Source organism: Ruminiclostridium sufflavum DSM 19573, assembly GCF_003208175.1.
GTDB classification, from domain to species: Bacteria; Bacillota; Clostridia; order Acetivibrionales; family DSM-1351; genus Ruminiclostridium; species Ruminiclostridium sufflavum.
The window spans coordinates 1-57,671 of record NZ_QKMR01000013.1 but is presented as its reverse complement, the minus strand read 5'-3'; the positions used below and the strand labels follow the sequence as shown (position 1 = coordinate 57,671).

At 36.9% G+C, this 57,671-nt stretch carries 40 protein-coding genes, 1 tRNA gene, 1 rRNA gene and 1 riboswitch (1 of these 43 running past the window's edge); of the genes, 10 read left to right on the top strand and 32 right to left on the bottom strand.

Annotated elements, in window-relative coordinates:
• The 6 genes from LY28_RS11420 to LY28_RS11395 form a co-directional block, all read right to left on the bottom strand.
• A protein-coding gene (locus tag LY28_RS11420; protein WP_133250190.1) for an O-antigen polymerase crosses the window boundary here: on the bottom strand, positions 1-672 show its 5' portion. 624 nt of this gene lie to the left of the window's left edge; only the first 672 of its 1,296 coding nucleotides appear in the window; it begins with the start codon at positions 670-672; the stop codon falls past the left edge of the window.
• 15 nt (positions 673-687) lie between these two features.
• Positions 688-1,731, bottom strand: coding sequence for a glycosyltransferase family 4 protein (locus LY28_RS11415; protein ID WP_242981246.1), 1,044 nt, complete (start codon positions 1,729-1,731; stop codon positions 688-690).
• Between the two features lie 167 nt (positions 1,732-1,898).
• Positions 1,899-2,570, bottom strand: coding sequence for an acetyltransferase (locus LY28_RS11410; protein WP_242981244.1), 672 nt, complete (start codon positions 2,568-2,570; stop codon positions 1,899-1,901).
• Positions 2,560-3,192 carry a sugar transferase gene (locus tag LY28_RS11405; RefSeq protein ID WP_110462323.1) on the bottom strand — a complete coding sequence of 211 codons (633 nt, stop codon included), beginning with the start codon at positions 3,190-3,192 and terminating at the stop codon, positions 2,560-2,562. Before LY28_RS11405 ends, LY28_RS11410 begins: the two co-directional genes overlap by 11 nt.
• The gene (locus LY28_RS11400; protein ID WP_110462322.1) at positions 3,193-4,308 is read right to left on the bottom strand and encodes a DegT/DnrJ/EryC1/StrS family aminotransferase; all 1,116 of its coding nucleotides are present in this window, start codon (positions 4,306-4,308) and stop codon (positions 3,193-3,195) included.
• 77 nt (positions 4,309-4,385) lie between these two features.
• Positions 4,386-4,889 (bottom strand): winged helix-turn-helix transcriptional regulator, encoded by a 504-nt coding sequence (locus LY28_RS11395; RefSeq protein WP_110462321.1) that lies wholly within the window; start codon positions 4,887-4,889, stop codon positions 4,386-4,388.
• A gap of 192 nt (positions 4,890-5,081) precedes the next feature.
• Here LY28_RS11395 and LY28_RS11390 point away from each other — a divergent pair, with 192 nt between their 5' ends.
• The gene (locus LY28_RS11390) at positions 5,082-6,878 is read left to right on the top strand and encodes an O-antigen ligase family protein (protein WP_110462320.1); all 1,797 of its coding nucleotides are present in this window, start codon (positions 5,082-5,084) and stop codon (positions 6,876-6,878) included.
• Positions 6,879-7,128: 250 nt separating this feature from the next.
• Here LY28_RS11390 and LY28_RS11385 read toward each other — a convergent pair whose 3' ends face one another.
• The 11 genes from LY28_RS11385 to LY28_RS11335 all read right to left on the bottom strand — a co-directional run bounded on the left by LY28_RS11385 (position 7,129) and on the right by LY28_RS11335 (position 24,028).
• Positions 7,129-8,271, bottom strand: a complete 1,143-nt coding sequence (locus tag LY28_RS11385; protein ID WP_110462319.1) for a TolC family protein — start codon at positions 8,269-8,271, stop codon at positions 7,129-7,131.
• Positions 8,272-8,294: 23 nt separating this feature from the next.
• Complete coding sequence (locus LY28_RS11380; protein ID WP_165835552.1) at positions 8,295-9,557, bottom strand: TolC family protein; 1,263 nt, start codon at positions 9,555-9,557, stop codon at positions 8,295-8,297.
• 294 nt (positions 9,558-9,851) lie between these two features.
• Positions 9,852-12,113 carry an S-layer homology domain-containing protein gene (locus LY28_RS11375; protein ID WP_110462317.1) on the bottom strand — a complete coding sequence of 754 codons (2,262 nt, stop codon included), beginning with the start codon at positions 12,111-12,113 and terminating at the stop codon, positions 9,852-9,854.
• 138 nt (positions 12,114-12,251) lie between these two features.
• Complete coding sequence (locus tag LY28_RS11370; RefSeq protein WP_165835551.1) at positions 12,252-15,305, bottom strand: Ig-like domain-containing domain; 3,054 nt, start codon at positions 15,303-15,305, stop codon at positions 12,252-12,254.
• 321 nt (positions 15,306-15,626) lie between these two features.
• Positions 15,627-18,653 carry an Ig-like domain-containing domain gene (locus LY28_RS11365; RefSeq protein ID WP_110462315.1) on the bottom strand — a complete coding sequence of 1,009 codons (3,027 nt, stop codon included), beginning with the start codon at positions 18,651-18,653 and terminating at the stop codon, positions 15,627-15,629.
• 581 nt (positions 18,654-19,234) lie between these two features.
• Complete coding sequence (gene glgD, locus LY28_RS11360; protein ID WP_110462314.1) at positions 19,235-20,353, bottom strand: glucose-1-phosphate adenylyltransferase subunit GlgD; 1,119 nt, start codon at positions 20,351-20,353, stop codon at positions 19,235-19,237.
• Complete coding sequence (locus tag LY28_RS11355; protein ID WP_110462313.1) at positions 20,350-21,630, bottom strand: glucose-1-phosphate adenylyltransferase; 1,281 nt, start codon at positions 21,628-21,630, stop codon at positions 20,350-20,352. The genes glgD and LY28_RS11355 overlap by 4 nt, the downstream gene beginning before the upstream one ends.
• A 285-nt stretch (positions 21,631-21,915) precedes the next feature.
• Positions 21,916-22,278, bottom strand: a complete 363-nt coding sequence (locus tag LY28_RS11350) for a hypothetical protein (protein ID WP_422785005.1) — start codon at positions 22,276-22,278, stop codon at positions 21,916-21,918.
• A 130-nt stretch (positions 22,279-22,408) separates the two neighbouring features.
• A complete protein-coding gene (gene murI, locus LY28_RS11345) occupies positions 22,409-23,191 on the bottom strand; it encodes a glutamate racemase (protein ID WP_110462312.1) in 783 nt (260 codons plus the stop codon).
• 105 nt (positions 23,192-23,296) lie between these two features.
• Complete coding sequence (locus LY28_RS11340; protein WP_110462311.1) at positions 23,297-23,689, bottom strand: hypothetical protein; 393 nt, start codon at positions 23,687-23,689, stop codon at positions 23,297-23,299.
• A gap of 263 nt (positions 23,690-23,952) precedes the next feature.
• Positions 23,953-24,028 (bottom strand) — tRNA-Pro (locus LY28_RS11335).
• A 442-nt stretch (positions 24,029-24,470) separates the two neighbouring features.
• On the opposite strand from LY28_RS11335, the gene LY28_RS11330 reads away from it, so the two are divergent.
• Entirely contained in the window at positions 24,471-25,190 is a 720-nt protein-coding gene (locus tag LY28_RS11330; RefSeq protein WP_110462394.1) for a tRNA 2-thiocytidine biosynthesis TtcA family protein, read from the top strand.
• A gap of 115 nt (positions 25,191-25,305) precedes the next feature.
• Entirely contained in the window at positions 25,306-28,155 is a 2,850-nt protein-coding gene (locus LY28_RS11325) for a phosphodiester glycosidase family protein (protein ID WP_110462310.1), read from the top strand.
• 280 nt (positions 28,156-28,435) lie between these two features.
• Here LY28_RS11325 and galU read toward each other — a convergent pair whose 3' ends face one another.
• Entirely contained in the window at positions 28,436-29,308 is an 873-nt protein-coding gene (gene galU / locus LY28_RS11320) for a UTP--glucose-1-phosphate uridylyltransferase GalU (RefSeq protein WP_110462309.1), read from the bottom strand.
• 503 nt (positions 29,309-29,811) lie between these two features.
• Positions 29,812-29,942, top strand: a riboswitch (FMN riboswitch).
• Between the two features lie 166 nt (positions 29,943-30,108).
• Between galU and LY28_RS11315 the strand changes: the two genes are divergently transcribed.
• Both LY28_RS11315 and LY28_RS11310 read left to right on the top strand, forming a co-directional pair.
• Positions 30,109-30,660 (top strand): ECF transporter S component, encoded by a 552-nt coding sequence (locus tag LY28_RS11315; RefSeq protein WP_110462308.1) that lies wholly within the window; start codon positions 30,109-30,111, stop codon positions 30,658-30,660.
• 431 nt (positions 30,661-31,091) lie between these two features.
• Positions 31,092-31,385: a hypothetical protein gene (locus LY28_RS11310; protein ID WP_110462307.1), complete on the top strand. Its 294-nt coding sequence runs from the start codon at positions 31,092-31,094 to the stop codon at positions 31,383-31,385.
• Between the two features lie 272 nt (positions 31,386-31,657).
• Here LY28_RS11310 and LY28_RS11305 read toward each other — a convergent pair whose 3' ends face one another.
• Positions 31,658-33,565, bottom strand: coding sequence for a glycoside hydrolase family 3 protein (locus LY28_RS11305; protein WP_242981242.1), 1,908 nt, complete (start codon positions 33,563-33,565; stop codon positions 31,658-31,660).
• 229 nt (positions 33,566-33,794) lie between these two features.
• On the opposite strand from LY28_RS11305, the gene LY28_RS11300 reads away from it, so the two are divergent.
• Entirely contained in the window at positions 33,795-34,757 is a 963-nt protein-coding gene (locus LY28_RS11300; RefSeq protein WP_110462306.1) for an acetylxylan esterase, read from the top strand.
• 73 nt (positions 34,758-34,830) lie between these two features.
• Here LY28_RS11300 and LY28_RS11295 read toward each other — a convergent pair whose 3' ends face one another.
• Positions 34,831-36,306, bottom strand: a complete 1,476-nt coding sequence (locus LY28_RS11295) for a methyl-accepting chemotaxis protein (RefSeq protein ID WP_110462305.1) — start codon at positions 36,304-36,306, stop codon at positions 34,831-34,833.
• A gap of 320 nt (positions 36,307-36,626) precedes the next feature.
• On the opposite strand from LY28_RS11295, the gene LY28_RS11290 reads away from it, so the two are divergent.
• Positions 36,627-39,083, top strand: coding sequence for a glycoside hydrolase family 94 protein (locus LY28_RS11290; protein WP_110462304.1), 2,457 nt, complete (start codon positions 36,627-36,629; stop codon positions 39,081-39,083).
• A 58-nt stretch (positions 39,084-39,141) separates the two neighbouring features.
• On the opposite strand, the gene LY28_RS11285 is transcribed toward LY28_RS11290, so the two are convergent.
• Complete coding sequence (locus tag LY28_RS11285; RefSeq protein ID WP_110462303.1) at positions 39,142-39,969, bottom strand: metal ABC transporter permease; 828 nt, start codon at positions 39,967-39,969, stop codon at positions 39,142-39,144.
• A complete protein-coding gene (locus LY28_RS11280) occupies positions 39,953-40,777 on the bottom strand; it encodes a metal ABC transporter ATP-binding protein (protein ID WP_110462302.1) in 825 nt (274 codons plus the stop codon). Before LY28_RS11280 ends, LY28_RS11285 begins: the two co-directional genes overlap by 17 nt.
• A gap of 589 nt (positions 40,778-41,366) precedes the next feature.
• On the opposite strand from LY28_RS11280, the gene LY28_RS11275 reads away from it, so the two are divergent.
• The 3 genes from LY28_RS11275 to LY28_RS11265 all read left to right on the top strand — a co-directional run bounded on the left by LY28_RS11275 (position 41,367) and on the right by LY28_RS11265 (position 43,922).
• Positions 41,367-41,837, top strand: coding sequence for a DUF2975 domain-containing protein (locus LY28_RS11275; protein ID WP_110462301.1), 471 nt, complete (start codon positions 41,367-41,369; stop codon positions 41,835-41,837).
• 15 nt (positions 41,838-41,852) lie between these two features.
• On the top strand, positions 41,853-42,071 hold the full coding sequence (locus LY28_RS11270; protein ID WP_110462300.1) for a helix-turn-helix domain-containing protein: 219 nt from the start codon (positions 41,853-41,855) through the stop codon (positions 42,069-42,071).
• A gap of 126 nt (positions 42,072-42,197) precedes the next feature.
• Entirely contained in the window at positions 42,198-43,922 is a 1,725-nt protein-coding gene (locus tag LY28_RS11265; protein WP_110462299.1) for a DUF4153 domain-containing protein, read from the top strand.
• A gap of 128 nt (positions 43,923-44,050) precedes the next feature.
• Here LY28_RS11265 and LY28_RS11260 read toward each other — a convergent pair whose 3' ends face one another.
• The 10 genes from LY28_RS11260 to rrf form a co-directional block, all read right to left on the bottom strand.
• Positions 44,051-45,625 (bottom strand): hypothetical protein, encoded by a 1,575-nt coding sequence (locus LY28_RS11260; RefSeq protein WP_110462298.1) that lies wholly within the window; start codon positions 45,623-45,625, stop codon positions 44,051-44,053.
• 514 nt (positions 45,626-46,139) lie between these two features.
• Complete coding sequence (gene helD / locus LY28_RS11255) at positions 46,140-48,419, bottom strand: RNA polymerase recycling motor HelD (protein ID WP_110462297.1); 2,280 nt, start codon at positions 48,417-48,419, stop codon at positions 46,140-46,142.
• Between the two features lie 264 nt (positions 48,420-48,683).
• Positions 48,684-50,204: an FGGY-family carbohydrate kinase gene (locus LY28_RS11250; protein WP_110462296.1), complete on the bottom strand. Its 1,521-nt coding sequence runs from the start codon at positions 50,202-50,204 to the stop codon at positions 48,684-48,686.
• A gap of 56 nt (positions 50,205-50,260) precedes the next feature.
• On the bottom strand, positions 50,261-51,340 hold the full coding sequence (locus LY28_RS11245; RefSeq protein ID WP_110462295.1) for an alcohol dehydrogenase catalytic domain-containing protein: 1,080 nt from the start codon (positions 51,338-51,340) through the stop codon (positions 50,261-50,263).
• A 27-nt stretch (positions 51,341-51,367) separates the two neighbouring features.
• Complete coding sequence (locus LY28_RS11240) at positions 51,368-52,729, bottom strand: FAD-dependent oxidoreductase (RefSeq protein ID WP_110462294.1); 1,362 nt, start codon at positions 52,727-52,729, stop codon at positions 51,368-51,370.
• A gap of 46 nt (positions 52,730-52,775) precedes the next feature.
• Positions 52,776-53,621 (bottom strand): carbohydrate ABC transporter permease, encoded by an 846-nt coding sequence (locus LY28_RS11235; protein ID WP_110462293.1) that lies wholly within the window; start codon positions 53,619-53,621, stop codon positions 52,776-52,778.
• On the bottom strand, positions 53,611-54,522 hold the full coding sequence (locus tag LY28_RS11230; protein WP_110462292.1) for a carbohydrate ABC transporter permease: 912 nt from the start codon (positions 54,520-54,522) through the stop codon (positions 53,611-53,613). The genes LY28_RS11235 and LY28_RS11230 overlap by 11 nt, the downstream gene beginning before the upstream one ends.
• Before the next feature lie 103 nt (positions 54,523-54,625).
• Positions 54,626-56,011, bottom strand: coding sequence for an ABC transporter substrate-binding protein (locus LY28_RS11225; RefSeq protein ID WP_110462291.1), 1,386 nt, complete (start codon positions 56,009-56,011; stop codon positions 54,626-54,628).
• Between the two features lie 117 nt (positions 56,012-56,128).
• Positions 56,129-57,160: a LacI family DNA-binding transcriptional regulator gene (locus LY28_RS11220; protein WP_110462290.1), complete on the bottom strand. Its 1,032-nt coding sequence runs from the start codon at positions 57,158-57,160 to the stop codon at positions 56,129-56,131.
• A gap of 239 nt (positions 57,161-57,399) precedes the next feature.
• Positions 57,400-57,516: ribosomal RNA gene (rrf, locus tag LY28_RS11215) — 5S ribosomal RNA — on the bottom strand.
• Positions 57,517-57,671: the final 155 nt, after the last annotated feature.

Here is a 57,671-nt window from a genome sequence, read left to right as displayed (position 1 = left end):
AAAAAGAAAACTTTTATAGGCAGTCAATAAAAATAAAACTATTTGAAATAATATTACAAGTATTATGCTTTTATATTTTCCTTTATAATAAAAATATCCAATTAAAAAAGGATTTATAATCTTAGCTTGCCACATCAATAAATAATTAATTATACTTAATGAAGAAACAAATTCGCTTCTTATTTTATATACATTAAATAAATTAAGTGCTCCTAACGTAGGCATACCATTATCCTTTATTATCAAAAAATATGTTGTTATAGTTATAAGAAATAGCATAAGAACGAAAAGTTTTTTTGATACTTTTATTCTTATAAGTTTTATCTTAGGCATATATTTAACAGTTAATATTGTTATTAAAAACCCTATAACAAATGCATATAAAAAAACTCTTGATTCATTTTTCATCGCATATATTGAAAGAGTTGGAATAATCATCATTAAATATAAAAATTGTAAAAATACATTGGAAATTTTAAAGTCTGACTTAGGTACTATAATATAAATAATAATTAACAATATATACGTTTCAATTAATTTAATATAATTAATATCCAAGTTGAAGCCCATGTATCCCCATATCGGATTAATTAGCTTTAAATATGAAAATTCTAAAAATATTTTATAAATAATTACTAAAAACAATCTTTTTATATCTTTTATTCCTACCATATCAGCCACACTCTCTCAAGACTTAATTATTTCCAAATATGTCTTATGCCTATCAAATTTTTGTTCTGCTAATTCTCTGCTGTTTCTTCCCATTCTATTTCTTAATTCACTATCTTTCAATAAGGTCATTAACTTTTCACCTATATCTATTGCATCATTATTATTGCAGTTCAATCCCATTTTATAATCATCTACTAAATTTCTATACTCCATACATTCCTGTGTATTTATTACTGGCAAACCTGCTGCCGCATAGTCTCCATGCTTGTTAATTATACTCGCTGCTGCACCCTTTCTTATAGGATTAACCGCTATATCACACACTCCGAGAATTCCCACCATTTCGTTATATGGCAATCTGCCTGTAAATAAAGTATTAACCTTTTTACTTTCTGCATAGTCCTCGAATTTCTTCTTTAACGGTCCATCTCCCATAACAATAAATTTCAAATTGTTAACACCCTTATTTTTTAAGATTTCCATTGCATCAAAAACACAAGACAAGTCATAGCTGTAACCTAAAGTTCCTGCATAGACAATCCAAACTTCATTTTCCGGTTTATTCCGGTATTTGTTATTAATAAATGCTTCATCAAATTTGCTTAGATCTGTTCCTAAAAATACAACCTTCCCTTCATGAACTTTACTGTTAACTTCTAAAGCTCTCTTTAAATATGTTTTAGAAACTGCAACAATTTCATCTGCCGATTTATAAATATAATCCGCCTTCTTTTTCATTCGATAAAAAAGGATATCACTTATTACGAAAAAATCGAAAATCATCTTAAAAGCTTCAGGCCACAAATCCTGAATGTCTATTATGAATTTTATATTATTTTTTTTTGCATACTCGGCAGCAGCAGCAGCAACATCCAGGGAAGGTACTGAGCAATATATTATATTAGGTCTCTTCCTATACTTTAAATACCTTTTTAGATTTTTAGCCATTGTACAGTGGCTGTAAAATCGCTTTAATGATACATTGTTTTTATAGATAGGCTCTTCAATTAAAGTTACCTTATAATTCAAATCTAGTAAAATGTCCTTTTCTCTTTTCATTTTTTTATTATGAGAAAAATCGGAGGTTATTAATTCTACACTGAAATCATTATCAGCAAAAAGCTCCGCTAAATAGTTGAACCTGTTATTACCTTTTCCATCAAAATCGCTGCAAAAATGCGCTATTACCAAAACATCCCCATTCATTTACAAAACCTCGCACCCATCTATTTCATCATCTTCCTTGCTGGAACTCCAACATATACTCCAGGTTCAGTAATATTCTTTACCACTACGGCACCCGCGCCTATTTTACAGTCACTGCAAACGTTTAAATTATTGCTTACAATGCTTCCTATTCCTATCCAGCTTCCCTTTCCAATTCCTACTGTGCCAGCCAATTTAGCCCCCGGGGAAATATGGACATAATCTTCAATAACATTGTCATGGTCTATGCTGCAGCTCGTATTTATGACACAGCCCTTCCCTATCTTAGTCAGGCTGTTAATGACAACTCCTGCCATAACAGCAGTACCAATACCTATTTCAACAGCGAATCCTATAACAGCGCTTGGATGAATTAAGCTTACCATCGACAATCCTTCATTAATGAACTTCTCTTGTATTTTTTCTCTCGTCGTATTGTTCCCAATAGCTATAAAAAATTCTGATTCATCTTTATATTTCATAGCATCAACTGTTTTGCCAATGTTCTTTAATCCTAAGGCTTCATCAATTGCGTTATCATCATCAAGAAAAGCAATGCTCTTCCATTTATTCATCTTTATCGCTATATCAGCGGCAACCTTCCCATGCCCGCTGGCACCAATGATAATTAACTTGTCTTTCACGCTTGCTACATTCCTTTCTGAAATAATATTGAAGTTTTTAACATTCAATCTTGCTCCCTCTAAAAGGCTCCATGGTAACTGAATTATCTGATTTAATACCTTCCCTCATAAATACCTTCTTAATAGTGAGAAAAATAATCTTCCAATCTCCAATAAAGCTCACATTATCAACATACTCGACATCTAGCTTAAACCTATCTTCCCAGCTGATGGCATTTCTCCCTTTGACTTGAGCATATCCCGACAAACCGGGTCTTACTTCATGTCTCCTTTTTTGGTTCTCATTGTAAAGTTCTAAATATTGAACTAATAAAGGTCTGGGGCCAACTACAGCCATATCGCCACATAATATATTCAAAAGCTCAGGCAATTCATCTAAGCTTGTAGCCCTAAGTATCCTCCCAAATTTTGTTAACCTTACCGAATCCGGTAATAGCTCTCCATTCTCATCCTTTTCATCAGTCATGGTTCTGAATTTATACATTTTAAATACCTTTTCACTAAGGCCTGGCCTAACTTGAATAAATAATACAGGGCAGCCAAGGTTTACTCCGACTATAATTGCAACGATAAAAAGTAACGGACTCAATAGTATAAGTGCAATACCGGAAAGCACAAAATCCTGCGGCCTTTTTATAAACCTTTCGTAAAACCCCTTCTTTCTTTTCATCTATCTATACAGCCCCTTAATAATTTTACAAATTCTTTCTAAACCATTATCAGTAATTTTCGTATCAGACGGCAAGCAAACACCATTCTTAAAAAGCTTTTCACTTACATCCCCTCCGATATGGTCAAACTCAGCAAAGAATGGCTGAAGATGCATCGGCTTCCACACAGGCCTTGATTCAATATTATTCGCTTCTAATGTTTCCATTACATCTAAAGGTCTAACCTTTCCATTCAGTTGAATTACACTCAGCCAATAATTCGGCATATTCCAGCTATTGATAGGCATAAAGTCAATACCCTCTAACTGCCCTAGTTCCCGCTTATAAAACTCAAATATGTATTTTTTCTTTGCAATCCGTTGCTCTAGCACCTTGAGCTGCCCTCTGCCAATTCCGGCGACTACATTGCTCATCCGATAATTAAATCCTAATTCGCTGTGCTGGTAATGCCTTGCATGGTCACGAGCCTGGGTTGCCCAAAATCTAGTTTTTGTAATTTTTTCTTCATTATCCGAGACAAGCATCCCACCGCCTGAAGTAGTAATGATTTTATTCCCGTTAAAGCTAAATACTCCAAACTCTCCAAAGGTACCCGTGTGCTTTCCTTTGTAATACGTGCCAAGGGCTTCTGCTGCATCCTCTATCAGAACAACATTGTATTTCCTGCAAAGCTCAACAATTTTGTCCATATCAGCTGACAGCCCATAAAGATGAACTACCACAACTGCCTTCACGCGATCACCATATTCAATCAAGGCCTGTTCCAGCATCACTGGATCAATATTCCAAGTGGCATAATCACTATCAATAAAAACCGGAACAGCCTTTTCATAAATAATCGGATTTGCAGTAGCTGAAAAGGTTAATGACTGGCACAAGACAATATCCCCCTCTTTCACACAAGCTGACCTAAGTGCAAGATGAATAGCCGCAGTTCCTGTAGTAGTCGCAAAGGCCGCCTTAGAACCGACTTTTGCCGCCAGTTCATTTTCAAATCCTGTCACATTAGGTCCAAGAGGCGCTATCCAGTTAGTATAAAATGCTTCTTGCACATATTCCATCTCATAGCCTTCATCACTCATATGCGGAGATGCTAACCAAATCTTTTCAGCCATTGTCGTTACTCCTTTAATATGTATAATAGTTTCTTTAATAATATTTTTAATCTAATCACAGTTACTCATTCCGCCGATTATAACAGCTCTAACAAATTTATCAACCTTGTATATTCTTCTTTAAACCTATTATAGTTTTTAATACTTAATGTTACAACTGTTTTCGATTTATCGCAAATATCTTTATCTGTAATAAACTTTATATTTGCGATATCTTTTAATGATATTTTAGCAAGCTCACTTATTTCATCTTCTTCAATTATTAAATAGACTTCTTCATTCTCTTTAGCTAGATTCTCCAGCTCAAAGCGAATTTTAGCCTGAGTCTCAACTATATATTTATAATTACTCTTTATATAACTGCTGGTTTTTTGCAGCTTTTCCGCAATTCCTATAGGGGTAAGCATATAGAGCATTCTGTTCATCGGCATTCTTTTTAATTTAATAAGTCCTTCTTTTACCATCTTGTTTAAAAGAGTATTTATGCTTCCTACAGAACAGCGTATTATTTTTGACAGCTCTCTTTGAGTAATTTCCGGATTTTTACCTATTTCATTCAAAACAATATATTTTTTATCCATGTTATCACTCTCATGTGTTTAATTAATGAACACGTAAAATTATACTCCATTGCTTAAACTAAAGTCAATATAATTCATCTATTTCTATTATTCTCCTATTTTCTTAATCAATTTGCCTATTCTTTATGTTTATTTACATCCTCATCTATGATAAACTAACTAAGTAAATACAGAGAGGCGGTTGATATTCAATTGAAAAATAATAAAAAATCTATTGTTAATGATAATGTCATCAAAATACTCCCATTAGCATTAATATTACTTATTGTCCCGATGATAGTGTTTATGCGTTCAGTTCCTGTTGAAGGCATTGCAGATAATTTTTATTCAGCAAAATCTGCAAACGACTTCTTCAGCTATTATAAAACCTCATGGTTTATAGCGTTTACAGTTGTATCAATTTTTTTTGCTCTACATTATTTATTTGTAAAAAAAATTAAAGTTAAGTCAAGCTTCTTTTTTGTGCCTTTATTAATCTACTTTTTGTTTGTTTTCCTTTCTTCTTCATTCTCAGAGTACCATGATGTCGCATTTAACGGATTTATTGACAGATTTGAAGGCTTTTGGACCATATCCTGCTATATTATTGTCTGTTTAATAGCAGCACACTTTATTACGTATGATAAGGATATTAAGCTATTATTCGGTTCACTTGGCATATGTTCCCTTATTCTTTGCCTGTTAGGTCTTTCACAGTTCTTTGGCTTTGATTTCCTCCAGACAAACTTTATGAAGCACGTAATGCTCCCTCAAAAGTATGAGAACTTAATAAGTTCATTAAACTTTAAATTTCCGGAAAAGTATGTTTATCTTACCTTGTTTAATCCAAATTATGTCGGCAGCTTTTGTGCTCTGGTATTGCCCATATGCATTGTTATTCTCCTATTGTCAAAAAATAAATATATGAAAATAATTTCCGGCAGTTTGTCTGCTCTTTTATTGGCTAACCTTATATTCAGCCGATCTACCACCGGATATATAGGTGTATTCGTTGCATTGCTGTGTCTCGTTGTTTTATTACGAAAAAGGATTTTTAAATACTGGCTGCCTGTACTCGCCCTTATCCTTTGCTGTACAGGCGTATTTACTTATTTAAACTACAGCTATTCCGGAATAATTACAAAAGAGTTAATTAACCTTTTACCTAAGAAGCAAGCTAGTATCGGTTTAGTTCATGGAAAATATAAAAATATCACTGATATGACACTTAACAAAAATAAAATGACTATATACATGAACAGTACACCTATTAATGTAATATTTGATACTCAAGACAGCACACTCAGTTTTTTAGACAATGATGGTAAAGCAGTAAACTATAGAGCTAATCCTTCTAATAAAAATCATCTTCTTTTTGATCAAACTAATTTTATTGGACTACAGCTAAATATTAATAATTCTGTACTTGCAATCTCCTCACCAAGAACAATTTATTATGTTACCATTGATGATACAGGCTCCTTTAAATTTTTAAACAGCGGAGGCAACCCTGTTGATATCGAAACTGCAGAATCTTTCGGGTTTCAAGGCTATGAAACATGGGCTTCAAGCAGAGGATATATATGGTCCAGAACCATACCTTTATTAAAGGATACCGTTTTACTGGGACACGGTCCGGACACCTATGCAATTTATTTCCCTCAGAATGACTTTAAAGGCAAGCTGATTACTTTTTCTTCTCCAAATACATTGGTTGATAAGCCTCACAATATGTACCTTCAGATGGCAATAAATACAGGCTTGGTTTCATTGCTGGCCTTTTTAGTATTTGTACTCTGGTATATTATAAATTCATTCAAGTTATATTTTAATCCGAAAAACAGCGACAGCTTTTATTATATGGCGGGATCGGCATGTCTCCTATCAGTAATAGGCTTTTTGGTTGTTGGTCTTGCAAATGACAGCAATATAAATGTCAGCCCTATATTCTGGATTATTTTAGGAATAGGCTTTGCATCTAACAGGCTATATATGAAGGAAATACACTAATTAACTTTTCTTCTATACATTACTGCTATCCATACTGGTAATCATTTTGAAGCAACAAAAATGACTATAGTCCGAAAAACTGCAAGCCCGTCGGTCGATAGTCATTTTTAGCTCTTAAGGTCTACAAAAACAAATTTTAAAAGTTAACAATTTTCTTTCTGGTATTTTACAGTGTAAAGAACTTGTACTTACTGTCAAATACTATGTCGACTTTTTAAATATTTCTCTATTTAAACTCATTTGTTTTTTCTTACTGCTTTTCCATATACGCATTAAACTTCTGTACTTCCAGATAATAGTCCAGCTTTGCCATCATATAATCAATATTAGCCTGCTCTGCAGCATTAATTACAGTATTTATGGCAGATCCGCTCAAAAGACCAAGCTTTAATTTTTGCTGTGCTATTTCAAGATTTTTATCACATATTTCTTTATTCAATTCTTTAATTTCTATTTCATCCTTCAAATTTAATATAGTGTTATTTTCCTGATAAATATATTTCTCAATGCTTATCATTTCATCCTTCAAGGCATACTCCTGCTCCAGCTGCGTATCCTTTAAGGCATCCAGTTCAACGGGATCCTCCCTGCTTGTATTGTCTTCTACAATTTCAGCTTCGAGCTTAGCCTGTTCAATCTGAAACCTAATATCTTTAATTTTATTATTATTTTTTTGTCTGTCCTCAATGACAGCTTTGATATCTATCTCATCATAATTTACTTCAGGAACTTCTATATCTATGATTTCTATATCATCTGTAATTTGTCTTCCTAATAAGGAATTGAGCGCCATTTTTGATTTTTCTTCTTCCCTGTTGAGTTGAACAAGCTCACTGCCTGCCTTTTTTATGCTTAATTCAATCTCGGTAACAACACTTTGCACACTTCTGCCCAACTTCACATCGCTTTTCTTTACCTCCAGATCTTCCTCCAGCCTTTTTATCAGCTCATTCTGGCAGCTTATTTGTTTCTCCAGAGAAAGCAGCGTAAAGTAATTCTCTGTCACATCCAGCTTTATGTCTATAATCTTGTTTTCCTTTTCATATCTCAGATTTCTTAAATCGTTCTCCTTTTGTGCAGGATAGAGCTCTTCAGTTTTCTTTTTCTCTATGAAATAGAGATCAGTAGTCATCTGCAATTGTTCATTAGTTAAGGGCGACGCATTTGAAGAAACAATTGCTAGTTCATTATAACGAATACAAATATCAGCTGCATTTTTTATCTTATCGTCATATAGCTTCAAACTGCTGCTGTTTGTTAATGCCGTGTCTATTGCTGTCTTCAGATTAAACTCAGCTATGTCTTTTGTTTCCACGGCAAAAACAGATGAATATTGAAATGTTATCGCAATTGCCAATAATATTGCCAATCCTGTTTTTATTTTATTTTTCATTTTTTCATCCTTTCATAAAATTTTTAATATTGTAAGCCTATCCCTAATTTTGATACCTGCCTTAGGTTTCTCACCGCAGAATTATATATTCTGACTGAATCATTATAAGCTGATAACGCTGATAATGAATTAATTTCCTCACTAGTCTTCTCAGTCTCAGTTATTAACTGCTTTTCATACTTTTCTACAGCAATTTTATACTGCTCATTTGCAAAATTTAAATCTTCCTTGCATGTATCCATTTTTTCTTTTTTGTATTTCACATCAATATATGAATAATTGATGCTTTGTAAAACAGCTTCTTTTCCGGCACTAATTGAAAGCTCTGCCTCATTTATTTTTTGCTCAGTCAGACTTTTATTTAATATAGCCTTTACATTCCACGGATTATTGGAAAATGCCTCATTTGCAATATTAAAATCATTCTTAGCCACCCAATAATCTATCTTTGCCATTAATATTTCATTTCTGTTAATCAATGCGCTGTTTAAATATGTATCATAAGGCTCAAATACTTCTATAGTATCCTTACTGTAATCTTTTAAAACCAAGTTACTGCTGATAGGCAAGCCTGTCAACCTTTTTAAATCTATTTCCAGATTATCAATCGTACGGGATAACTTCCTTGCTTCCAGCTTTTTTATCTGTAATTGCTTATATGCCTCCTCGATTGATGCCTTGGATAATTCCCCGAGATTATATCGTATTTTTTGCTGCTTATATGTTTTTTCCTGAAATTCAACGGTTGTATTCAATATATCAAATTTACCCCTTGCAGATAAAATATTATCATACAACTGCCCGGTTTTGTCCTTCAATCCAGTCTCTGTCATTCGATTACCCAGACTCAACTTCATTACATTCGCCCACATAGAATAGTGAGGAAACTTGCCGGGATTCATATATTTAGTTATATCTTCCTTTCCGATAAAATATGATGTATCTCCATACATTGTATATAAAACATAAAGCTTGGCAAATTCCGTACTATCCATTGAGCTTCCGTTTTTCAGTCTGGTGTATAAATCATCAATAGCCTTTATTGCATCCGAATTAAAAAAGTCATCTTTACTAGCATTATACTTATTCCCTTTTATTAAATTTTGAATGCTTCGATTTGTCTGAATAATACTATTTTCATTTTGAACTGCTTTTTCCTGAGCTAACTCAAGAGACAATACAACCGGCTCCGCTTTTTCTTCCTGTACATCCGCAAATACCGGATTAAATAAATTTGCTGCCACTGCAGAGATTAACAGCATTACTGCCAGCTTCCTTCTCAGCATATGCTTTGCATTCCTCCTTACTTGCATATTTTTTTGTTGATGCTATTGTTTAATTTTATATTATTAACGGAAGAGGATACACCTGTATTCGCTGAATCCTCTCCCGCTTGAATTACCTGTCTTACTATAAAAACCACTTATATTCTCTGGTATATTACAAACTTATTTTTATTACTTTATTCCTTTTCTTAAGAGGCTTAACATTCGTTGCACAATTTGAAAATTTTAGCAAAACTAAAGTATCGTTTTAGCTGAAAATAATTATCCTTACACTTTATAAGATTTTTATCAGCATTACTTTCCTATTACTATTTCTGCCTTGTCCTCATCGCTGCCTGTTACCACATTCCCTGCATAGTCCATAACCATACCATAAGCAAAGATATATTCCTTATCAGCCTCCAAACTGTTAAATCTGAAAACTATGCTTCTGTCGTCAAAATATGTAATAGCAATAGGTACCTTTTTGTAAAACTTACCCTGCTCAATATACTCTATACTGTAATTCTGAGGCTTCAGATTTGCCATTTCGGTTGAAATTTCCTTATTAAAGGTTACCTTGACTGTGTCTTTTCCGACTATTTTTGCCTCGTTAATTTTTAATTTTGTTTCATCCACCTTATCAACAAATACTGTTTGACTGATAGTATTTATTACACTGACTCCAGTATAGTCTTTCATACTACCTAGTACCTCAATATCAAAGGGTGTATTATTCACGAAATAATCTTCTCTTTTTAAAAATAATTGTATACTTGTCTGATCCACATTTAAAAATCTTACTCCTCCCGGAATTCTAACTGTCTTATCCCCCATATTGCGAATTTGGTAGTTAATTACATTTAATCCCGAATTGTAATCTATTGCCTTGTTAAATATAACATTTACTGTTCCGGAGTCAATTATTTTAACAGCTTTAATAGCTAGCTTTTCCGCAATTGAGTAGTATCCACTAAAGCTATATGCTTTTTCTTCAATTGAATACTGCTTGGTTGAGTCCTGAATACAATTAATCATAATATTATAAGTCTCATTTACATCAAAAGCTGTTTTCAAGGTTAATACAACGCTTTTACCGTTTGAAACATTATCACTTATCAATTCTGCCTTTTCCACTTCTATAGGATTTTTCTTGCTGTTTGAAACACTATAGCTGTATACCTGCTCAGCCCTCAGAGGATGAATCTGCCTATTGAAATCAAGCTGTATGCTTCTGCCGGTTATCGCAGTTATTTTCTCTAATACAAGGGAAGACGCAGGCATATCCTTTCCAATAAAGGAATAGCTATCCCCTTCTCCGTCACCTAAAGTAGTGCCGTAAGCACCTACAAGCTGCCCGGATATTTTTAGCGTATATTCCTTATTCGCTGAAAAGCTTTTACCCTTTAAAATAACAGATGCTACATTTTCTCCGCCGGCAAAGCTTATAGTGAGTAAGTCTCCATTTGCATACAGCTCGCCATTTTCATATAGCTCATAATAAGGAGCGAATTCAACATTCTCATTTATGGGCTGTGTAAAATATACATAGATTTCATTCTTCCCTATTTGCTCAGCCTTACTGATTTTAAACAAATCTGATTCAATAGAAGTAACAGTGTACCCGTTAAAAGTCGCTGTCAATATTCCTGATATATTTCCTTCAAGATCTTCGGCATCTGTCACCTCAACCTTATATATTCTATCAGGCAGCTGAGTATTGGTCTCTATTTCAAGCTGAGTACCCGAATGAGACACAATGGATACTGCCAAATTATTATTTTCATTATTTTCCTCATAAATTCTTATGTTCTTTGCATCGATTGAATTAATTGTTTCATTAAACTTAATAATTATTTTTCTTCCGTTTAAAGGCACTATTTCCTGAATTTTTGTTTGTATCGTGTCGTTGAGTATGCCTGAAGCTAAAGCAATGTCTCTGTTAATTGCTCCGTTTTCAATTAAGGTTTGAAGTAGTGTTTTATTATCTCCTTTAAGTTTTATACTTAGTGCCCTATACATTACAAGGACTGCCTGTCCCCTGGTATACACCATGCCGTCATCTTTTGTCTTCGTCAGATATGCCTGTTCAGTTACAAGCCCTGCATCGTACGCCGTTTTAAATACATTGTCATTCCACTTAATATCATCTGTTCCTGTGTATTTTAATAGCTTTAGAAGCATTACAAGGAATGCTTGCTCGGTAAGGTTATCTTTCGAACCAAATTTACCGTCATATCCGTCAATAATATCATTAATATAGCAAAAGCCTACATACGGCGCGAACCAGTCTGTTTCCTTTACATCACTGAATACCGTTTTTACAAGGCTATCTTTATTTTCCTTAACATACGCATCCTTACCCATGAGCTTTGTTATAAAGGTTGATGCTTCGGTTCTTTTTAAGCTCCCGTCAAGATTATAATTTCCATTTCCGTCTCCTGCAATTACACCTATCTTATTCAGCCTGTCAGCTGTCAGCTGTAAATCAGAAGTATCCTGAGCAAATATTGCAGCTGTGCTTGACAACATAATACTTACCGAAACTAATATTGCCGTTATTTTTCTTATGTACATGATGAACCCTCCTTAAATTATATACGTAAGATTTTATCATTTGTTTTAATAATATCATATTTTTTATAAATTTTATATAAAAAAGCTGAGACAAAAGTCTCAGCTTTTTTTGATAAATAAGACTGCCTTGTTATTATTTTACTTATCAGCTATATCTCTTATTGTCCATGTTGAACCTGAAGCAAGTACATTACCTTCCGAATCAGAAACATTATAAACTTGAGTTACAGATGTTCTAGCTGGAGTATTGTCTTCTTTAGCTTTTATTGACAAAACAAACTTGTTACCAGCAGCTTTTGTAATTTCTTTTATAGTGTATCCATCAACTGTAAATGAAAGCTTTGACATTGAAGCATAATCCATATCTTCAGTGAAAGTAATTGATACTAAAGCAGTGGAATCCTTATCTAACTTATCATAATTGTCTGTTGGGTCAATATCGTTATTATTTTTATCTTTATAACTGTAGATAACAACCTCAGGAGTTTCATCATCGTCGCCCTTGAATTTAATCTTTGATATCTCTGGTGCAGTTTTGTCTTCAACAGCTATTGTTAAGTCCTTACCTAATAGAGTACCAGAAGTTGATTTAGATGCTGTTTTATCCTTGTTTGACTTTAATGCTACTGGTACTTTCACCTTAAGGTCATCAGTAAAGGTAGCATCAGTATTAACATCCTTATCAAGAACAAATACTATCTCTGTATTCCCATCATCATTAACAGTTTGTGATTCTACTGAAGCTATTCTGACAGCACCAGAAGTAGTAGTAACAGCACCATCTAAACCTATCTCAATATCAGGATTACTAAATGTGTCTAACTTTGTGTTAAATACAAGTTTAATTTTATTTGCTTCAATCAATTCTGCAGACTTAAAGTTTACTGCTTCTACACCGATTTTTTCCAATAGAACAGAATCAACTTTTCCAAACAATCTCTTGTTTGCTAAATCCATAATTGGAGCAATTTTAACATCAGGATCTATAACTTCTTCATCTGCTTTAGTTTTTCCATATAAGTCTAAAAGAACTATTTTATCTGATATCTTGCTTATCTTATCATCATCACTCAAATCACGCCATGCAGCACCATTTTTTTGTTTAACCATATAGTTTGCCTTGTCTAGCATCTGAGCTTCATTCATTGGCTCGCTGAATTTTAGATAAATCTTTCCATCAGCTTGAACAACATAACAATCTTCTGCTTTTATTTCAGGTGCTGTATTATCACCAGTAGTAAATGTTGTTACATAATCATTTTCCATTTTATTTCCTACAGCATCTTCTATTGCCTTTTTAACAACTACTTCATATTCAGTATTATCATCTAATTTCCCTGGTACATTCAGCTTAACAACTTTCTTATTGTTATCTACAGGATATTCAATTGTAAAGTAAACTGTTTTACCATCCTTTACTGATTTGAATGTATAGTTTGCTGATTTCTTAACAGTTTCTTCTTTCAACTCTTCATTGAAAGTTAATTTAACTGATAAATTCTTATCAACATTTTTTGATGAAACTGTAGGACCAGTTACGTCTACAACTACAGTAGCTGTAAGTGTTTGATCTGGAACCTTAATTCCATACCCGTCAATAAGCTTATTAGAATCAGTATCACTATTCACTAGGTATAGGTTAATATTTCCAGCTGGTACAGGATTTTTAGTATCAAATTTAAATTCAATTTCATCAACATATTTACTTTCAGTGCTTACTACATTAGATTGGTAGTTTGCAGCATTCTTTGTTGAATGGAACAAACGAAGATCTGCAGCTTTAACTGGCTTTGAGAATCCTAGTTTAACTGAGTATGGCTTAGCTTCTTTTACAGTAACAACAGATACGGAAGTATCTTTCACGTAGTTAAATGTATGTTCGCCCTTAAATACTTTATACCCAGCATAATCCTGTATTGAGTTAGTCTCGTTAAGACCACGATCATTTACTGTAACAGTAACCGGTCCCTCTATTAACTTAGTTCCAACTTCCAAGTTGATAACATCCAAACTTAATTCAGCCTTCTGAACATAATATGTATATGTTCCGCTCTTAACTGCAAAATTCCCATTTGTTAATGTTTTGCTATCCAAGAGACCTTCATAAACTGGCTCTGAAAAAGTAATTTTTATATTCTTCTCACCAGTTGCTTTAACCTCTTTAACTGTAGGTAATAATCCATCCTGTACTTCTATTTCAACTTCTTTATCTGCACCTAATGTTTTTTCATTAACTGCTTTAATGTCTTTGTCAATTATAACCTTTGCTTTACTTGCATTTGTCAAGCAATCTAATACAGCGTTATCCAAAGTTATAGTAACCGTCTTCTTGTCATCACCTAATACACAGCTGTCTTCAGTAAGAGTTTTTTCAGTTTCGCCCTTATCTTTGATTGTATAGGAATCCTTATCCTCAGCTGAATCTTCATCCATTTCCTGGTTGAATACAACTTCTAGCTGCTTATTATTTAAAGCTTTTACTGATACAACTTCCAAGTCTTCAGTAACAGGTGCTGCTATCAAACCTAACTTTTCAGCTTTAGCCTTCAACTCAGCATTGTCACCAACGATGTCAGTGATAACTGTTGTTCCGCTTGCCTTTTCAGCAGTAAGAACACCATACATCATACCAACTGCATCATCTCTTGTTAAATCTCCGGTTATAGTAGCTGAAACCTTGCTTCCTTCTGTTTCTGCGAGCTCAGCAACTGATACCTTGTAATCTGCAACCTTGTATCCCATTTGCTTAAGCATAAATGTAGCGAATCTTGCAGCTGTAACAGTATCCTTAGCGCCTACAAAGAATTTTCCATCCTTTGTTGAACCGCTTAAAATACCATTTACTGCTGAGTATGCAACTACATTCTTTGCATAATCTGAAATACTTGCAGCATCATCAAATTTAGCTAATCCTTCAGATACTTCGTCATCTGATAAAGCACTTGCAGTATCATAGTATCCGAATAATTTTGCTAAAAATATTAATGAATCCTGTGTAGTCAATGCATTTTCCAAACCTACTGCAGGATCTTTTTCATCTTGACCTGCATAAAGACCAAGATCTTTTAATGTTGCAGCCTTATCAGCATTTGCTACTGTAGCTGTGGCATCAGCTGCGAATACAGCAGTCATAGAAGTAAGCACTAAAGCTACTGCTAAGATAGCCGCGGTTAACTTTCTGAGATTTCTCATGTTCTCAAATCCTCCTTGTGTATTTTGTATCGGGTGGGCTATGTAAATCCAGAGCAGGCTACGCCTCATCCCACGTATAGCCCAACTCGTAAAACCAACTTTTCAAGAATCAGTATCTTCAGCAGAAAGGCTTTGGCTAAATTTACCTATCTTGATTCATTAGTTATTATATCACCCGTATTTTTCGCAGTCAACAAGCCCTTTTTAAGTGTAAAGAATTTGTAATAGAACTGCAACAAAGCAGGCTGTGCTAAACACGCCTGCTTTGCTGCATTCATACTATATTGTTTTATTGTTTTAATTATTTTTTACCGGTATTATTTATCTTACTGTCCATGTTGAACCTGATGCAAATACATTTCCTGCGTCATCTGTAATATTGAATACCTGAGTTACAGAGGTTCTCTTCGCCGTATTGTTTGCATCTGCCTTCACGCTTAATACTACCACGCTTGCATCGTCTGCATTCGATATTCCTGTCACAGTGTAGCCTTTAACATTGAATGTCAGTGTTGACAGAGTAGCTGTCTTGATTGCTTCACTGAACTTGATTGATATTGTTCCTTCTGTTCCTTTATCAACCTTGTTGTTCGCTTCATATAAAGGCGTTCCTGCATCCAGCTTGACTGATGCAACCTTGTCGGTATTGCTGTTTGCGTCATGGTCAAAGGTTACTATTTCAGGAGCTGTTTTATCCTCAATTGCGATATTCTGCTGATTTGCACCCAATACTGTACCCGAAATGGATTCTGATTCTGTATCTGCTGCAGTTTTCGCTGTTACAGCCGCTCCTTCATACTTAACGTTTGTCTCTAAGTCCTTGTCAAGGATTAAGATTATTTCTGTATTTCCGTCATCATTGGTTACCATTGACTCTACGGACTGTGTTCTGATTGCTCCTTCTGTAACACCTGTAAATACGATATCTGTGTTGCTGAATGCGCTTAACTGAGTATTGAAGGTTACCTTAACCTTGTTCTTGCTGATTAATTCGGCGCTTGTAACCTTTACTGCCTCAACGCCTATATTTGCAACTATACTTGAATCAACTGAACCGTTTATTCTCTTTCCTGCCAAGTCCATGATTGGTGCGACCTTTACATCAGGAGTAACGCCTTCTGCAATTTTAGCATCCAAATCAATAAGAATCTTTCTGTCAGATATCTTTGTTATCTTATCAACATCACTGTCAAGTGCAACAAAGCCTTTGCCGTTTTTGATGTCAACCATATAGTTGTCCAGGTCAAGCATCTGAGCTTCATTCATTGCTTCACTGAAGGTGATATAAATCTTGCCGTCTGCATTTACCGCATAGCAGCTTGTATCATTTCCTGCATCGTCACCTGTACCGTCCTTTACATAGGGAGTTGTATTATCACCGGTTGTAAAAGTGTAGACAATATTTTTATCTGTTTCATTTCCTGATTCGTCTTCAGCTTTCAATACAGTTACCTCATACTCTGTGTTGTCTTCCAAATAAGAGGTTGGTGTTAATCTTACTGTATATTCATCATCAGCAGCATTTTCATATTCTGCGTTGAAATATACTGTGTCTCCGTCTGATACCTTCTTGAACGTATAGTTCTCTTCATCCTCTGCTTCACTTTTATCAAGCTCTTCATCAAATGTTAGGGTAACATACTTGTTTGTATCAAAGCTGGAGCTTGAAAGTGAAGGTGCGGTTACATCAACTACAACCTCTGCTGTAAGAGTCTGATCCGGAACCTTGACTCCGTATCCGTCTACCAGCTTGTAGCTGTCCTCGTCATCACTGTTTACCAAGAAGAACTTAACATTTCCCGCAGGCACTCTTGAAGCGTCTGCATATGTGAAGGTTATTGAATCAACGTACTTGCCGTTTGTACTAGCTGTTGAAAGATATGCCGCCGCACCTTTTACAGAGTGATACAGCTTGATATCTGTTCCCTTAACCGGCTTTGAGAAGGACAGCTTAACAGATGTCGGCTTAGCTTCACTTACTGTAACAACTGCTACTGAAGTGTCCTTTACATAATCAAAGGTTGTGTTGCTCTTGAATACCTTGTAGTCTGCATAGTCTCTTATTGCTCCCTCTGCGGTAACTCCGGCTTCATTTACTGTAACAACAACAGGACCTTCAATCAGCTTGGTTCCCAGAGTTAAGTTTATAACATTGTTGTTTAATTCCGCCTTCTGAACATAATATTGATATGTTCCGCTCATTACCTTGAAGTTTGAGTTGCTAAGAGCTGCGGCTGATCCGCCGTATACAGGCTCTGAGAAGGTCAGCTTAATATTGTATTCCCCTGTAGCCTCTGCTTTTACAACACTTGGAATGATTCCGTCCTCTACTGCTATATCACTGATTGTTATTTCCTTGGCAAGCTTTTTGCCGTTTGCCGCTTTTATATCCTTATTTACTACTACCTTTGCTTTGCTTGAGTTTGTCAGCTTGTCTGTAACAGCATTGTCAAGCGTAATAGTAACTGTTTTCCCGTCAGCACCCAATACTGCACTGTCAGCACCGAGAGTCATTGCTGAGGTGGAACCGTTGTTGTATATCTTATAGAAGTTCTCATTTTCAGCTGAATCTTCATTCATGGCCTGGTTAAATACAACCTCTATCTGCTTTGTGTTCAAGGCCTTTATTGATTCAACAGCTACCTCTGCTGTAACAGGAGCAGCTATCAAGCCTGCCTTTTCCGCAGCTTCTTTGATTTCAGGCTTTGATTCCACTATCTTTTCGATAATAGTTGCCAATCCGTTTTCATACTCTGCTTTTAGAGCCCCATACATGATTCCTACCGCATGGTCTCTGAGAAGTCCTTGCTTTTCATATGCAAGATATGCCGCAATCCCTTCCGCGCCTTCAACCTCTGACAGCTGGTCTATTGCATCATACCAGTGTTCAACGTCAAAGCCCATCTGCTTGAGTATTAATGTTGCAAACTGTCCGCCCTTAAGATTTTCTCCGTCATTAAGGTACAAGCCGTTTGCTTCAACTGAGCCTGACATTATTCCCTGTTCTACCAGATATGCCAGTCTCTTTTTTGCTGATGTTGATACTGTTGCCGCATCCTTGAAATTCTTCAGCACTGCGTTCGCCTGAGCGTCAGTCATTGCCATTGCAGCATCGTCCATGTTAAACAGCTTTGTTAACAGTATTGCTCCCTGTCCTCTTGTCAATCCTGCTTCAAGAGCCGGATCAAAGGTATCAGTGCTTATTCCTGCATACAAGTCCAATGTGTTAAGAACAATTGCCTTGTCGCCGTTTGCCGGAGTTATTGTGTCTGCGAATGCCGGAACCATACTGGTTACTGTCATTGCAAGAGCAACCGCAACAGCAGAAATCTTCTTAAAATTTCTCATTTAATATCCCCCTTAGGTTTTTTACTGACCGTTAATTTTTACTGAGGAGAAAGGTCATGATTTTTCCTCAGTGTTAGGAATTAGAGATCAAGATGTTTCTTTGTAACACCTTGATTACATGAGTAATTATATCACCGGGCTTTTTAAGTAGTCAACATAATATAGAAGTTGTAAACTACTTGTAACCCTTGTGTAATGGACTTTTTTGCACATGCAGGTTCATTATGGTAAACTTAATTTCTTAAATATTACAGCCTTTCGCATATAAAAAAACCACTCGAAATAATATGCACTTCAAGTGGTTTCCCTTGTATTAAATTGATTAATAAAAATATTTCGGAAGCTTTCAGAACGAATCGCTTCTCGTACCGGTTGATTTGTCTATTCCCTTATTATCCTTATGCTTGCAGGAATACTATAAATCAGCAAATCTTGAGCCTTGCAAATTAACAAATAATTCTGACTTGTTATCGATTATACTATCTCAAAACCTAATAATTTTTATGCAATGAATAGCATACGTACAAAATCAACTATTGCAGGTCAAATTTAATTTATTTATGCTTTTATAGAATTTTATTCTATACCATTACATTTTTCCCTATTATAATGGGCCAGGTTTCCTCGCCTTTCAAGCATCTGCCCTTTGTAAGAATAACATTCTTGTCTAATATGGCATGGCTTAATGCAGAATTTTCTTCCACGATACTTTCCTGCATAACTATACTATCCTTAACAACCGCGCCCTTTTTTACAGTAACACCTCTGAACAAAACACTGTTTTCAACCGTTCCCTCAATAATACATCCATCTGCAACTATTGAATTTCTAACCTCTGCCTCTTCATTGAACTTAGCCGGAGCTTCATCCTTTACCTTTGTATATACCTTGGAGGAGCCCAGCAGCTCATTACTCACATCAGGTCTCAAAAGCTCCATATTACATCTGTAATACATTTGAACCGAAGATATGCTTCTCCAATAGCCATTAAATTTATACCCGCATATTTTCAGCTTGTGCAGCATTTTGACTATTATATCCAAAACAAAGTCATAATAACCGTGTGCAACACACTCTTCCAATAAGGATATAAGCAATTCTCTTTTAATAATATAAGTCCCCAAAGATCCAAACAAGGAATTAGGATGTATGGGCTTTTCCTGAAAGTCTATAACCCTCTGCTCTGAATCCACCTGCAAAATACCCATATTGGATACTTCATCTATTGGAATATCATTCATCTCCCTGTATGCAATAGTTATATCAGCCTCTGTCTCCTTGTGCTGCCTCAGCATATCGTCAAAGGTTGTGGTATATATACAGTTCCCCTGTGAAATAAGCACATACTCTTCATTACTTCTTTTCAAAAAAGTTAAATTATTGTACATTGAGTCAGCTGTTCCCCTATACCAGCCGGAATTGTCATCTGAAAGAAATGGAGGAAAAATAAATAATCCGTCAGTTTTTCTATCCAAATCCCATTCTTTACCCGAACCCAAGTGATCCATCATGGATCTGAAGCTGTATTGAGTTATTACTCCTACATTTGTAATACCTGAATTCACCATGTTTGATAATACAAAATCTATAGCTCTGTATTTACCTCCAACAGGAACTGCAGGACTGGATCTCATTGTTGAAAGCTCTTTAAGCTTTGTGCTTCTTCCACCTGATAATATTATTCCCATTACATTTTTCATTCAGTAACACCACCTTTGAATACGCTTTTTCCTGATACAATATTTAGTGAATCAAAGTCTTCTGAACTCACACCTGCATCTATCATTACATTTTTGCCTATAATTACTCCGTCAGGTATATTGGCTTCTTCCCCGACAACCGTTATACCCGAATTATATATCCCGGGCTTATACTCATTTTGTATATCCTCACCTTCACCAAGCTTTGAATCTGCTCCAACTGCAACAAATTCACTTATAATACATTTCTTAATCGAAGTATTCCTGCTTATTTTTGAGTTGGACATTATTATGGAATCTTCAATAACAACATCCTCTTCAACAACAACTCCGGGAAACAGTATTGAGTTTATCACTGTACCATATATCGTACAGCCTTCAGCAATCATAGACTTCTTGACACAAGCTGTAGAACCTATGTAATGCGCCGGTTTTACCGGATTGGGTGTGTATATCTTCCATTCTGCATCAAATAAATTGAATGGAGGAATTCGACCTACCAGATCCATATTAGATTCCCAAAACGCCTGAATTGTACCGACATCCCTCCAATAGCCTTCAAATTGGTATGCCCACATGCTTTTACCGTCATTAAGCATTGCAGGAATAATATTCTTGCCAAAGTCACTTTCAGAGTCTGGGCATTCATCATCCTTTATTAAGTACTCTCTGAGTGTTTTCCAATTAAATATGTACACCCCCATTGAGGCAAGAGTACTCTTGGGATTTTTAGGCTTTTCCTCAAACTCATAAATATTTCCGTTCTCATGGCAATTCATGATACCGTATCGGCTGGCTTCTTCATAGGGTACATTTATAACCGATATAGTAGCATCGGCATTATTCTCCTTATGAAAATCCAGCATCTTTGAATAGTCCATTTTGTAGATATGATCCCCGGATAAAATAATGACATACTCAGGAGAATACCTGTCTATATAATGAATATTCTGAAAAACAGCATTGGCAGTTCCCTTGAACCATTCACCGCTTTCAGCTTTCAAGTAGGGAGACAGTATTGTTACTCCCCCGTCTATTCTATCCATATCCCAAGGCTTGCCTATTCCAATGTGCGAATTAAGCTTTAGCGGCTGGTACTGTGTCAATACTCCAACAGTATCAATTCCAGAATTTATACAGTTACTTAACGAAAAATCAATTATTCTATATTTACCACCGTAAAGGACAGCCGGCTTTGCCACACTTTTTGTGAGAACACCTAATCTGCTGCCCTGCCCTCCAGCAAGTAATAATGCTATCATTTCTTTTTTAATCATTGCATCAACTCCCGGTATAGTCATTTAATAAAGAAAAGTAAAGCTGCTCACATTCATTTTATACAAATAATTCTACATAAATCATACTTTTCCCTTTTTTATGAATAAATTATACTAATAAAAGTTAATAATAGCAAACGACAAAAGTTAACAAACCGACATTTTATTATGCCAAAAAAAGCTAAAGCCTTCTATTATTCGAGGCTCTAGCTTTTTCCAATTTATTATAATATTTATAATTTGCACCTGTTCTGGTTGATGAAAAGAATCCTTACAGGCGTATTGCTAAATCGCACTGTGAGTAAAGCATGCGATACTGCACACAGGAATATCAGTGACAGACCCTACTGTTCCTATAGGATTTCCGTTATTCATATTTGAATTTCCTCCCATGCAGCCCATCCCGCTTGCATATGGCGTTCCGCTACATGCATTTCCAATAGCACAGCCGGGTGCAGGACCTATCTGAGTAATTAATTTTACAAAACATTCATTTACCCCCAGAAGCACCCCTGTAAATCCGCATCCTGACATACCTCCGCTGGTTGTAAATATAGTAACTGTCTGGCCAATATATTTTTTCATCGCACAAACAAGGTCACCGTTTAGTGAAAGGCCCTCGCCATAACAGCAATGTTCATCTGACATAATCCCCCGCTCCTTCCGAATCATAAACTAGTATTTTGATACAATACATTTTATGTCAACGGGTTATTACATGTTACAGAATTCTAAAAATTTAATTTTTCCAAATATATATTAAGCTTTAACCTTCCTATCAGAGCTCTGTTATAATTCTGTTAAATATATTTAACCTTTGTGGGTTGTCTACAGGCTTTCCTGAATCAAAATACTTTATTTTGCCACTGTCCTTCTGAGTATTCAGAATATTTTTCTCCTCAAGCAAATGATTTAAATATTTAACTGTTCCTGAACTCCCGTCTATAATATCAATATATTCAGGAAGTACCTCCTTAAATACCTTCTTGTATAATGGAAAGTGCGTGCATCCTAAGACGAATGTTTTATAACTGCTGATATCATAAGCTGATAATTTATTTTTTATTACAGGAATAACCTTATCATGGTCAAAAACCATCTGCTCAGCCAGCTCAACCAATTCAGGAAATGCAAGATAGTCAACAACATGCTCCGTATCCACTCTTTGAACCAAGTTATGAAATTTCTCCTCACGTAAAGTCAAGGGCGTTGCCAAAACAAGTACTCTTTTACCGTTGCCGTTCTGAACTGCCGGCTTTACTGCCGGCTCCATACCTACTATAGGAAAAGGATACATACTGCGAAGGTCCCTGACCGCAATACTTGTGGCAGTATTACATGCCACAACAAGTGCCTTTATTCCCTGCCTTACCAAAAACTCCACCGCTTCAAATATATAGGACCGAACTTCTCCCTTGGTCTTAGTACCATATGGAACATGCTCAATATCCGCATAATACAGATAATTTTCATTGGGAAGCTGCTTAAGGGCTTCAGAAAGAACTGTAATCCCACCGAATCCAGAATCCAAAAAACCTATGCTGTTGCCGCTGGTATTCATAGAACCTCTTCTCCTTTGTTAATTATAAACTTTTATCGGCTAAAAACGATTTTCATCGTCTTGCCGCCATAGGTCTATTGCTTGAATTTTCCAACCAAAATTCGCCTATCTTCGAACGCCTCTTGATATTCTTGCCATTATGGCAAATATTACCCAACAAACTCCGCAATAAACAACTGATGGCAAAAAGTATATAAAGTACATTAAGCCTTGAAACATATTGGAAAAGCTGCTGCTGCCATAATAGCTGTATAGGGAAACACCAAGAGAATAAATCGCTGAAAGAATCAGGCTCACCGGTACAACAATCAAAGTTTCCCGATCGCAAAATCTTCTGTAAAGCAAAAGCAATATCAGAGGAAATAAAACGGCGGTAATACCAAAAACAATATAAATTCCCGTCATAGGAAGCTTCAATCTCACTATGGCTGCCAATATGACAATTGTAATTATAGCTTCAAGGACACTCAATCCTAACGCTTTTAAAAAATTTCTCATTTATTTACTCCATCAAAGAGCTTTATTCAACTGTCATATATTATATAATATTAGGTAAGATGTATCAAATTTTTTTATCGTAGCCCATATCCTATCAGACAGAATACTTGCCTTCTATAATTACCGGAAGCAGAAATAATTCTCCTTATTTTCGTACAAAATTCAAAAGAACACCGGATTTGAAAATTTCACTTCAAATCCAGTGTTCTTTTTCTCGTTTAAATACCAAAAAGCCTGATAAAATCAGGCTTTTTGGACAAATCTGGTCGGAGTGAGAGGACTTGAACCTCCAGCATCTTGGTCCCAAACCAAGCGCGCTGCCAATTGCGCTACACCCCGTTAAGATATTACTTGCTATTCTTCAATAATTGTACTCCTTTGAGCCTAGAAACCGCAAGTGCAAATGTATTGTACTATAGCCTTAATATATTAGCAATCTTTATTTTGTATTTAATTTTAAATTTATCTTTAAATTTCTTTATAATTCTTTGATTTTCATCCATTTATTACTAGACTCAACTATCAGCTAAAGCATCCTCTCAACAATTTCAGCAGCACTGCCGAAACGTAGAGAAACCAACTCCCATTTTCTTACATTTCATTTTTGCCATGTATATGTAACACAATTGAAATCTTATATGACTTGATACATTATTGCAGTTTTTCTATAATAAAAAAAAGCTATATTTTAATTATAATATTTTGTTTTAATATATTCGGATATCCGGATTGTACAATTTATACAGCAGGCATCAATTTTCTGGCTCGGCTTTTGAAAGGAGTGATGAATATACAGCGTATTATAGGGCAGGTAAGAAGAGCCATTCAAGACTATAACATGATAGAAGAAGGTGACAAAATTGCAGTAGGTGTCAGCGGCGGAAAAGACAGCATGACTTTGCTTATTGCCTTGCAGCAGCTGCAGAGATTTTTCCCGAAAAAGTTTGAGCTTGAAGCAATCAGCCTTACCATGGGTATCGGAAATGAGGACTTTACTCCAATTGCGGAATACTTCCGCCAGATAGGCATTAATTACACTATTGAAGAAACAATAATCGGCAAAATTGTTTTTGAAATACGGCAGGAGCATAACCCTTGCTCGATGTGTGCAAATCTTAGGAGAGGCGCTTTACATAATTCTGCAAAGAGGCTGGGCTGCAATAAGGTAGCCCTTGGGCATCATAGAGATGATGCAATTGAAACTTTATTGCTTAGCACCTTTTATGAAGGCAGGATACATACATTTTCTCCTGTAACCTATCTTAGCAAAAAAGATTTATACCTAATCAGACCTCTTATTTACACTGAAGAAAGTGAAATTAAGGATATTGTGAAATCCGGACAGCTTCCCATTGTAAAAAGTCCATGTAAATTTGATGGAAACACAAAACGCCAGTACATCAAGGATTTGATTCATGAACTTCAAAAGGAAAAGAGCGATATAAAGAGCAATCTTTTTGGCGCAATCAAACGCTCTGAGATTGATGGATGGCATGAATAAATATGAGTTTATTATTTATGGCTAATAATTTTATTTTTTTGCATTACAGATACTTACAATTGTAGACCAGCTGCTTATGATCTACTAAAATCATATTGTTGGGGGTAATTTTTAAATGAAAAAATACATAAGAAAAAGTCTGGCACTTATATTGTTGTCGGCTGTGTTAATGACATCCTTGAATACTGCTGCTATTGCCGCACCGCAGGTTATAAACCAAACAGTAGAAAAGCAGAATATAACCTCCGGAGTGGTTTTGGAGAAGTATAACCGCTTTACTACCAGCGGATGGATAAAATCCAATGTGCTCAGAGTAGATTTGTCAAATGAAAATGTTAAGGTGGATAGTCTTATCAATAAGACTAATATTACCAAGATATCCACTGTTAAAAATCTGGCTAACGCCAGCGGAGCGCTAGCAGCCGTCAACGGAAGCTTCTTCGATATGAGTTCGGGAGATGCATACGGTCCTGTTATGTCTTCAGGTGAATTCGATGTGGCAATGACAAAAAACAATACAGATTTAGCAACCTTTTCTCTGGATGATATGAACAATGCCTTATTTACATATTGGAATACAAAAGTCGAACTAATAACGCCGAGCGGAGAGCGGAAAGCAATTGCTGCATATAACAGATACACCGGTTATTATAATATGAACATGTACATAGTAGATTCCAAGTGGGGTCAAAAAACCCCAGGTGTCACATCTACATACCCCGAATGGATGGAAATGGTTGTCGAAAACGGAGTTGTTAAAGAATTCCGCGAAAACATGCCGGGAACAGACATACCTAAAGACGGGTACGTTGTCATGGCTACCTTCGGTCAGCAGAAGATTCTTACCGACAACTTCAAAATTGGCGATCCCGTTGATTTTGATGTGACATTGAATATAGATTCCGATAATATGAAGATGGCTCTTACAGGAGGCACCCTTCTGGTTAAAGACGGTAATGTTGTCACAAATTTCACTCATTTATCTACATCTGCCGGAACAAGAGCGCCAAGAACTGCCGCAGGCACTACTGCCGATGGCAAAACTCTCTTAGTCGTTGCTGTTGATGGCCGTACAAATACAAGTATAGGAATGACTCAAGCAGAATTAGCCTCTTATATGAAAGAGCTTGGTTGCGCTTACGCAATAAACTTTGATGGAGGCGGTTCTACAACCATGGTTGCAAGAACAGCCGGAACAACCAGCCTAAGCACAATCAATGACCCTTCGGACGGGTTTGAAAGAGGAGTTTCAGCTTCTCTGGGTATTTTCTCTATAGCACCCAAGGGGCCTGTAGATTCTCTTCTTGTCACCGCATATGAAAATAATGTTTTTGTCAATACCTCCCGGGCCTTCACTGTAAAAGGTGTTGATAAATATTTGAATCCTGTGGATATCAATTCCGATGATATTAAGTGGTCAGTATCAGGGGTCACCGGCACCTTTAAGGGGAACACCCTATTCCCTACTTCTACCGGAGAAGCTGTTGTAACAGCCACTTTGGGTGAGACAGTTGTCGGAACCTGCAAAATTAATGTACTAAGCAATCCTGTTAAATTAGACCTGAATGTCTCTAAATTAAATACCCAAGCGGGCAAAACAACCACCTTTGCCGTTAAGGGAACTGATAAATACGGATTTAGCTCCAGTATTCATCCTTCTCATATTAAGTGGGGTGTAACCGGAAAAGTAGGAACCGTTGATTCCAATGTTTTTACTGCGGCTGAAAAGGGAACAGGTTATGTTTCTGCCGCACTTGCCGGGGTTTCGGCGTATTGTCCTGTATCAATAGCCCAGCCCGGTGAGAAAAAGGTTATTGAGGATTTTAAATCCGACAGCATGAAGCTTGACCTTTCCTCACGATCTGTAACAGCGACATACTCAAAAGCATCAAATTCTTATAAATCAGCACCCTATTCAGCAAAGCTTACTTACGACTTTACCAAGGATGTCCAGAATAGCAGAGCTGCTTATATAAACCTCCCTAATGGAGGCTATGCTCTGGATTCCACTACTTCAAAGCTGGGGCTGTGGGTTTACAGTTCCGCTAAAAAACCGGTCTGGATTGGTGCAATGGTATATGATAAAAAGGGAAATGTCTATTATAAATATTTCTCAAAAGGCATAACCTGGACAGGGTGGAAATATCTCGAGGTCTCTCTTGAGGATATTGGCACTCCAAGTAAGATTACAAAAGTTTATGCTGTTGAAGCAACAAAAACAAAAGCATCCGGCACACTCTATTTTGATGACCTGACAATGTATTATTCCGGATATCCCGCTGTTGCTGCAACAAAAGCAACAACCAGCACTGTTCCTGCTGACCCTGAATATAAAAATCGTACCGTAGCAGGCTCAGATTCTTTCACTTTTTCGGTATTTGGACAGTCACAAATCTACAATGCAGAGAAAAACAAAACACAAGTAACCCTGCTTACTTCTCTCGCAAATAAAATAAAAAATAATTTCGGCGCCTCAGCAGTTGTGGGCAAGGCTGATACTCTTTCTGTAAACACTAAAGTACCATTTGTATCAACTACATCAGGCTATAAAGCAATAGATAAAAACGGCAACAGACTTGTACAGCTCAAAACCTTTAAGGGAAACAGCATGAGACTCACCGATTCAAATCAATGGTTCTGGTTCAAAAACCAGATAAGCTCCTTTACGGGCAATAACTTGTTTATATTCCTTGCCATAAGCCCTGACAGCTTCAGCGATGCCAGCGAAGGGGCTCTTTTGAAGGAAACACTTGCAAGCTATAAAAAGCAGAATCCTGACAAGAATGTTTGGGTATTCTACTATGGTACAACAAATGCCAGCCATATGCAGAACGGAATAAAGTATATCTCTACTGCCGGCTTTGATAGTCCAGGTTTCAGTGATAAAAATACAAGTGCCGCGAAATTTGTTACAGTTAAAACAAAAGGAAATACCGTTACATATCAATTTAACTCTTTTAATTAGATGATATAAAAAACAGTGAGACTCTGCTTCACAGAGTCTCACCAAGGTTTCCTTTTTATAAATATGGAAAAGCAAGTTCTCAACCTCAGTTGTTTATATAAACTACATTGAATTCATTTTTATTCCGCGCCGGCATTGCCGGCGTATTTTTTTATAGGAATATCCGGAGCTTCAAGAAATAAAATAATTCCTCCAAAGTAGTCTCGTGTATCTACACTGTCTGCTTTAGAGGAACCATATAAAACTTCCTAACCGGCTTTGCTTTTGCAATAATCATACATTAAGGCAATTGTTCTATTTTATTTTTAAGGAATGCTGCAAATTCACTTTTCAAGTCCTCTCTCTTCAGGGAAAATTCTACTGTTGCCTTCAAAAAGCCTATCCTGTCGCCTACATCATATCTGTCGCCTTCGAAGTCAAAAGCATACATAGCTTCTTTTGCCATTAATTTTTCGAGTGCATCTGTCAGCCATATTTCACCATTTTTGCCCGGCACTGCCGACTCGAGAAATTCAAATATCCGAGGTGAAATAATGTATCTTCCTAATATCGCAATATTAGAAGGTGCCTGCTCTACCTCCGGCTTTTCAACAAGCCCCTTTACCTTGTACACCCTCTCGTCAATCTGATTTCCTGCTATAATACCATACTTTGTAACATCCTGAAGAGGTACCTTTTGAACCCCCAAGATAGTTGTTTTATATTCGTTGTAAACATCCATAAGCTGCTTAATACATGGCTTTTGTGAGTCAACGATATCATCTCCGAGCATTACTGCAAAAGGCTCATCTCCAATAAAGGACTTGGCGCAATATATGGCATGTCCTAGCCCCTTCGCTTCCTTCTGCCTGATATAATGGATATTTGCAATATTTGATATTCCCTGAACCTCACTTAAAAGATCCTGTTTTCCTTTTCTATGTAGTTCTTCTTCAAGTTCATACGATTTATCGAAATGATCCTCGATAGCTCTTTTATTTCTTCCTGAAATTATAAGTATGTCCTCAATGCCTGCATTAGCGGCCTCTTCAACAATGTACTGTATTGTAGGCTTATCCACAATTGGAATCATTTCCTTGGGCTGAGCCTTTGTAGCAGGCAGAAATCTGGTCCCAAGCCCTGCGGCTGGTATTATTGCCTTTCTTACCTTCATATTAACTATCCTTCCTTTCGCTGTGCTCAAGGCACAAAAAATTATGAAAGCAACTGTGGAGAGCCCTGCAAAACAGGGTTATGCAAGTTCTCTCATAGCTGCTTCACTGCTCAAAAACACACTATATTTGTACAAATTCTGCTTTCGAGCTTTTCAAGTTAACCTCCATTTCGCCGATACCACCGGCGACACAAATAGTAAGGAAAAAGTGTATGGTCATTGCTTGATTGCCAAAAATACTGTTATTACATACCCAATTTTAACACACATATCTTTGCTCTAACAGTACAAATTAAAATTATAATCACTATTTTCCAACCAAGCGCTGAATCTCAATAGGTATTTCCAAAATAATCAATCTATTTTTGTACTTGCTTAAAATATCTTCACTTAGTGAAGCCAATTACAGCTCGGACAAAATATCGGAATCAGCCTCCGCCGATATTAATTGACTTTCAGCTGCTTTTATGTTATTATTTCGCTATTATATAGTGCTTAAAATTACGTATCTTCGGGGCAGGGTGCAATTCCCTACCGGCGGTAATGTGCATATTATATGCATTAGCCCGCGAGCGAAAGCAGACATGGTGAGATTCCGTGGCCGACAGTACAGTCTGGATGAAAGAAGATTGACGATTAAACTGAGTTATCGTTGCCCTGTGGATTTATTTTACCACAGGGCTTTTTATTGTGTAACTTTGCTCAATAACAGTTGAAACCAGACTATCAGCCGACGATATTAAAGAACTTCTTTCATTTATATAAGCACATTTATTTTACAACCTTAAGGAGGTTTTTGTATGAATAAAAACAGTACCAAAAAGCTTACAACAATGGGAATTTTAATTGCAATCTCAATTATTCTCATTGTTTCACCTCTGAGATTTCCCTTTCCCGCGGCGCCCTTTCTGGAATACGATGCCGGGGACATTCCGATACTGATAGGCAGCTTTATTTTTGGTCCCCTTTCAGGGATTCTTTTGACTGCAGTAACCTCAGTCATTCAGGCTATGACAGTTAGCAGCGCCAGCGGATGGGTAGGATGCTTCATGCACATTTTCGCCACATCAGCTCTGGTCGGCATAGCATCAGGCATATATTTCAAAAAGAAAACATTAAAATGGGCTGTTACAGGTTTAGTTCTGGGAAGCCTCTCAATGACAGCGATAATGATAGTACTTAATTTAATTATTGACCCAATATTTTATGATATGCCCATAGAAACTGTTAAGCAGCTTATCGTTCCTGCAATATTACCTTTTAACATTATGAAGGCAGGAATAAATTCCTTTATTACGCTTATAATTTATAAGTCTGCAGGTGGCCTTTTGGAGCGCACAATAAAAAAATAAAATGAATAAGTCCGGGATATATTAAATATATTGTATTATTTGTATTTAATTGATTTATTCCTTATTAAAAGCCAGCCTTAAAACGATATCAGCCTAAAACGTTAATATCGCCGCGAAGGCTTGAAACCATACTTGACTTTAGTCAGCTATTACGGCTTATATACAATAATAATCTGTTTAATATCATAAGAAGATGTTACTGTGACTAAGGACTGAGGGAAAACCCATAAATCTGATAATGGCAAAAGCTGTGAACCTATACTTAACTATAGTAAAATATAAAAAAATAGAAATTATATATTTACAATGAAATCATTAGCACGTATTATTATATATAATATCTGTTTATTATTTGCTGATAGGTTTCAGCCGCCAAAAACCTACTTAAATAATAATTTAACTAATGCGATAATTGCGGGGTGATATTGTTTATGGAATTTTGTAAATGTGGTTCTTTAAAAATTAATGGAAGCTGTACTAACAAAAAATGTGAACATCACATTAAATCAATGATTGAGGTAGCTACTCCTCAGCAAATTGAATATATTAAGGAACTTGCAGATCAGTTGGCTGAAGATATCAGCGAAATTAATTTTGAAGCTCTCAGTAAATCCGAAGCTGTGGATATTATTGATGAGTATATGGAAAAAATTGAAGATGCTGAGAAAAAACTATCGCCGGATACAGCATTACTCGAGGATGAAGAAAATGATGATGAACTATAAAAAATAATTCAACAGAAGGCGGGGATCTTAATAATCCTTGCCTTCTTTCTGTTGATAACTTATAAATTTCTGTTTTATTCCCTGTGTGGATATGTGAAGAAAATCATGTACTGATTTCTGAACAAGCTGTAAATCAAGTGTTTACGCATTATGTCAATGTTAGTATTGTGTGCAAATCGGTCTGTGCATAATGTGCATAAGTCTGTTAATAAAGTAATATTGCACTTTAAACTGCTGTGGATAACTAAAGCCAATCCCGTAATTGACTTTTCCTACTTTTTAATGCTTAAACCATATCCGTAAGGAAACAATGCCTCATAACCATCAGACTGATTATTTATCGTCATTGGAAGCTGCTTGTAATTTCTTGGCCAGGTTACAGGAAGTCTGGCTTCAAATTCATAATCGTCATACAGCACCTTTGCGATCTCTCCTCCCTCTGTGCCCGGAAGCCATGCTTCCACAAAGCCATCCCACTTATCTATCTCATCAGTTATTATTCTTGGTCTTCCTGATACGAGAATAACAACAAGCGGTTTTTTTGCTTCATATGCAATTTTCAGTGCAGCGGCATTTTCCTCCAATACAGTTCCCCTTTCCAGACTAAGGCTCTCATCGTCTCCCTTTCCCTCGGCATATGGATACTCTCCTATTACAGACACGATAACATCCGCATCCTTTAATTTATCCGGCTCGGTAATAATAGTGCCCCCACTTTGACTAGCAATTTCTTTAAAGCCATCTAAAATTGTCGTACCACTCATCCAACGGCCTTTATTAATATCATCCTGACCACCCTGCCATGTTTTAGTCCATCCTCCGCACTGTACGCCAATATTATCTGCCGCAGGCCCTATTACTGCTATCTTTTTACTTTTATCCAAGGGCAATACCTTATTTTCATTTTTGAGCAGGACTAGAGATTTCCTGACCGCTTCCTCCGCAATTTGCTTGCTTTTATAATTTCTGAGTATAAAAGCCTGTTCTGTAGTATTCTTACCTTCAAATTTGCCCATTTCCATCTTAACCCTTAGAACTCGTGCAACAGCATCATTTATACGCTCCATTGCTATCTCTCTGTTCTCTATAGCTTTAATCAAGGCCTCGTAGCATTCCTTCCATGACAAATCTTCCATAAGAACATCCACACCCGCGTTTACCGCCTCAACAACCCTGCTGTATATAGTATCTCCGTCCAGCTGATGTATTCCGTTATAGTCACTTATAACTATTCCCTTAAAGCCTATATCGTCTTTTAAAACATTTTGCAAAAGATTTCTGTTACTGTGATTTTTTTCACCGTTTATACTGCTGTAGGATACCATAATGCTTTTTACTCCGGCATTAACAGCTTCCCTGTATACCGATATATAGTAATCATTTAATTCCTTCTGGCTTATTCTGGCATCCCCCTGATCCATTAAATAACTGCTGTCACCTGTTCCGAACTCAACAGCCCCATCAGCCACATAATGCTTTGCACATGCTATTATGCCATTTTCCTGCAATGCAGTTATATAAGGAATTGACATTATACTTACCAAATCAGAATTCTCGCTGAAGCATTCGTATGTCCTGCCCCATCTTATATCATTACTGACAGCAACAGTAGGCGAAAAGGTCCAATCAACACCTGCGGCAGCTAACTCCTTGGCATTATCAACTGCTATTTTCTTTATAAGCTCGGCATCCCGGCTTGCTCCCAGCCCTATGTTATGGGGGTAAATAACAGTATCCTCCATGTTATTATTTCCATGTACGGCATCAACAGCATAAATAAGCGGAATACCCAGTTTAGTTTCCTTAGCTGCCTCTTTATATCTTTCAATCATCTTACGCCACTCGCCCATGGTATTTTCATCGGGGGTAGACCCTCCTGCCGCAAATATTGAGCCAATATAATACTTTTTTATATCTTCAATAGAAATTGTTCTTCTCTCTACCTGAAGCATTTGTCCCACTTTTTCTCCCGGAGTCATTTGCTCCAAATAATTCTTAATATTTTCATCAACTGTAGCTGAGCTGTCATAAATTGCCCCTAGTCCCAGAGTCTGCTGACTTAATGTACTCATGGCAGATTGTTTTGCCGGAAAAGCTTCCTTTTGAAGATTATTGCAACCGCAAAGCAATCCGGTTATTAACAGGATTGCTGATATTTTTTTAATAAACCTTTTTATCAATTTTAGTGCCTCCTCTATATTGTAATATAATCTTATTAAATTTTTAGTTAAATTACAATAATAAAAACTCCTTTAGTCAAGTCTGCTCCCACCCGTTTTAAAATAGTAAAATCTTGTTTTATATAATCTGCAGGGGTTATAATATAATTACTTTTATCAACACTGCTTAAACATACAAAAAAATGGCAAGCTGATATTAAGTATATTAAACCTAAGGAGGATTTTTCAAATGCTTCAGCCCTATGATTTGCCTCTTGAACAACTGAAAAAGTATAAGCCGGAGCTTACAAGAGAGCATGATTTCAATGAATTTTGGAGTATGTCCTTAAAAGAATTATCCGCTGTACCTCTTCATTATACCTTAACACCGATAAATTTTCCTGTTAAGGGCGTAAAGGTCTTTTCGGTCAATTTTACCGGATTTAACAATTCCAATATACAAGGCTACTTTGCGATTCCTGATAAGCCGGGAAAATACCCCGGGCTAATGTTATTTCACGGCTATAACTGGTGCTTTGACGGCAATATCGGCGACACTGTAAACTGGGCTTTACACGGATATGCTGCCTTTCAGATGCTTACACGCGGACAGCAGGGTTACAGCTCTGACAATGTTATTTCCTCGGCAGGTTCCCCTGCAGGCTGGATGACTAAGGGCATCCTCAATCCAAAGGAATACTATTACAGGGCAGTTTATCTGGATGCGGTCAGAGCACTGGAAATACTTGCGTCATTTGATAATGTGGATGCCGAAAAAATCGGTGTGCACGGAGGAAGTCAAGGCGGAGGCCTTACTCTTGCATCAGCCGCACTCAGTGATATTCCGGCAGTAGCTGTTGCTGATTATCCGTTTCTCTCAAACTTTGAAAGGGCAATAGATGTAGCACTGAGTAATCCTTTTAACGAAATCAATGAATTTTTCAGACGCAATACCGCACCTGAAATTGAAATACAGGCCAAGAAAACTCTTTCTTATTTTGATATAATGAATCTTGCACCTGATATTAAATGCCATACTTGGGTAAGCGCAGGCTTGGTTGATGATATAGTTCCGCCTTCAACAGTGTTTGCAGCTTATAATCATATGGTATGCTCAAAGGAAATATCTGTGCACCGGTATTTTGGACATGAGTATATTCCTGCGACAGTCGTTCCCAAGCTCAGCACATTAATGGAATACTTACAGGACTAAAAGACCTTTAAAATCCCCAAATACAGGGATACCTGCATAATAGCCGATATCCCTTCGTCCTGTTTGTATTTAGCTATTTTGCATACTCCTTCATTGCCTCTGCTGTTTTAATAATTTCATTTAATTTTATCATTAGTTTTTCCAAGTTATGTATATTTGTGTTCGCCATGGCATTTGCCTGCTGTGAGCCTGCCGCAGTTTCCTCACTGACAGCTGCAATCCTATTAATGCTTTCAATAATTGACTCGTTTGAGTCTACAATAGTTTCTATTTTATAATTTATCTCTTCAACATTATGAGATAGTTTATTTGTGTTATTACTTATATGGCTGTAAATATCCTTTGTATTTACAATAAACTCATTTTGCTCCTGATTTGCATCCTTCATACACCTTATTTGATCCACGCAATTATTAACTGTTTCATTTAATTCATTGATAATTGTGTATATTTTTGTTGATGATTGTTTGCTCTGGTCGGCAAGCTGGCGAATTTCATCAGCAACCACCGCAAAGCCCTTACCTGCTTCACCGGCTCTTGCAGCTTCAATAGAAGCATTCAGAGACAATAAATTTGTTTGTGCACTAATATCTGATATTATCGTCGTTATTCCTAATATTTCAGAAGTCTTATTTTCCAGCTGAGCCATCTGGTCTTCAACCTTCAGACTTTGCTCATTTACTATAAGCGCCTTTTCATTAAGCTGGTTAACAATACCCAGTCCTTTCTTTACATCTTCTGTGGAATTCTTAGACAGATCACCCATTTGAGCGGATAACTCAGAGGCTTTTTGAATTAATTCTCTTATTTTCCCTGTTGCATCAGACTGCTGTGTCATATTCTCGGAGGTATTCTGAGCACCCTTTGAAATTTCATCAATAGCACTGCTGACCTGACCTGTTGAAATATTAAATTCTTCCATAAAGCTTTGAACCTCTCTTGCATTTCTGTCCAGAACACCAGCGGCTTCTAATATTTTTGAAAGAATTTCCTCCTGTTTTTCCTGCTGCTTTTTTATACTGTCAATTTTATCGAAACATAGTTTGTTTGATAGCTTAGTAGAAAGAGTAATCGCTGTTCCGAATAAAAATATCGCAGCAAACTGAATGGTTAAATCTGTAGCACTTCTTGCATCCACAGCATCAAACAATATTTCCTGCGCCATTACCGCAATATTCAGGACAAATACATATGAATAGCTGTAAACAGTAAGCTTCAGGTCAAAATATAATAAATACATTACTATAATCGGGAAAATATATACAAAAGCAAGCCTCGTAGAAGCTGTGACCAAAGCAATCGTATATATTATTAAATACCCACCCATTGTTATATACTTTATTTTTCTATTTCCTGAATTTTTAACATATAAGATGATTGCAACAGTAATTGGAATAATTACAGCCAGAACAAATGCAATTATATACTCCTTTGTTTTTGTTCCCTTGAAATACTCTAATGTATAACCGCAAACAAGAAATAAGCTTAAAATAGAGTTTATTATTAACACTGCCTTGTTAACTAAATGCTCCTCATTATTATTTATCATTATTTTCTCCTCCAACTAAAATATATATATCAATATATTACCACTTTTTAAATATTATACAATTGGTTGTAAGAATTTGTGGTTAAAAAATGTCAGTTATTATCAATCAAACAATATGCTGTACATATTTACAATGCATTCCGACTATTTGTTTAAATTTGAGCCTGAGTCCTCTTTGCAGGGCAAGCCGGCTTAAAAAGCTATTTTACATCTCCGGCGGAAATATAGCTTACTTTTAGTAAAATATATGGTATTATTGCTTAGTATATTAAAATAATGTATATATTAGAAATAAGAGTTGTTTTGGAGGTGCTTTATAAATGAATTACGGTTATTTTGATGAATTTTCCAAGGAATATGTTATTAATCGCCCTGATACACCAGCCCCATGGTGTAATTATCTGGGTTCTGTTGATTACGGTGCAATTATATCTAATAATGCCACTGGCTACAGCTTTGTTAAATCCGGTGCTTCAGGCAGAATTATCAGATTTAGATTTAATTCATCATCCAATGATCAGCCCGGCAGATATATATATATTCGTGATAATTCAGACGGTGATTTCTGGTCCGGTTCATGGCAGCCTGTTTGTAAGCCGCTGGACAAATACAAAAGTGAATGCCGCCATGGTACGGCTTATACTCAATTATCCTCAAAGTACAGAAACCTTGAAACAAAAACCCTGTATTTTGTGCCTCTGAATGAAAGCCACGAGATATGGCAGTTTAAAATCAAGAATACAGGCAATGCACAAAAGAGCTTATCCGTTTACGGAATGGTTGAGTTTACAAATCATGACCATTATGAAAACGACACAGTAAATCTTCAATACTCACAATTTATAAGTAAAACATATTTTAAAGGTGACCATATTCTTCAAGTAATTAACGAAAACGGCAGTGAAGCATCAAGTGATGTTGACGGTCACTGCGATGTAATGGGCGACCCGTCCTGCAGGTTTTTCGGTGTCGCAGGACAGACTGTTTCTGCATTTGACGGAGAAAGAGATGCTTTCATCGGCAATTACAGAAATTATGGCAATCCTATTGCCGTTGAAACCGGCAAATGCTCAAATACACCTGCTTATAACTGCAATTCTTTCGGAGCTCTTCAAATAGACATTACCTTAAAGCCCGGCGAAGAAAAAGAAATGTTATTTGTTCTCGGTTCAGGAAATGAAGCTGTCGCAAAAAATGTTTTAGAAAAATATAGGGACAAGGTCTCAAATAAAGTCAATGCTACTGCCGGTAAGCAGTTCGAAGCGCTGAAGAAGTTATGGCATGCGCGTCTGAATAACCTGCAGGTCAACACTCCTGATGATAACCTTGATAATATGGTTAATGTATGGAATGCATATCAGTGTTTTATTACCTTCCTTTGGTCAAGAGCAGCCTCTTTTCAGTATTGCGGCCTGAGAAACGGCCTTGGATACCGTGACACTGTTCAGGATATTCAGGGTATCATTCATCTCGATGACAGGCTTGCAAGAGAAAGACTATTATTAATGCTGAGCGCACAGGTTTCCAACGGAGGAGGGCTTCCTCTTGTAAAGTTTGATCATAAAGCAGGAGAAGTTTCAACACCTGATGAGTCTGAGTATGCCAAAGCAACAGGGCAGTCCTACTATAGAGCCGATGATGCTCTATGGCTTTTCCCTACGATTATTACCTACATAAAGGAGAGCGGTGATTGGAGCTTCATTGATGAGGTTATTCCATATGCGGATAAAGGTGAAGCAACGGTTTATAATCATTTAAGACAGGCTATCCGGTTTAATCTTGACAGACAGGGCAATCATGGCTTCCCTGCCGGCTTATTTGCAGACTGGAATGACTGTTTGAGACTTGGACCAAAAGGTGAATCAATGTTTGTCGCTTTCCAGCTTTATTATGCTTTAGCTATTTTCAAGGAGTTTGCCGTAAAAAAATCATTAAATGAGGATGCAGCTTGGGCAGATAGTCACTTGAACAGGCTAAGTGCACAGTTTGAGCAGTTTGCATGGCAGCAGGACCAATATGTACGCGGCTTTACTGAGGATGGTTATACTATGGGAGCAAAAGAAAATGCGGAAGCAAATATATGGCTGAATCCTCAGACCTGGTCAGTTATAAGCGGAGCCGCAGAAGGAGATAAAGCAAAAGCTGTGCTGAACAGCGTTTACAGCAAGCTTAATACAAAATATGGAGCAAGGCTGTTCTATCCTCCCTTCAAAAAGTACGGTATGCCTGTGGCAAGAATGGTTCTCTTCAATGAAGGCACAAAGGAAAATGCCGGCATTTTCTCACAGCCTCAGGGATGGCTCATCCTTGCAGAAACTATTGTGGGAAACGGGAACAGAGCGTATGAATATTTCACAGAAATAAATCCTGCGTCTATGAATGACAATGCTGAAATAAGAAAGCTGGAGCCTTACGTACACGGTCAGGCAACAGAAAGCATAGATACCTTGAATCATGGCCGTTCCCATGTACACTGGCTTACAGGAACAGCCTCGACTGTTATGGTTTCATTGGTCAACGGTATTTTAGGGTTACAGCCTCAATATGAAGGAATCAGTATAAATCCTTGTATTCCTTCAAAGTGGGAAGCTTTTTCCATGAATAAAATATTCAGAGGCAAAATGCTCAATATCAAAGTTGAAAATGTCGAAGGAGTAGAAAAGGGAGTAAAGTATATCGTCGTGAACGGTAAAAAATCTGACGGCTGTTACATCAGCTGTGAAGAATTATCCGAAGTCAATGATATTTTGGTTGTAATGGGAAAGCAGAAACCTTGAGATAAGCACTAACTTCATAAAAACTACCGACGCCGGCATCAGCCGGCGTCTTTTATATTTAAACAAATCTCTTCCTTAGTGCTAATGTGATAAAATAAATAACTGCCGAAACAATTACAATCGTAGCACCGGTTGCCATATCAAAATAATATGACAGAATCAATCCTGATATCCCTGATACCACAGAAACAATCAAAGCAATTCCGTTATATTGCCTTGCATTTGTAGATACATTTCTGGCTGCAGCGGCCGGCAAAACAAGCAGAGAATTTATTATCAGAAGCCCCACCCACTGAATGCATACAGTTACAACTACAGCAATTAATGATGTCAGAATCAGCTCAACGGCAAGGGTATTCACTCCGCGGCTTCTGGCCAGGGATTGATTAAGGCTGACCATAAGTACTCTGTTATAGAATAGTATCCATAATACAATCACAGCCAAAGCCAGTACAAGAAGAACTCCAATCTCCTGTGAGCTGATGCTTAACAAATCACCCACAAATAAAGAACTGTACTTCGAAGCATTTATTATTACTAATCCCAGAGCAATAGCAGCTGACGAAAATACTCCTATTACAGTGTCGGTTGACGTCTTTGTCTTATTCTTGGCAATAGTTATAAGCACTGAAAATGCTATCGAAAATAATATAGCCGACCACATGGGCTGTATTATGCCTATTGCAGTACCTATTGCAATCCCTGTAAAAGCACCGTGTCCCAATGCATCTGAAAAGAATGCCATTCGATTGTTAACAATAATTGTGCCCAATATTGCAAAAACCGGAGTTATCAATAATACCGCTAAAAAAGCATTTTTCATAAAGTCATAGCTTAACCAATCAAAAGGCAGAATAATATCTAATATGTTATAAATCTGGCTCATCAGCTTTCCCCCTGTTCTCTGCTTTCTCACTATCAAAGAAACCTGTTAATCCAAAGGTCTCATGCAGTCTTTTATCACTGAATACCGTCTCAGGGGTACCGTTTAAAATAACTGTCCCATCTATTAAAACCACCCTGTCCGCATGCTTTTTGACTAAATCCAGATCATGTGAAACAAGAATAATTGAGAGATCATATAGCTCTCTTACCTTTGAAACAATTTCGTAAAAAACCTCCAAGCCCTTTCTATCAACACCTGAAACAGGCTCGTCCAAAAGCAGCAGCTGCGGCATAGGCTCAAGAGCCAGTGCCAGCAAAACCCGCTGGAGCTCTCCGCCGGATAATGAACCCAATCTTTTATTAATAAGACCTTCTGCCTGAACACGACCCAGACATTTCAGAATTTTTTCATCCAGCTGCTTTGATGACTTGTACCATGCAGGCTTTCTGCTCATACAAGCTACAAATAAATTTTTTACACTGACAGGTGCTGCAGTATCAAACTCCAGCTGCTGAGGCACATAGCCTATCATAGGCATGCCGGTAATATTTCCGGTTGCCCCTGCAAAGGCTATGGTTCCTTCATGTCGTATTTCTCCCAATATTGCTTTAAGCAGTGTACTTTTACCGGCACCATTAGGGCCTATTACAGCCGTCAGTTCACCGCAGTGTAAATGCAGATTTACCTCCCTGAGGATTTCTGTTTTACCGATCTTTACAGAAAATCCCTGAATCTTAGTACAGCAATACCCGCTGCATTCTTTCCTTAACTTGCATTTCCCATTATGTTTTCCGATATTCTCATCCATCAGATATTCCCTTTCATCTTTATACTAAAGTATTATACCAAAAATAAATATAAATTTATCGCTTCATATTCAATTTTTTCATAATGAATAAAAGTCTATCACTATCGCCTAAAACTATCGCAAAAATTTTTAATAAAAAATCCAAAAATTTTTGTTTAAACAATAAGCTGTGAGGTATATATATATTACAACCTAAAAAAGTTGATTAAATACAAGCTTACCGAAAGGAGATGACTCCACCAGAATATTAGGTTCTGAAGCAAGTGTAAGTTAGTGGAAAGTAAGAGGTAACAGTTTGTCAAATCAATCTTTCATCCTGAAAGAAAAGTAACGGCCGGATTAATAGAATTATACATCCGGTCGTTATTTTTATAATTTTTAATTATAAGCTAATAAGCTTTTTGTTTTTATAAGTAGTCCTTTTCAGCAAATTGAAAAGGATTTTTTTCGCCTGATTTCTACAAAAAAACATTGTTTTTCAGATAATTTTTATTTTTATTTAATATTTTTTTATTGACAAACAATAATTTTGGTAGTATATTTCAAGTATTGAATACATACTTATTATATTAAAAATGAGGTAACTGCTATGAATGTTCAAGTTCTTGGTTTAAAGAATTTAAGCCGCATAATGGAGGTTTCATGTACTGTTTTTCAAATACTGGGTACTGTTTTTGTCCTTTCTTTGCCTTGGACTTTAAATTTTTATTTGCTTTATAAAAACAGCTATGTTGAAGGACGTATTTATTATTCCATGATAATCCTGTTATTTATTTCGGGTATATGCGGTTTTATCATATTGCATCATGCAAAGAAAGTACTTCATAACATCAACATTAAGAACCCCTTTTCCCTGGATACTGCAAACAGAATTAAATATATTTCATACTGGTGTCTGCCTATTGCCTTCATTTACCTTATAGCAATTATTTTCATTCCGTCTGCTTTCATTATACTTGTGGGATTAACGTTCTTATTTCTTGCAGCCTGTATCTTCATAATTGCCGAGCTGTTTTATCAGGCCGTTAATTACAAACAGGAAAACGATCTGACCATTTAGAAAAGGAGATACCTTATGCCTATCGTAGTAAATGTAGATGTAATGCTGGCAAAAAGAAAAATGAGTTCGACCGAATTAGCTGAAAAAATAGGGATTACAACCGCCAACCTCTCAATACTAAAAACAAATAAGGCAAAGGCTGTCAGATTTTCTACACTTGAAGAAATCTGCAAGGCACTGGACTGCCAGCCGGGAGACATTCTGGAATATGTGCCCGCAAGCGAGAATGCTTAATATAATTGATTTTATAAATTTATATATAAATAATACAGCTGCTTAAAGCAGTAATCCAATTAGTCATAAAATTAAACTTGTATGCATACTCAATATTTCATGCATACCAAAAGGAGAGTCTACTCTATGGAAAAGCAAAATCAGAATCAAAAAGAACCCTTAGTCCGGCAATCAAATCAATCATATCAAATAAACAATGCAGCGAAAGCAGAAAATTTACAGCAGCTGATTTATAACCAACCGGCAAACCAAGCTGCACCGGTAAAACCTAACTCTCAGGGAAGCTCCCAACTCAATGCAAACCCCTACTTCAATCAAGGGTCTGCCAGACCGTCATATTACAGTCCTTATGTTCCTAAGAAAAAAACACCTGAGTATATTGCCTTCAAAAACAGGGTTATATCTGTAAAGGGCTTGGCAATTACCATCTTAAGTATTATATTTTGTATTTTATTTACAGAAACCATTTTTTTCGGGGCGGCAGGCATATCTGTTCCAATTATGACTATAGCTTTTGAAGGTATATTATTCTACTCCTTCAAGGAAAAAGAAAAAGCATTAAGCAAGACCGGTGTCTATACAGCCGTTCCTATTATCCTTCTGGCAATGAGCTTCTTTATACACTATAACCCCTCTACACAGTTCATTACTTGGTTAACAATAATAGGTCTTTTCTGCATTCAGATTATTTCTCTTTCAGATATACGTGTTAATGGCATATTTACCCTTGATATGTTCATAAAAGCTATAGAGAATTTATTTGCCAGACCTTTTTCAAACTTTATAGTGCCCTTTAATTCCTTTAAGCTATTAAAGAATACCAAGTCCAAGAATTACAAGAACACTATCTATATTTTAATCGGTCTGATGCTATCAATTCCTATAGCTGCCATCTTAATGGTTCTTTTTATGAGTGCGGATGCGGTGTTTGCTGTTGCAATGGAAAATATAACAGACTTTTTAGGTCTGGATTTTAAAATAATTTTCTGGGATATCGTACTGGGAACTATATTTGGAATATTACTCGCGGCTATGCTTACAGGCTTAAAGTACAATGAGGAAAAGCAAGCCTCTCCTGCAAAAATAGGTGATAACATCGAAGCAATTATTGTCGGCACCTTTCTGACAATTATAAATATATTTATTATAACCTTCGTTGCCTTCCAGTTTGTATACCTGTTTGGCGGAACTGTAAACATAACGGCTTCCGATATGACCTATGCCGAATATGCCAGAAGAGGATTTTTTGAGCTTTCGACTGCCTCGGGTATTATTTTTGCGATTGCATTATTTGTATTAATCATGACAAAGAAAAAAGACGGCAGGCTTTCCCTGTGGATTAAGCTGGCAACAGTCTGTTTATGCCTTTGCGACGGTGTTTTGCTCATATCAGCCGTAAAAAGAATGCTGTTGTACGTAAATGTCTATGGCCTGAGTACTAAACGAACCCTAACATTATGGTTCATGGCAATAATCGGTTTATGCCTGCTGTGGATAATAGTAAAGTGCTACGCAATCAAAATTGATGTTATGAAATGGATTGGCATCACTGTAATAATCGGTGTTTGTATTCTGAGCCTGACTAATACTGAGCGTATTATCGCCAATTACAATGTCAATCGCTATTTAGAAGGGACCTCAGAAACTTATATCGACATAAATTATCTGGGAAACTTATCTTACACCGTTGTACCTGAAGTAGCAAGATTGATGGATTTAGATAAAAAACATGCAGGCTTAAAATCAATTATGGAGAGCCAGCAATACAAGCTAAGCCACAGACATCGTATCTACGGATTTACCTTGGATCAAATTAAAGTTTCAGCTATACTGGACAAAAAACTCAACTAAGCATTGATAATATGTCTTCCTCGCTTAGAACAGCCGACTTGAGAAATAAAAGCCTTCACGACAATATCTGCATCATCGTGAAGGCTTTTCAACCGTAATTTACTTAGTAAGGAGTTTTATACCTTTTTTTATTCCAAGCTATCGGATAAAATCAAGCCTATAATTTTTTCCTGAAAGCTTTCACTTATATCATCAGTAAATGCCTCCATACCTTCTTCGTCATCAAGCGTAGTAACCTTGTCAAAGGACATATCCGGCTTGTCTATGCCGGCAGTATTAGATTGCTTTACCTGCGTAAAAATTGAAATACCCATTCTCTTTCCGTCTATTTGAGAAGTAAATGCTGCTTTGCCTTGCAGTATATCGTTGTCCGTTCTCTTATTGCTGAAATTGAAATAAATATCACTTAGAGGACTGTCGTCAGCAGAACTGTATTCCATATCCTCTAAAGCCTCCATGCTGATTTTACCTTCGATATCCCCAACAAAAGCATCCAAGCCTCCCACTTTTGCATCCTTTTCATATGTATAAGCCGCCTTAAATAGGTTTCTTCCTGACAGGTCAAGATTGCACTGTCCATTATAAATACCGCTTTGTAATCTCATAGTGTTTTTTATCTCAAAAACACTGTCCTGATTATCCTTTACATTGAAACTAAATATATCATTTCCTAATAAATCTTTATACCTTGAAAGAATAACACTTGTACCGTTTTCTTTTTCGTTTAGCTGTCTGGAAATAATATCACCGCTATTTTTAAAATATGCCGTGTACGCAAGCTGTATATCCTCTATATTTTCAGCTTTCTCCTTTAAGTTCTCACACATATTCTTAATTTCTTCATCAATCTCTTCAATAGAAGGCTCTTCATAATCAATTTCCTGCTCTTCAAGCTTTACAAATTCCATAAATGACCTTGAGACAGAATAGCAAAGGGTTCTGATATCCTTGTCATTTTCAAGCTCCTTTGCTAATGCCTTATATATGTTCGCTATAACCTCTTTATCAATATTAAAAGTAATAGAATTACACTTTATATTTTCATAATTGCTGTCATCGCTGAACACTACCTTGTTCTCCGGAATTTGGTCAAAAACAGCGTTCTTTAAGTATCTCTCTACCATGCAGTCATAGTCTGCACGACTTAACCCAAATATCTTTTCAAAAGCCTTGTCATCATCAAGAAACGCATTGATAAAATCAGCAGTCATGGCGGTTGTCTCAGGATAATCCATTCCGACAGTTTTTTCAGTCAGGCTTGGTAATGCAATAATTAACTTATCATCAGCCGATTTAATGTCTATATCTACAAACTCCTTGTTATTATAATCAGCACCAAGATAAAGGGTATAATACCTATTTTTTAAATCCTTGTTATTTGAGTTATACTTAATATTAAAATTAAGCTTGCAAAGATAGTCCGCTGCAGTTTTCATTTCTTCGTCATATTTCATTAAATCTCCGTCTAATTTCGCTTTTGCCGAACATTCATAGCTGTTTTCAGATAAATTTTTTTCTTTATAGTATTCCTTATATGTATTTTTAAGCTCTTTAAGATTATCCCTTTCGAGGTATAAATAATAATACTTTGAACCAAATACATATGCCTTAACATTTACCCCTGAAAAAAACAATACAGTCACCATAGATGTAATTAAAAAAACTGCTGTCAATGTGAAAAACTTTTTACTGTACTTAGCCATGCTTACCTCCCACCTTTTATACTATTGCGTTGTACTTTAATTTTAAAATATAGTTAAATTCGACCATTATGTCAACAATAATTAATATACCACAAATTTTTATAATTTTATATATAATACTGCAAATTAATTAGACTTACAAATGTTGAAAATACAGCCTATGCTTGCTGCCTTAAAGCTTTTCAAGCTTATTTTTTCCCATTTAATTGGTATTTATAAACAAATATATGGTAATACTATCAGTAAAGTCGGCTTGAAAAATGCAAAGGGTTCACTTTATCAAGTGTAAAAGGAGATAAAAAATGGGAGATAAGGGTACTGCCAAAAAAGCGCCAAAAATGAGTAAGAAAGAGGCAAGAGCAGCAAAAATAGCTGCCAGAAACAGTAAAAGCACAGATGGAGAATAAACTAAAAAAATGAGGCGTTGCCATATTGGTTACGCCTCATTTTTTATACAAATCAGGCTTTTAAGCTGGCTTTAAACTCAGTCCGGGGTTTAAAGCCGGTTTTAGTCTTACAATAATAAGGACTTCTCTCCGAGATAGTAAATATAAAGCCTGTGCAATGGCCTTGTCATTGCCACATACAGCAGCTTAATATCCAATTCATTGTCAGTATAATTCTCACTATTGGCATTCGATATAAGAACCACATCAAATTCCAGTCCTTTTGATAAATAGGAAGGTACAATTACAATCCCGCTTTTATATTCCTTTTCCTTCCCCGTAATTATACTTATGTTCTTATCAGCTTTCCTCAGCAATGGAAGAAACAGCTCACACTCCTCAAAGGTCTTGCAAATCACTGCGATTGTCTTATGTCCTTTTGCTTTTAACGCTATTATTTTTTTGGATATGTCCCCGGCAATATCCTCAAGCTCCGATTTCAAAATAATTTCAACAGGCTCTCCATGTCTTATAACAGGCTTGCCCTTTAATAAACTGTTATTGTCTAATTTATCAAGTACCCTATTTGCAGCTTCCATTATTTCTACTGTAGTTCTGTAGCTTTGCTCAAGAGTCAGGAACTCGCACTTTTTTCCCTCAAAAACATTATCCACTATTTCTTCCCAGCTTCGAACCCCTCTATAAGAATGTATTCCCTGACACAAATCTCCCAGCACCGTAAAAGAACTATCCTTAACAATCTTCTTGAGAACATAGAATTGAAATGCACTGAAATCCTGCGCCTCATCAATTACAATATGCCTGACAGGAATTTTTTCATCCATCCCGTAAATCTTATACTTTAAATATATTATAGGTGCTAAATCTTCAAGCTCAAGCATTTTGCTATTCAGTATATTCAAGGTATACTGCCTTGTGAACTCACATATTTTCTGATTGACAAACCTTCCTGCTATATTGTCAAACATGCTCTTGTTTTCCATTAAATCCTTATAATATTGATATGGACTTAACTTAGGGAGGCTATCAACATATTCCTTAACCAGTGTTTTAGATATATTCTCAATTTTCCCCAGTACCCTGTCACGCTTTTCAAATGCTTTAATTACAAAGCCCTGCTTTTCCTTTTCATCTCCTGATGCTGCTCTGATTTTAGCAATTTTCCTATCACATTCAAATTCTATTTGTGCTATAAATTCTTGTTTACTTGTCTTCAATCTGGTTGTAATGCTTTTTTTTATTTCGTTCATTCTTTGAGCAATCGGCCACATTCCGTACTGTGTCAAAAACAGTTGATTCAACTCCTCGTATGAAAATATCACCTTTGTGCCCAGCATTATATCCTGTTTCGGGATAAAGGAATGCTCTATTCTATTAATGTAGTCATCTATAATATCCTTGAAATACATTGAGGTCTTCATAACTGATGCCTGTCTCACAAGCTTATTATTTGAAACCTGCTCACCGGTAGTATTATAGTTAACAAACATATTGAGCTTATCATTAGCGTCCGTAAGCTTAAATTTCTTGCCAATCAATTCTGCCGCAAAATCTTCAAACGTAGTTTGCTTAACCCTTTCAACTCCCAGCTCAGGCAATACCTCAGATATATAATTAAGGAAAAGCCTATTTGGAGCAATTATCATAAAATTTTCAGGCTCAAAGCTCTTTTCAAAGGTATAAATAAGGTATGCTATTCTATGAAGTGCAATTGTGGTTTTACCGCTGCCTGCAACTCCTTGAACTATAAGAGGCTTCCACATGGGAGCTCTTACAATTTTATTCTGTTCCTCCTGAATGGTAGATACTATTTCCTTGAGTCTGTTTTCAGCATTAGCGCCAAGGTATGTTTGCAGAAATTCATCATTTGTTGTTATATCTATATCAAATATTTCTTCTAAATTCCCGTTATTAATTGAAAACTGCCTCTTTAAAATAAGCTGTCCCTCAATATTCCCATCCGGGCATATATAATCAGCTGGGCCTAACCTTCCTTCATAATACAGATTTGCAATAGGCGCTCTCCAGTCAACAATTATTATTTCCTGATCCTCATCTCTGGCAAGTGACATCTTCCCAATATACAGCTTTTCGGCTTTATCAGTGCCATTTTCAAGGAAATCAATTCTGGCGAAGTATGGCTTGTTTCTCGCTGTATGCAGGTTTCTAATTTTTAGCGCCAGAGTATCATGTATCAGAGTATTTACCATGATACTTGTGTAATCTGCACTATTATCCCCGGACATATGTCTTTGAACATTTTCCAGCTCTGTTCCAACTTTCTTTCTTTTCTCAACCGAACGGTCAAGACTTTTCTCTACATAGTCCAAAGTATATCTGCACCTTTCTAGCTCTTCCCTATAGGCCGGATGGTTTGCAGCTGGCATAATCATATTCCTCCCCGCTTTAATATTTCTTACCGATTTGATACTTTAAATCCTTTTCCCTTTAATTATCAATTGAGTTTAAAGTTATTGGCGGCCTTTATATTATATCTTTAAAAGCCAATTAATACTATCTTTGGTTTTAATTTTTATCAAAACACCAAAAACAGCCTCCCATTTTAAAGTTACCTCAAATGTCGGACAAATTATTTCTGACATTTTGAGGTGCACATCAATGGAGGCTGCTTCTGATTTATAAAGTTTATCTCATATAGCTGAAAGTTCCTTCATATCTTCTTTTAAGTCCATATAAAGCCTACGATACATTCTATAATATTCATTATATTTAGTATGAGCCTCTGGATTTGGTATAATTCTCTCGTCTAGCACCTGCCATTTCTTAATGTCCTCTAAGGTCAGAAGTCCGGTGCCCAGCCCCGCTAACATAACATCTCCCAAATTAGCCTCTACATCATGAATAGGACAAACTACGGCATATCCTGTGACATCCGCAAAAATCTGCTTCCATAGCCTGGACTTAGTAATACCTCCTGCCAAGAGAATGTACTCGCCTAAGTCTTCGCCGGTAGCTTCCATGGAATGACGAAGAGAATAGGCAACTGCTTCTAAAAAAGCCCGATAGACATGAGCCTTAGTGTGTGACAAAGATAGGCCAAAAATAGTACCACGTGCATTAGTGTCCCAAACAGGGCTGCGTTCTCCCATAAAATAAGGGAGCACTACCAGACTGTCACTGCCTGCAGAAATTTTTTCTGCCTGTATGTCCAATGCATAATAAGCATTATCTCCACTATTTTCTTCTGCCTGCTTTTCCAGCTGGGCAAAGTTATCACGGAACCATTTCACTACAGCACCTGCGGTAGCACCTCCGCCGAAGGAGTAGGTCAGCTTTTCAGAGTTGATTACATAGGGCCATGAAATCAAGTCCTGTGCCTTAATTGGTTTTTCATGAATTAAAGCCGCGCACATGGAAGTGCCGATGGCAGCTGCATAATCCCCAGGTTCAAACACACCCAGACCAAAGGTTGCAACACCACAGTCCACACCACCTGCACAAACAGGTGTACCTTCTGCCAGCCCAAGCTCCTCTGAAATATCTGAAGTCAGACCGCCAACAATAGAATCACTGGTAACAATTCTCTCAGGCATCATGCTGCGCGGTATGCCCATTTCGTCCATCAATTCATACGACCAGTTACGAGTATTCATATCAAAAATTCCGCCGATATTACCTGCTGAAGAATAATCAATTGCTATTTCATGAGTAAGCTTATATATCACATATGCATTCGGCGGTAAAAACAGCTTGGTTTTTGCCCAGTTTTCAGGTTCATTGTCCCTCACCCACAGAATTTTTGTGTAGCCGTAATAAGGGTCAGTACCGTTATGGGTTATATGAGCCAATTTTTCCTGATTAATATGTTTCCTTACCCATTGCTCCTGCTTGTCAGCCCTGCGGTCCATCCAAATCAGACAAGGGCGTACAGGTTCCATATTTTCATCCAGTGGAATACCGGAGCCGCCATATAATCCGCTGATGCAGATGCCCTTAATATCCTCTCTGGCTGCCTTTGCTTTCCCCACAGCATTTTTTATAGAACTCTTAGCAGCCTCCAGCCACACTCCGGGCCACTGTTCTGCCCACAAGGGCTTTGAAGTCAATACATCATACTCCTGTAAATCCTGTGCAATCAGGTTGCCGTCTATATCCATGATTATAGACTTAGTACCTGAAGTTCCAATATCTGTGCCAATTAAATATTTCATATAGCCTCCAATTCAGCCTGATACATGAAGCTTTCATTACTTTATGCAGGGTCTTTTCACTTGAACTTAAATGCCACCTTAAAATCACCATGCTTGCCTGCAGCGTATTCAAAAGCAGTCTCCCAATCCTTAAGTTCAAATAACCTGCTGACTATACCATTGGTCTTTAAATTACCATTCACAATATTTTCAATAACAAAGGGGAAACTATGCGGAGACAGGTGCGCCCCTAACACATCCAATTCCTTGCGGTCACCAATTATAGACCAGTCTAAGGTTGTCGGAGCACTGAACACAGAGAATTCTACAAATCTCCCCAGCTTACGGATCATTTGCATACCCTGTATAACTGATGAGGGATGCCCGGTTGCTTCAATATAAATATCACAGCCATATCCCTCGGTCAGCTTCATAATTTCCTCCACCACATCAACCTTTGATGGATTCCAAACTATATCCGCACCAAATTCCTTTGCCTTTTCCAGACGTTCCTCAATCATGTCAAGAACAATCAGCTTCTTGGGGTTAAGCATTTTTGCATAGGTAGCCATACCCAAGCCCAAAGTCCCCGCACCGGACAGAACAACTATATCCTCATTACTAATCCCTGCACGGTCTACGCAGTGCTTAGAGCAGCCATAAGGCTCGATCAGCAAAGCATCTTCAAAAGGCATGGAAGCAGGAACCTTATGTATAACGGAATGTTTAGCAGGAATACGGACATATTCTGCCATCCCTCCACAGTAGTCCTTAAAGAAGCCAAAAATCTTGTGAGGCTGGCACATCCAATAATGTCCCTCCCTGCAGAACCTGCATTCTCCGCAAGGAGCTATCTGTTCAACCGTTATTCGTTCACCGGTTTCATACCCTCTAACATTTTCTCCCACATATGCGATTACACCAAAAAACTCATGCCCGGGAATAAAAGGAGGCTCTACCCAAGAGGACTGGGTGTCATCTCCCCAAAACATAGCCGCACCATGCTCACACTTAATATCTCCTGCGCAAACCCCGCAGCCTTCTGTTTTAATCAATATATCATCTGCACCGCATTCCGGTACAGGGAAGCTTTCTTCATATCTGTAATCATTAGTACTATATGCAACCAGCGCTTTCATTGTATCAGGAATTAACATATCATTTCCCTCCTTTACGCTATCCATCTAATCAAGTGCAATAAGTGCATTGTCCTTTTTCAATTCTGCACGAAGTTCACTTACATCAATATCTGACGGCAAAACACCATGCTTATGTGCAATTGCCATAGCAATTCCTGCTGCCTGACCCACTGCCAAGCATGTGCTCATTACACGTGTCATAGCAAAAGCGCTCTGATCGACGGAAATTGTTCTTCCACTCATCAGAAGCCCCTCAACATATTCCGGTACGAGGCATCCGTATGGAATACCCACACCATGCTTAACAGTCAGCATTGTCATATCAGCGCTGTCAGGACTATGTATATCTACGTTATAGCCTGCTATTGCAACTGTATCCTCAGGCAGTTCAAGATTTTTTATATTATCCAGTGTAAGCTGCTTTTTACCAACTATACGTCTGCTCTCTCTTACTCCTATAAATGGTATCATTGAAACAAGCTGTGCATTTTCAAAGCCGGGAATATACTTCTGCATAAACGGCACAAGCTCTTTTACTTGTTTATGGCAAACAAACTCTGCCTTTATAATACTTTCAAAATCAGTGACATCCGTGTCTATAGATCGCGTAACATTAACAAACGTATTTCCATTAACCTGCCGGCATATGTCAATCATGTTACGCGGGATAGTAAGCTCTCCGGTTTTCCTTGCCTCATTTACAATGTCGCTAAAGCCCATCATTGTAAAGCAAATATTGCTTCTAAAATAATCTAACGTCTGTTCAATTCCCGGGAAAGTTTCAGGCAGCTTATAACCTTCAGGATGCTCACTGAGATAATCAAATAATTTCTCGTAATCAACGTTACCAAGCTCAAATGTGATTGTCGGCGGCTGAAGCCCCTTGCCGTCAGCATCCCCTTTCTCATATTTTGCCCCGGCTTTATATGCCACACACGCATCTCCGGTAGCGTCAATGACTAAATTGGCTTCAAAGACCATTTCTTCTCCGCGGCAAAATACACTGATACCTCTCATCTTGCCATTGTCTACCTTAACTTCCTTAAGCTCTGCATAGAGAAGCACATCAAGGTTCTCTTCCTGCTCGCACATTTCAAACAGAATAATACTCATCCATGGAGCGCTTACATGTGTCACTGAATTCAGCAACGGAGAGGGAATATGTCCCTTGGTTCCATTCAACGCCTGAAGCCTGTCAATAATTTCCTGACCTATGCCCTTAACAACGGGATTCCCTGAGCGGTCAAGAAAGGCTAAAATAGGAAGCCCTGACACAAGCAAGCCGCCAATTTGTGCATTTCTTTCAACAAGCAAAACCTCAAGGCCTCTCCTTGCCGCTGCAATAGCTGCCGGGAAACCACCGGCACCACTTCCGACAACAATTAAATCATATTTTTTATTATACATTTTTATCCCCTTAGAATTATTATATATTTTTATATCTTTAAAATCGTTATCCTTTAACCGCACCTGCAGTCAAACCAGAAATAAGCATTTTACCAAGGAAAGAAAATACAATAAGAACAGGAATAACTGCAAGTGTTGCGGCCGCTGTCAGCGGTCCCCATTCCCTGCCAAAATACCCAATATAATTATAAATTGATACCTGTATCGGATATAATTCTTGCGAATTTACAAGTACAGACGATACGGTATATTCGTTCCATGCTCCTATAAAAATCATAAGAGCTGCACACGCCAGCGTAGGCTTGCATATGCTTGGTACCAGGGAGAAAATAATATACCATTTTGAAGCGCCATCAATCTGAGCCGCTTCCTCGATTTCATAAGGCACACCCTGCATTCCGCCTACCATTATCCAAACAGCCATTGGAATATTGTATGCGATATAAATAAGCGGAAGTGTGAGGAAGTTATTGTTCATTCCTAAAAAGGAAAATAACATGTAGTTCGGAACTACCATTGCAGCGCTGCCCATGGAAAGGGGTATTCCACAAATTATTATATAAAACAAAAGCTTTTTGGCCTTAAATCTAAAGCGTGTCAGTGCATAGCCTGACAGCATCGCAGAAATAACACCGGCAACTACTGCAATTAAACTATAAATAATACTGTTAAAAGCAGCTACTGAGAATGAACCATTAAGTACCGTAATATAATGCTCAATGCTTGCGGTAAATCCAATAAATTTAGGCGGAAATATCATTAATTCACGTGCAGTCTTTAGAGAAGTTACCGCACCCCAGAAAAAAGGCACAAGATTTACTAAAAGAACTATGATAAGAATAAGCACTCCTAAAAATATTAAAGCATACCTTGAAATAATTTTAGATTTCATACTTCACCGCCTTAATATAAATTACTGCCAGCAGGAAATTAATTAAGCAAAGCACTATTGAAAGTGCACTTGATTCTCCAAAGTGATAGCTTGTAAAACTCATCCGGTATATATCTATAGCAACCATCATTGTCGATGTTCCCGGACCACCTGCTAATAAAGTAAGCGGAACATTAAGGTTGTTTATATTTGATAATCCGACAATAATCGCTGAAATAGTAATAGGTGTTTTAAGAAGGGGAAACCTGACAAACCAGAAGGTTTTCCACTTATTTGCCCCATCAATTTTTGACGCTTCCTCATATTCCTGCGGAATGGATTTTAGACCGGCTAGCACCTGCACCATAACATATCCGATAACACGCCATGTCAGAACAAATATAAGAGTGTAAATGGCTATATCTTTATCCGTTAAAAATCCAATTTTACTTAGACCAATTTTTGAAATAGCATAGTTCAATAGTCCTGTTTCATCCTGAAAAATCCATTTCCAAAGCATTGCTGCAACAATCATAGAGGTAACCCATGGTATCAGAACTATAATCTGCACAACATATGCCAATTTTTTACTTAAGGCATTTATGCAAAGTGCTAATGCAACACCTGCAATTAATGAAACAACAAGACTTATACCGGAAACATAAAATGTCCTTCCAATAGATTTTAAAATCTCTGTATCAGCCAATACATCAATATAATTTCCCAGCCCCAAAAATTTCGAAAACTGCATATAATCTGCGCGGTAAAGACTGCAATAAAATGCAAAGCCAAGAGGTACGATCAAAAAAAATACTACAAATATAAGCGTAGGAGACATCAGTAAATACGGGAGTAACCTTTTACCTTTCCTCTCAAGCAGACAATTTACCGAGCTGCCTTTATTCTTCATTGCCTTTACCATTATCCAAGCTCCTCCCTCATCTCAATAAAACTCTGAGATAGCACTTATTAGATTTATTTGCACAGGAAGTCTGTAAAAAGACTTCCTGTGCAGTTTAAAAATTTTATCTGTCGACATTTCTATCGGTAAAATCTTTCTCTGCCTTTTTCAAAGCATCTTCCACACTCATACCATCAGAATATGCATAAATCATTGCATTCTGCAAATCAAGCGCAAAACCGGTTATACCGTATGCTCCTGAGAATACGAGCGCTGAATTAGAGTAGATATCCTTAGTTTTCGTCATCCAGTTGTTAGCTGGTGTATTAATAAAATCTGCTTCAGAATTAAAGGTAGATGATAATACCGGAATCTGGTTAGCTTCTTTTACCCACATCTTATCAGCCTCAGGAGATACCAGATATTCAAGAAATTTACCTGCGGCTTCTTTATTTTTACTTCCAGACCATACCGCTGTGTTCCATGCGTATGCATTTGCAATAGAGCTTCCCTGACCCTTATTCCACTCTGGATAAGCCATGAAACCAACGTAATTAGGATCAAAAGAAGTAAGACTCTTAACTGTAGGCATACGTATGGAACCTCCGGAAATCATTGCAAACTGACCTGCCTCAAACATGTTGTATACTTCCTCAGATGTAAGAGCAACGCTACTTGAAGGCATTACCTTGTATTTATCAATAAGGTCAATCTGGAACTGAAGCGCTGCTTTTCCTGCTTCACCTGCCCAGTTATTTGGTTTCCCATCTTTTGTGAATATACTTCCTTCCTGACTAAACAGGGCTGTCGGCAGAACACCATGAGGATCAGTTACATCCGTGCTGTAACCTACGCCGTAGCCATAAACCTGAAGCTTATCTTCATTAACATAAGTAAGCTTCTTAGCTGCTTCTGCAAGATTCTCCCATGTTTTAATGTCTTCAACCTTTATACCGAACTTTTCAAAAAGGTCTGTCCTGTACATAATGCCAAAGGTACCCGAAAATAGCGGAATTTCATAATGATACTTCCCGTCATAGCCTGCTTTGAATAATTCACTATCGATATCTGCAAGCTGCTCCTCTGTCCAGTTATTGAGAAACAAGTTTTCAAGAGGCTCCATACATCCTGCAGCAATGGCCTCACCAAGATTAGCCATATTAATCATAAAAATATCAGGGCTGTTGCCTGCCGCATGACCTGCTATAATTTTAGCTGACATTGTTGACCATTCCTGTGTTTCAACCTTAATTTTAATACCAGGATTTGCTGCTTCAAAGTTTTTAATAAGATTACCGAGTACAATCGCACGTGCATTTTTTGATGTCAGATCGAGGAAGGTCCACATAGTAAGTTCAGCTGGTTTAAGGGCTCCACCTGCATTACCTGCGGAAGATTCAGAAGCAGTAGACTCCGTGGAGACTGACGGTGCTGTGTCTGAGGAACATCCTGTAATAACACTTAACAACATTATCAGTCCTAATACAATAGAAATCACTTTTTTACCCATTTTTCTCCTCCTAAAATTAATATTTTATTTTGATTTCACCACTTGCAATATCGTTGAAGCTATAATCTTAACGTTACGATTTTAGTCAAAAAAATACCTCTTTATTTTTTTGACTATTTAGTTTAGATTTTTGACTGATTTTCTCTCAACGATATTACACGGCAAAACAATGCCGTCATACTTTTTATTTGGATTTTTGAGGCGTCTGAGAATTAAACTGCACGCTTCTTTTGACATCAAATTCTTATTCCAGTCAATGCTTGTCAACGGTGGGTTTATATACGATGATATAGAAAGATTTTCATATCCTAAAATAGATATATCCTCTGGTATGTATATTTTATTTTCGTAAAAATACCGGCATGCTCCTGCTGCAAGAATATCAGCACCGAAAATTACTGCTGTCGGAAATTTTTCTTTTGGCAGCTCACAAATTTTTTTTGCAACATCATATCCGTGCGAGGACATAAATTTAGATTCAAACAAAAGTTCATTATCAAATTTAATCCCGGCTTCCTTCAGGCCTTCCTTATATCCTAAAAGCTTAAGCGGACAAGCATATGTTTTAGAGTCACCGCTGACATATGCAATTTTTCTATGTCCGTTCTTAACAAAATATCTAACTGCCATTAATATAGACTCAGTATAATCATTTATTACATAGTCGGTAAATTCACTGAACGTGCCCACAGTAACAAGCACATTTATTTCTTTTTTAAGTAATTCAATAAATTCCTTTTTATAAAGTGAGCCGACAATCATTGCTCCGTCCACACGTTTTTGCTCTATAATCTTTGGAATTTCTTTACTTCCCTCTTCATATACAAAGTTTTCAATAAGTAGGCCATAGCCTGTAGTTTTTATCGCTTCCGCAATTCCATTTATGTATTCTATGTAAAAAATATCCTTATCGTTGTTGCAACCATTCTTTTGAAAATTGTCATAACCCGTTGTTATAAGACCTATGTTCTGTTTTTTATTTGTAACAAGCTCTCTCGCCGAAATATTCGGAATATATCCAAGCTCATTAATTACTTTTAGTATTTTTTCCCGTGTGGATAGCTTAACACAGTCATGATTATTAACCACAGCAGAAACTGTAGTAGGGGAAACTCCCGCCATTTTAGCTACATCTTTGATTGAAACCATTTAATCACCCGCTTAAATCTTAACGTTAAGATTAATATACTCCCTATTGTGACATTTGTCAATACTATTCTTTTAAATTCGACAGCAAATTCTATGGTAGGAATTTTTAAGACTCTTTCCTGAAAGTCAATTACTATCAGCTAAATAAACGATATAATCGTCCGAAAGTATATTTTATTACAAGTTTTTTAACAAAATAAAACAGAGTTTCAAGCTTTAGGCTCAAAACTCTGATATAATTCCGGCAGAGACTTACTTTCCCGGGCCGTCACCAGCCAAGTATTATCAGCACTGAGATGCTTAACTTCCGTGTTCGGTATGGGAACGGGTGTGTCCATCTCGTCATTTCCACCGGAAATTTGTATCTCTTCAACAAGCTTCTTCTCTCCTTGAAGAGTTTTTAACATTTCCTTTTCTTTCTTCTGTACCGCTTGCATATACTATTACATTCCTGCTCGCTTTGTCAAGTACAATCTTCTTTGTACCTTCAGAACTAAATAATGTTATCGAT

What these genes read in the sequence shown, in the direction of transcription:
- LY28_RS11240 (WP_110462294.1), bottom strand. Translation starts at nt 52,729, where the DNA reads ATGTATAATAAAAAATATGATTTAATTGTTGTCGGAAGTGGTGCCGGT.
- LY28_RS11275 (WP_110462301.1), top strand. Translation starts at nt 41,367, where the DNA reads ATGAATGTTCAAGTTCTTGGTTTAAAGAATTTAAGCCGCATAATGGAG.
- LY28_RS11375 (WP_110462317.1), bottom strand. Translation starts at nt 12,113, where the DNA reads ATGTACATAAGAAAAATAACGGCAATATTAGTTTCGGTAAGTATTATG.
- glgD (WP_110462314.1), bottom strand. Translation starts at nt 20,353, where the DNA reads ATGAAAAATGTAATGGGAATAATATTATCAGGTGGAAGAAGCACAAAG.
- LY28_RS11310 (WP_110462307.1), top strand. Translation starts at nt 31,092, where the DNA reads ATGGAATTTTGTAAATGTGGTTCTTTAAAAATTAATGGAAGCTGTACT.
- LY28_RS11290 (WP_110462304.1), top strand. Translation starts at nt 36,627, where the DNA reads ATGAATTACGGTTATTTTGATGAATTTTCCAAGGAATATGTTATTAAT.
- LY28_RS11220 (WP_110462290.1), bottom strand. Translation starts at nt 57,160, where the DNA reads ATGGTTTCAATCAAAGATGTAGCTAAAATGGCGGGAGTTTCCCCTACT.
- LY28_RS11340 (WP_110462311.1), bottom strand. Translation starts at nt 23,689, where the DNA reads ATGAGAAATTTTTTAAAAGCGTTAGGATTGAGTGTCCTTGAAGCTATA.
- LY28_RS11370 (WP_165835551.1), bottom strand. Translation starts at nt 15,305, where the DNA reads ATGAGAAATCTCAGAAAGTTAACCGCGGCTATCTTAGCAGTAGCTTTA.
- LY28_RS11325 (WP_110462310.1), top strand. Translation starts at nt 25,306, where the DNA reads ATGAAAAAATACATAAGAAAAAGTCTGGCACTTATATTGTTGTCGGCT.
- LY28_RS11405 (WP_110462323.1), bottom strand. Translation starts at nt 3,192, where the DNA reads ATGAAAAGAAAGAAGGGGTTTTACGAAAGGTTTATAAAAAGGCCGCAG.
- LY28_RS11295 (WP_110462305.1), bottom strand. Translation starts at nt 36,306, where the DNA reads ATGATAAATAATAATGAGGAGCATTTAGTTAACAAGGCAGTGTTAATA.
- LY28_RS11315 (WP_110462308.1), top strand. Translation starts at nt 30,109, where the DNA reads ATGAATAAAAACAGTACCAAAAAGCTTACAACAATGGGAATTTTAATT.
- helD (WP_110462297.1), bottom strand. Translation starts at nt 48,419, where the DNA reads ATGCCAGCTGCAAACCATCCGGCCTATAGGGAAGAGCTAGAAAGGTGC.
- LY28_RS11380 (WP_165835552.1), bottom strand. Translation starts at nt 9,557, where the DNA reads ATGCTGAGAAGGAAGCTGGCAGTAATGCTGTTAATCTCTGCAGTGGCA.
- LY28_RS11235 (WP_110462293.1), bottom strand. Translation starts at nt 53,621, where the DNA reads ATGAAATCTAAAATTATTTCAAGGTATGCTTTAATATTTTTAGGAGTG.
- LY28_RS11300 (WP_110462306.1), top strand. Translation starts at nt 33,795, where the DNA reads ATGCTTCAGCCCTATGATTTGCCTCTTGAACAACTGAAAAAGTATAAG.
- LY28_RS11365 (WP_110462315.1), bottom strand. Translation starts at nt 18,653, where the DNA reads ATGAGAAATTTTAAGAAGATTTCTGCTGTTGCGGTTGCTCTTGCAATG.
- LY28_RS11250 (WP_110462296.1), bottom strand. Translation starts at nt 50,204, where the DNA reads ATGAAATATTTAATTGGCACAGATATTGGAACTTCAGGTACTAAGTCT.
- LY28_RS11285 (WP_110462303.1), bottom strand. Translation starts at nt 39,969, where the DNA reads ATGAGCCAGATTTATAACATATTAGATATTATTCTGCCTTTTGATTGG.
- LY28_RS11385 (WP_110462319.1), bottom strand. Translation starts at nt 8,271, where the DNA reads ATGAAAAATAAAATAAAAACAGGATTGGCAATATTATTGGCAATTGCG.
- murI (WP_110462312.1), bottom strand. Translation starts at nt 23,191, where the DNA reads ATGAATACCAGCGGCAACAGCATAGGTTTTTTGGATTCTGGATTCGGT.
- LY28_RS11400 (WP_110462322.1), bottom strand. Translation starts at nt 4,308, where the DNA reads ATGGCTGAAAAGATTTGGTTAGCATCTCCGCATATGAGTGATGAAGGC.
- LY28_RS11260 (WP_110462298.1), bottom strand. Translation starts at nt 45,625, where the DNA reads ATGGCTAAGTACAGTAAAAAGTTTTTCACATTGACAGCAGTTTTTTTA.
- LY28_RS11350 (WP_422785005.1), bottom strand. Translation starts at nt 22,278, where the DNA reads ATGTCAGATGAACATTGCTGTTATGGCGAGGGCCTTTCACTAAACGGT.
- LY28_RS11225 (WP_110462291.1), bottom strand. Translation starts at nt 56,011, where the DNA reads ATGGGTAAAAAAGTGATTTCTATTGTATTAGGACTGATAATGTTGTTA.
- LY28_RS11355 (WP_110462313.1), bottom strand. Translation starts at nt 21,630, where the DNA reads ATGATTAAAAAAGAAATGATAGCATTATTACTTGCTGGAGGGCAGGGC.
- LY28_RS11270 (WP_110462300.1), top strand. Translation starts at nt 41,853, where the DNA reads ATGCCTATCGTAGTAAATGTAGATGTAATGCTGGCAAAAAGAAAAATG.
- LY28_RS11415 (WP_242981246.1), bottom strand. Translation starts at nt 1,731, where the DNA reads ATGAAAAGAGAAAAGGACATTTTACTAGATTTGAATTATAAGGTAACT.
- LY28_RS11245 (WP_110462295.1), bottom strand. Translation starts at nt 51,340, where the DNA reads ATGTTAATTCCTGATACAATGAAAGCGCTGGTTGCATATAGTACTAAT.
- LY28_RS11395 (WP_110462321.1), bottom strand. Translation starts at nt 4,889, where the DNA reads ATGGATAAAAAATATATTGTTTTGAATGAAATAGGTAAAAATCCGGAA.
- LY28_RS11230 (WP_110462292.1), bottom strand. Translation starts at nt 54,522, where the DNA reads ATGGTAAAGGCAATGAAGAATAAAGGCAGCTCGGTAAATTGTCTGCTT.
- galU (WP_110462309.1), bottom strand. Translation starts at nt 29,308, where the DNA reads ATGAAGGTAAGAAAGGCAATAATACCAGCCGCAGGGCTTGGGACCAGA.
- LY28_RS11265 (WP_110462299.1), top strand. Translation starts at nt 42,198, where the DNA reads ATGGAAAAGCAAAATCAGAATCAAAAAGAACCCTTAGTCCGGCAATCA.
- LY28_RS11280 (WP_110462302.1), bottom strand. Translation starts at nt 40,777, where the DNA reads ATGGATGAGAATATCGGAAAACATAATGGGAAATGCAAGTTAAGGAAA.